54 protein-coding genes and 1 tRNA gene (1 of these 55 running past the window's edge) are annotated in these 56,750 nt (G+C 56.8%); 26 read left to right on the top strand and 29 right to left on the bottom strand.

Annotated features, from left to right (window positions below; genetic code table 11):
- Positions 1-179, top strand: partial view of a TlyA family RNA methyltransferase gene (locus HY795_08555; GenBank protein ID MBI4805273.1) — the end only. The gene continues 565 nt to the left of window position 1, outside the view; the window shows 179 of its 744 coding nt (coding positions 566-744); its start codon lies beyond the left edge, outside the window; its stop codon occupies positions 177-179.
- A 76-nt stretch (positions 180-255) separates the two neighbouring features.
- Here HY795_08555 and HY795_08550 read toward each other — a convergent pair whose 3' ends face one another.
- Positions 256-681 (bottom strand): YccF domain-containing protein, encoded by a 426-nt coding sequence (locus tag HY795_08550; protein ID MBI4805272.1) that lies wholly within the window; start codon positions 679-681, stop codon positions 256-258.
- Positions 682-784: 103 nt separating this feature from the next.
- A complete protein-coding gene (locus tag HY795_08545) occupies positions 785-1,615 on the bottom strand; it encodes a sulfurtransferase (GenBank protein MBI4805271.1) in 831 nt (276 codons plus the stop codon).
- 176 nt (positions 1,616-1,791) lie between these two features.
- Here HY795_08545 and HY795_08540 point away from each other — a divergent pair, with 176 nt between their 5' ends.
- Both HY795_08540 and HY795_08535 read left to right on the top strand, forming a co-directional pair.
- Positions 1,792-2,217 (top strand): rhodanese-like domain-containing protein, encoded by a 426-nt coding sequence (locus tag HY795_08540; protein MBI4805270.1) that lies wholly within the window; start codon positions 1,792-1,794, stop codon positions 2,215-2,217.
- The gene (locus HY795_08535; GenBank protein MBI4805269.1) at positions 2,217-2,633 is read left to right on the top strand and encodes a DoxX family membrane protein; all 417 of its coding nucleotides are present in this window, start codon (positions 2,217-2,219) and stop codon (positions 2,631-2,633) included. Before HY795_08540 ends, HY795_08535 begins: the two co-directional genes overlap by 1 nt.
- A 115-nt stretch (positions 2,634-2,748) precedes the next feature.
- Here HY795_08535 and bioA read toward each other — a convergent pair whose 3' ends face one another.
- The 5 genes from bioA to bioB are packed head-to-tail and all read right to left on the bottom strand — an operon-like array spanning position 2,749 to position 8,225.
- A complete protein-coding gene (gene bioA / locus HY795_08530; protein MBI4805268.1) occupies positions 2,749-4,671 on the bottom strand; it encodes an adenosylmethionine--8-amino-7-oxononanoate transaminase in 1,923 nt (640 codons plus the stop codon).
- Between the two features lie 9 nt (positions 4,672-4,680).
- Positions 4,681-5,451 (bottom strand): methyltransferase domain-containing protein, encoded by a 771-nt coding sequence (locus HY795_08525; GenBank protein MBI4805267.1) that lies wholly within the window; start codon positions 5,449-5,451, stop codon positions 4,681-4,683.
- Positions 5,448-6,080 carry an alpha/beta fold hydrolase gene (locus tag HY795_08520; GenBank protein MBI4805266.1) on the bottom strand — a complete coding sequence of 211 codons (633 nt, stop codon included), beginning with the start codon at positions 6,078-6,080 and terminating at the stop codon, positions 5,448-5,450. Before HY795_08520 ends, HY795_08525 begins: the two co-directional genes overlap by 4 nt.
- A complete protein-coding gene (locus tag HY795_08515; GenBank protein ID MBI4805265.1) occupies positions 6,077-7,249 on the bottom strand; it encodes an 8-amino-7-oxononanoate synthase in 1,173 nt (390 codons plus the stop codon). Before HY795_08515 ends, HY795_08520 begins: the two co-directional genes overlap by 4 nt.
- Positions 7,224-8,225, bottom strand: a complete 1,002-nt coding sequence (gene bioB, locus HY795_08510) for a biotin synthase BioB (GenBank protein MBI4805264.1) — start codon at positions 8,223-8,225, stop codon at positions 7,224-7,226. Before bioB ends, HY795_08515 begins: the two co-directional genes overlap by 26 nt.
- A gap of 115 nt (positions 8,226-8,340) precedes the next feature.
- On the opposite strand from bioB, the gene HY795_08505 reads away from it, so the two are divergent.
- Together HY795_08505 and HY795_08500 are read left to right on the top strand one after the other, a co-directional pair.
- Positions 8,341-8,763, top strand: coding sequence for a DUF4079 domain-containing protein (locus HY795_08505; protein MBI4805263.1), 423 nt, complete (start codon positions 8,341-8,343; stop codon positions 8,761-8,763).
- Complete coding sequence (locus HY795_08500) at positions 8,760-10,238, top strand: SagB family peptide dehydrogenase (protein MBI4805262.1); 1,479 nt, start codon at positions 8,760-8,762, stop codon at positions 10,236-10,238. The genes HY795_08505 and HY795_08500 overlap by 4 nt, the downstream gene beginning before the upstream one ends.
- Here HY795_08500 and HY795_08495 read toward each other — a convergent pair.
- Positions 10,235-10,783: a hypothetical protein gene (locus HY795_08495; GenBank protein ID MBI4805261.1), complete on the bottom strand. Its 549-nt coding sequence runs from the start codon at positions 10,781-10,783 to the stop codon at positions 10,235-10,237. The two genes, HY795_08500 and HY795_08495, sit on opposite strands and share 4 nt — an antisense overlap.
- A 386-nt stretch (positions 10,784-11,169) precedes the next feature.
- Between HY795_08495 and sppA the strand changes: the two genes are divergently transcribed.
- From sppA to HY795_08480, 3 genes are read left to right on the top strand one after another with little or no spacing between them, the layout of a single operon-like run.
- Complete coding sequence (sppA, locus tag HY795_08490) at positions 11,170-12,168, top strand: signal peptide peptidase SppA (GenBank protein MBI4805260.1); 999 nt, start codon at positions 11,170-11,172, stop codon at positions 12,166-12,168.
- Positions 12,169-12,208: 40 nt separating this feature from the next.
- The gene (locus HY795_08485; protein ID MBI4805259.1) at positions 12,209-12,847 is read left to right on the top strand and encodes a class I SAM-dependent methyltransferase; all 639 of its coding nucleotides are present in this window, start codon (positions 12,209-12,211) and stop codon (positions 12,845-12,847) included.
- A gap of 34 nt (positions 12,848-12,881) precedes the next feature.
- Entirely contained in the window at positions 12,882-13,328 is a 447-nt protein-coding gene (locus HY795_08480; GenBank protein MBI4805258.1) for a hypothetical protein, read from the top strand.
- A gap of 6 nt (positions 13,329-13,334) precedes the next feature.
- Here the strand turns inward: HY795_08480 and HY795_08475 are convergent, their stop codons facing one another.
- Positions 13,335-14,444 (bottom strand): AI-2E family transporter, encoded by a 1,110-nt coding sequence (locus HY795_08475; protein MBI4805257.1) that lies wholly within the window; start codon positions 14,442-14,444, stop codon positions 13,335-13,337.
- A 98-nt stretch (positions 14,445-14,542) separates the two neighbouring features.
- Here HY795_08475 and HY795_08470 point away from each other — a divergent pair, with 98 nt between their 5' ends.
- The 5 genes from HY795_08470 (at position 14,543) to HY795_08450 (ending at position 19,859) form a co-directional block, all read left to right on the top strand.
- Positions 14,543-15,493: a rhomboid family intramembrane serine protease gene (locus HY795_08470; protein MBI4805256.1), complete on the top strand. Its 951-nt coding sequence runs from the start codon at positions 14,543-14,545 to the stop codon at positions 15,491-15,493.
- A 332-nt stretch (positions 15,494-15,825) separates the two neighbouring features.
- Positions 15,826-16,332 (top strand): PH domain-containing protein, encoded by a 507-nt coding sequence (locus tag HY795_08465; GenBank protein ID MBI4805255.1) that lies wholly within the window; start codon positions 15,826-15,828, stop codon positions 16,330-16,332.
- Between the two features lie 65 nt (positions 16,333-16,397).
- On the top strand, positions 16,398-17,861 hold the full coding sequence (locus HY795_08460; protein ID MBI4805254.1) for a HAMP domain-containing histidine kinase: 1,464 nt from the start codon (positions 16,398-16,400) through the stop codon (positions 17,859-17,861).
- Position 17,862: 1 nt separating this feature from the next.
- Positions 17,863-18,480, top strand: coding sequence for a hypothetical protein (locus tag HY795_08455; protein ID MBI4805253.1), 618 nt, complete (start codon positions 17,863-17,865; stop codon positions 18,478-18,480).
- A gap of 2 nt (positions 18,481-18,482) precedes the next feature.
- The gene (locus HY795_08450) at positions 18,483-19,859 is read left to right on the top strand and encodes a sigma-54-dependent Fis family transcriptional regulator (GenBank protein ID MBI4805252.1); all 1,377 of its coding nucleotides are present in this window, start codon (positions 18,483-18,485) and stop codon (positions 19,857-19,859) included.
- Between the two features lie 233 nt (positions 19,860-20,092).
- On the opposite strand, the gene HY795_08445 is transcribed toward HY795_08450, so the two are convergent.
- Positions 20,093-21,148, bottom strand: coding sequence for a hypothetical protein (locus HY795_08445; GenBank protein ID MBI4805251.1), 1,056 nt, complete (start codon positions 21,146-21,148; stop codon positions 20,093-20,095).
- Positions 21,149-21,309: 161 nt separating this feature from the next.
- On the opposite strand from HY795_08445, the gene HY795_08440 reads away from it, so the two are divergent.
- On the top strand, positions 21,310-21,834 hold the full coding sequence (locus HY795_08440) for a hypothetical protein (GenBank protein ID MBI4805250.1): 525 nt from the start codon (positions 21,310-21,312) through the stop codon (positions 21,832-21,834).
- 187 nt (positions 21,835-22,021) lie between these two features.
- Here the strand turns inward: HY795_08440 and HY795_08435 are convergent, their stop codons facing one another.
- From HY795_08435 to HY795_08425, 3 genes are read right to left on the bottom strand one after another with little or no spacing between them, the layout of a single operon-like run.
- Positions 22,022-23,863 (bottom strand): UbiD family decarboxylase, encoded by a 1,842-nt coding sequence (locus HY795_08435; GenBank protein ID MBI4805249.1) that lies wholly within the window; start codon positions 23,861-23,863, stop codon positions 22,022-22,024.
- Between the two features lie 16 nt (positions 23,864-23,879).
- The gene (locus tag HY795_08430) at positions 23,880-24,380 is read right to left on the bottom strand and encodes a cyclic nucleotide-binding domain-containing protein (GenBank protein ID MBI4805248.1); all 501 of its coding nucleotides are present in this window, start codon (positions 24,378-24,380) and stop codon (positions 23,880-23,882) included.
- A 44-nt stretch (positions 24,381-24,424) separates the two neighbouring features.
- Positions 24,425-26,107, bottom strand: coding sequence for a long-chain fatty acid--CoA ligase (locus tag HY795_08425; protein ID MBI4805247.1), 1,683 nt, complete (start codon positions 26,105-26,107; stop codon positions 24,425-24,427).
- A gap of 191 nt (positions 26,108-26,298) precedes the next feature.
- Here HY795_08425 and HY795_08420 point away from each other — a divergent pair, with 191 nt between their 5' ends.
- Both HY795_08420 and HY795_08415 read left to right on the top strand, forming a co-directional pair.
- Positions 26,299-26,574, top strand: coding sequence for a cupin domain-containing protein (locus HY795_08420; GenBank protein MBI4805246.1), 276 nt, complete (start codon positions 26,299-26,301; stop codon positions 26,572-26,574).
- Positions 26,575-26,635: 61 nt separating this feature from the next.
- Complete coding sequence (locus HY795_08415) at positions 26,636-27,607, top strand: deoxyhypusine synthase family protein (protein MBI4805245.1); 972 nt, start codon at positions 26,636-26,638, stop codon at positions 27,605-27,607.
- A 64-nt stretch (positions 27,608-27,671) separates the two neighbouring features.
- Here HY795_08415 and HY795_08410 read toward each other — a convergent pair whose 3' ends face one another.
- Together HY795_08410 and HY795_08405 are read right to left on the bottom strand one after the other, a co-directional pair.
- Complete coding sequence (locus HY795_08410; protein MBI4805244.1) at positions 27,672-28,064, bottom strand: type II toxin-antitoxin system HicB family antitoxin; 393 nt, start codon at positions 28,062-28,064, stop codon at positions 27,672-27,674.
- Between the two features lie 9 nt (positions 28,065-28,073).
- Positions 28,074-28,265 (bottom strand): type II toxin-antitoxin system HicA family toxin, encoded by a 192-nt coding sequence (locus tag HY795_08405; protein ID MBI4805243.1) that lies wholly within the window; start codon positions 28,263-28,265, stop codon positions 28,074-28,076.
- A 195-nt stretch (positions 28,266-28,460) separates the two neighbouring features.
- Between HY795_08405 and HY795_08400 the strand changes: the two genes are divergently transcribed.
- Positions 28,461-29,099, top strand: coding sequence for a LysE family translocator (locus tag HY795_08400; protein MBI4805242.1), 639 nt, complete (start codon positions 28,461-28,463; stop codon positions 29,097-29,099).
- Here the strand turns inward: HY795_08400 and HY795_08395 are convergent.
- The 3 genes from HY795_08395 to HY795_08385 form a co-directional block, all read right to left on the bottom strand.
- Positions 29,096-29,440: a hypothetical protein gene (locus HY795_08395; GenBank protein ID MBI4805241.1), complete on the bottom strand. Its 345-nt coding sequence runs from the start codon at positions 29,438-29,440 to the stop codon at positions 29,096-29,098. The genes HY795_08400 and HY795_08395 overlap by 4 nt on opposite strands.
- A gap of 126 nt (positions 29,441-29,566) precedes the next feature.
- Entirely contained in the window at positions 29,567-30,058 is a 492-nt protein-coding gene (locus HY795_08390; GenBank protein ID MBI4805240.1) for a DUF134 domain-containing protein, read from the bottom strand.
- A 146-nt stretch (positions 30,059-30,204) separates the two neighbouring features.
- Positions 30,205-31,794, bottom strand: coding sequence for a phosphoenolpyruvate carboxykinase (locus HY795_08385; protein MBI4805239.1), 1,590 nt, complete (start codon positions 31,792-31,794; stop codon positions 30,205-30,207).
- A 150-nt stretch (positions 31,795-31,944) separates the two neighbouring features.
- Between HY795_08385 and rfaD the strand changes: the two genes are divergently transcribed.
- Positions 31,945-32,916, top strand: coding sequence for an ADP-glyceromanno-heptose 6-epimerase (gene rfaD / locus HY795_08380; protein MBI4805238.1), 972 nt, complete (start codon positions 31,945-31,947; stop codon positions 32,914-32,916).
- 54 nt (positions 32,917-32,970) lie between these two features.
- Positions 32,971-34,800 carry a glycosyltransferase family 39 protein gene (locus HY795_08375; GenBank protein ID MBI4805237.1) on the top strand — a complete coding sequence of 610 codons (1,830 nt, stop codon included), beginning with the start codon at positions 32,971-32,973 and terminating at the stop codon, positions 34,798-34,800.
- Positions 34,801-35,348: 548 nt separating this feature from the next.
- Here the strand turns inward: HY795_08375 and HY795_08370 are convergent.
- Complete coding sequence (locus tag HY795_08370) at positions 35,349-35,696, bottom strand: DsrE family protein (protein MBI4805236.1); 348 nt, start codon at positions 35,694-35,696, stop codon at positions 35,349-35,351.
- 146 nt (positions 35,697-35,842) lie between these two features.
- Positions 35,843-37,912 (bottom strand): DNA mismatch repair endonuclease MutL, encoded by a 2,070-nt coding sequence (gene mutL / locus HY795_08365; GenBank protein ID MBI4805235.1) that lies wholly within the window; start codon positions 37,910-37,912, stop codon positions 35,843-35,845.
- 46 nt (positions 37,913-37,958) lie between these two features.
- On the opposite strand from mutL, the gene alr reads away from it, so the two are divergent.
- Together alr and HY795_08355 are read left to right on the top strand one after the other, a co-directional pair.
- The gene (gene alr, locus HY795_08360) at positions 37,959-39,083 is read left to right on the top strand and encodes an alanine racemase (protein MBI4805234.1); all 1,125 of its coding nucleotides are present in this window, start codon (positions 37,959-37,961) and stop codon (positions 39,081-39,083) included.
- 241 nt (positions 39,084-39,324) lie between these two features.
- Positions 39,325-39,588, top strand: a complete 264-nt coding sequence (locus HY795_08355) for a hypothetical protein (GenBank protein ID MBI4805233.1) — start codon at positions 39,325-39,327, stop codon at positions 39,586-39,588.
- A gap of 77 nt (positions 39,589-39,665) precedes the next feature.
- On the opposite strand, the gene HY795_08350 is transcribed toward HY795_08355, so the two are convergent.
- From HY795_08350 to HY795_08335, 4 genes are all read right to left on the bottom strand, one after another.
- A complete protein-coding gene (locus tag HY795_08350) occupies positions 39,666-40,787 on the bottom strand; it encodes an NADH:flavin oxidoreductase (GenBank protein MBI4805232.1) in 1,122 nt (373 codons plus the stop codon).
- A gap of 254 nt (positions 40,788-41,041) precedes the next feature.
- Positions 41,042-41,698, bottom strand: coding sequence for a hydrogenase nickel incorporation protein HypB (gene hypB / locus HY795_08345; protein ID MBI4805231.1), 657 nt, complete (start codon positions 41,696-41,698; stop codon positions 41,042-41,044).
- 2 nt (positions 41,699-41,700) lie between these two features.
- Positions 41,701-42,054: a hydrogenase maturation nickel metallochaperone HypA gene (locus HY795_08340; protein MBI4805230.1), complete on the bottom strand. Its 354-nt coding sequence runs from the start codon at positions 42,052-42,054 to the stop codon at positions 41,701-41,703.
- A gap of 18 nt (positions 42,055-42,072) precedes the next feature.
- Positions 42,073-42,759, bottom strand: a complete 687-nt coding sequence (locus HY795_08335; GenBank protein ID MBI4805229.1) for a DUF554 domain-containing protein — start codon at positions 42,757-42,759, stop codon at positions 42,073-42,075.
- A gap of 86 nt (positions 42,760-42,845) precedes the next feature.
- On the opposite strand from HY795_08335, the gene HY795_08330 reads away from it, so the two are divergent.
- Positions 42,846-42,932: transfer RNA gene (locus tag HY795_08330), tRNA-Leu, on the top strand.
- Positions 42,933-43,218: 286 nt separating this feature from the next.
- Here the strand turns inward: HY795_08330 and HY795_08325 are convergent.
- From HY795_08325 to HY795_08305, 5 genes are all read right to left on the bottom strand, one after another.
- Entirely contained in the window at positions 43,219-45,624 is a 2,406-nt protein-coding gene (locus HY795_08325; protein ID MBI4805228.1) for a glycosyltransferase family 39 protein, read from the bottom strand.
- Between the two features lie 108 nt (positions 45,625-45,732).
- Positions 45,733-46,581, bottom strand: coding sequence for a hypothetical protein (locus HY795_08320; protein ID MBI4805227.1), 849 nt, complete (start codon positions 46,579-46,581; stop codon positions 45,733-45,735).
- The gene (locus tag HY795_08315) at positions 46,574-48,232 is read right to left on the bottom strand and encodes a glycosyltransferase family 39 protein (GenBank protein ID MBI4805226.1); all 1,659 of its coding nucleotides are present in this window, start codon (positions 48,230-48,232) and stop codon (positions 46,574-46,576) included. The genes HY795_08320 and HY795_08315 overlap by 8 nt, the downstream gene beginning before the upstream one ends.
- Positions 48,233-49,723: 1,491 nt before the next feature.
- The gene (locus HY795_08310; GenBank protein ID MBI4805225.1) at positions 49,724-50,026 is read right to left on the bottom strand and encodes a hypothetical protein; all 303 of its coding nucleotides are present in this window, start codon (positions 50,024-50,026) and stop codon (positions 49,724-49,726) included.
- Positions 50,027-50,295: 269 nt separating this feature from the next.
- Positions 50,296-50,424 carry a transposase gene (locus HY795_08305; GenBank protein ID MBI4805224.1) on the bottom strand — a complete coding sequence of 43 codons (129 nt, stop codon included), beginning with the start codon at positions 50,422-50,424 and terminating at the stop codon, positions 50,296-50,298.
- Positions 50,425-50,846: 422 nt separating this feature from the next.
- On the opposite strand from HY795_08305, the gene HY795_08300 reads away from it, so the two are divergent.
- The 4 genes from HY795_08300 (at position 50,847) to HY795_08285 (ending at position 56,630) form a co-directional block, all read left to right on the top strand.
- Positions 50,847-51,728, top strand: a complete 882-nt coding sequence (locus HY795_08300; GenBank protein MBI4805223.1) for a class I SAM-dependent methyltransferase — start codon at positions 50,847-50,849, stop codon at positions 51,726-51,728.
- Positions 51,729-52,043: 315 nt separating this feature from the next.
- Positions 52,044-52,322, top strand: a complete 279-nt coding sequence (locus HY795_08295; GenBank protein MBI4805222.1) for a transposase — start codon at positions 52,044-52,046, stop codon at positions 52,320-52,322.
- A gap of 92 nt (positions 52,323-52,414) precedes the next feature.
- Positions 52,415-54,802, top strand: coding sequence for a glycosyltransferase family 39 protein (locus HY795_08290; GenBank protein MBI4805221.1), 2,388 nt, complete (start codon positions 52,415-52,417; stop codon positions 54,800-54,802).
- 307 nt (positions 54,803-55,109) lie between these two features.
- A complete protein-coding gene (locus tag HY795_08285; protein ID MBI4805220.1) occupies positions 55,110-56,630 on the top strand; it encodes a glycosyltransferase family 39 protein in 1,521 nt (506 codons plus the stop codon).
- The last annotated feature ends 120 nt before the right edge of the window (positions 56,631-56,750 follow it).

Genomic DNA, 56,750 nt, shown 5'->3' with positions numbered 1-56,750 from the left:
AGCTTGGACCCGGCCAGACGGACAAGGGCGTGGTGCGCGATGAGTCGCTTCGCCAGCTGGCAGTCCAGATGGTGGAGGGCGCGGCCAGGGAGCTTGGGCTGGAGCCTCTGGGGGTTGTTCCGGCCGCAGTGAAGGGGCCGAAGGGCAACCAGGAGTATCTTCTCTTCCTAAGCTCCTGACGAAACGACTCCCAGCTGGTCATAGCGGCATGAAGATCAGCTCTCACAGCCGGTGCTAGAAATACTAAGCGACGCCTTATTGGAAATACCTGCCCTCTGTCTTGTCCACCACTGTTTTTCCCACAGGGGCCAAGGAGATAAGCGCCAGCTTCAGATGCTGTATTCCGAACGGAATGCCGATGATGCTCACGAAGTTGACGAAAGCGCTGGCGATATGCCCCACAGCCAGCCACCAGCCAGCGAACACGAACCACAGCACATTGCCCAGAAATCCCAGGGGGCCGGTGCCCGCATCGTGGTATCCCTGAATGTACTGGCGGTCGACGATCATCTTGCCGAAGGGCCAGAAGGCCAGCTTGGCGATGACGAAGCAGGAGCGGGCCCAAGGCAGGCCGATGATGGTGATGGCCATGATGAGCCCGGCCAAACACCAGCCCAGGCCCATGAAGACTCCTCCGAGCACCAGCCAGAGGATGTTCATGATGAAATTAACCGGTTCCATGTAAGTTCCTTCTGTATCTCTTTAAAAATTCTATGGTGATGTGGGTGTACTGCTCAAGCTGGTTACAGCGTTCAAGTGTGAAGACGCCGTCTCCCAGTTTCCCTTACCCAGGTCCAAGCCGGTCCATCATGGTGGCCAGTGCCCGCAGGTGCCCCCGCTCTTCCTTGGCCAGCTCGTGCAGGGCCTCCCGGGTTTTAGCATCTGAAGCCCTCTCGGCGTAGCGCATGTAGAGGTCCAGGGCCTGGGCCTCGATGCCCATGGCCATGTCCAGCGCGTCGCGGGACGATTCGAACCCTTGGGAATCAGCCAGGATTTCATCGGCCGAACGTCCGCCCTCCAAAGCCTTGAAGGTCGCCTTGTCCGCCAGGTCTTCGATGCCCGCGCTCTGCGGGAACAGCGTCTTGTAGAGATGGTAGACCACCAGCTTGTGCTTGTCCTCGAACCCGGCCAGCCTGGCGAAGGTGGCTTTGAGTTCCTTATCCGCCGCGCTGTCGGCCAGTTCCTGGTAGAAGACGCCCAGCTCGCGCTCCATGGCAAAGGCCAGGGCCAGAATCCGCTCCGGGGTCTCGTCGCCCTGCCAGTAGCGCATGCCGGAGTCTTGCGGACCCACGGCCGAAGCACCGGACCAGGCTGTGATGCCTCCCAGCATGTTGGTCACGTCCTTGTAGCCCCTGGCTGAAAGAAGCGAGGCAGCGGCGGCGCTGCGTTTTCCGGAACGGCAGTAGACGAGCAAAGGCTTGTCCCGGGGGATCTCCGCTGTTCGGTCCTCAAGTTCGCCCAAGGGCACGAGCTTGGCCCCGGGCAGATGGAGTTCCTCGTATTCCCATCCCTGGCGGACATCCAGGACGGTTAGGGCGTTTGGAACCGCCATGGAGAGCATCTTCCTGGCTTCTTCCGCGCCGATGTCTTTGGGGGGAACAGACTCTTGTGGCATTGATCCTCCGAAGGAGTGCTGCACGACGAAAAAGATGTAGTCCATCAGGGCGTTGAGTTTCCGCACGTTTTCCTCTAGGCAGGGGCCGACACAACGTCGTGTGAGGCCAAGACATGCACCAATCGGTACGCGGCCCGGTGTGGCCCGAAATCGTTTTACTACTTGCAATATCAATCATGGCGGCTTGGGTTGTCAATGTGGCCAGGCCGGCGCCGCTTCCCTGGTGGGGCGACTTCGCGGCCAAGAAGGTCGAGGAAACCACCCGAACCGGGCTTGCGGTTCTTTCTCCCAAAGAGGCTTTGGAAATCTTCAAGGCGCAGTCGGCTCTTTTCGTGGATGCGCGAGAACCCGATGAATTCGCCCAGGAGCACATACCCGGGGCGATGCACATATCCGCCGAGGCGCTTCTCACAGGCCTTGATGCCGCGGTGTCCGGGCTCGCCAAGGACAAGCCGATGGTGCTCTACTGCTCCAACCTAGCCTGCCCCAAAAGCAAGGACCTGGCCCAGGGCATGAAGGAATTGGGGTTCACCGCCCTGTCCGTGATGCCCGAAGGGCTTGAAGGTTGGAAGGCCGAGGGCGGCCCGGTGGAGGCACGCTGATGCGCTGGATATGGTTTATCTGCCGTCTGGTCTACGGGGTGATGTTCGTCTACGCCGGGGCGGAAAAAATGGCTGATGCGGACGTCTTCGCGTCGGTCATTTTCAACTACCAGATTCTCCCGGCCAAGGCCGTCTACGCCACCGCCATGCTCATGCCGGCGGTGGAGATTGTTTGCGGCCTCGCCCTGTGCGCCAACACCCTGGCCCGGGGGGCGTCCGTGGTGCTGAACCTCTTGATGGTGGGGTTCATCGGCGCTATGGGCCTTGCCATGGTCCGGGGCCTGGACGTGACCTGCGGCTGCTTCGGCGGTTCCGGGCAGGCCGTAACCAAGGAAACCTTGATTCGTGACGCCGCCTTTCTGGCAGTGGGCCTGGTGGCAATGTGGGGAGCGTTCGCCCGTACGGGCAAGGATTAGCTGGAGCATCTCTGGCGAGGATGATCCCGTCGTATCGTGCGCGCCGAACATGCGTTTGAATGGACGCCCGGAAGGTTACCCTGCCTTCCGGGCGTTTTGCTTTGTGATGAAGGAGCTAGTCCAGCCGGTCCAGGGCACGTCCAAGCAGATCGTAAGCCTGGTTCAGCTCATCAGTGGTCAGGCAGTAGGGCGGCAGAATGTAGAACACATCCCCCATGGGCCGGGCGTAGAACCCATTTCCCGTGAAAAAGCGTTTAATCTTTCTGCCCACGTCGGCGTCGTACCCCTGGCCAGCTCCCGTGACGTTCACCGCCCCGATGGACCCCAGCCAGCGCGGCATGGCGATCCTCGGGTGGTCCCGCATGGCCGTAAGCCTTTCGGCGTGGACCTTTTCCAGGGTGGCGATGCGCTCCAGGGTGGCTTCCTCTTTGAACAGGGCCAGACCGGCCAGGGCCGCGGCGCAGCCCAGCGGGTTGGCAGTGAAGGAGTGGCCGTGGGCCAGAGCCCGGTCGAAGGTGTCGCCCTGGAAAGCCTGGTAGATGTCCTCGGTGGCCACGGTGGCGGACATGGGCAAAAACCCGCAAGTAAGCCCCTTGGCCAGGCAGATGATGTCCGGGGCCGTGCCGGTAAGCTCGCTGGCGAACATGCGGCCCGTGCGCCCGAACCCGGTCATCACCTCGTCGAAGATCACCAGTCCGCCTGCTGTGCGGGCCAGCTCCGCCACGGCCTTCACGAACCCGGGCCGGACCATGCGCATTCCCGACGCCCCCTGCACCAGGGGCTCCAGAATAACCCCGGCCACGGTGCCGGCATGCACGGCGAAGTAGTTCTTGAGAACCGCCAGGGCCTGGGATTCCTTGTCCTCGATGTCCTCGTCGCCAAGCCAGGTGGCCGGGTAGGGCAGAAAATCCACCTTAAAGGTCAGCGGCTCGAAGCCGCCGAAGAATCCGCTGCCAAGCCCCACGGACATGGCCCCCACCGTATCTCCGTGGTAGCCGCCCTGAAAGGCCGCGAAACGGGTGCGCTCCGGCCTGCCCTGGTTGCGCCAGTACTGATGGGCCATCTTGAGGGCCACTTCCACGGCGGTGGAGCCGTTGTCGGAATAAAAGACCCGCTTCAAGCCTCCGGGTAGAATGGAGCACAGCTCATAGGCCAGGCGCGCTGCCGGTTCGTGGGTGAAATCCGCGAAAAGGACCTGCTCCAGCATCGATGCCTGGCGGGCAATGGCCCGGGCCACGGCCGGATGGGCGTGGCCGTGCGGGTTCACCCACCAGGAGGAGACAAGATCGACGAGTTCGCGCCCGTCATCGGTGAAAATCTTCGACCCCAGGCCCCGTACGGCCTGCATGGGGGGGGGCGCTGTCCTGGCCTGGGTGAACGGATGCCAGACATGGTTCCGGTCCCAGGCTGCGACGTCTGGTTTCGAAGAGCTCTCCGGGAGCCTGAGAAGGGCGGTTGCAATGCGGATGGTCTCGATCGACAGCGGCTGAAGTATGGGCAATTCAATGATTACAGGTACTTTCCCCAGGCGTTCGATGTCCAAGCGGTTGTCCGCATTGGGTTCCCCGATGAGGGCCACTCCCGCAACCTCTATCCCGCGCAGGCGCAGAGCCTCCAGGGTGAGCAGGGTGTGATTCAAGGTGCCCAGCCCGGACCGCGCGGCCACGATGACGGGCAGGCCGAGTCTGACCATGAGTCCGGCCATGTCTTGGCCGGGTGCGATGGGCACCAGCGCGCCCCCGGCCCCTTCCACGATGAGAGGCCTTTTCGTTTCAGGCAGGCGGATGGCAGCGATGTCCAGGGTGACGCCTTGCTTCCGGGCGGCCTGGTCGGGCGAAAGCGGCGCAGTGAGAGAGACGGTGGGCGCGGTGATTCGTGATGCGTCCAGCCCGGCCAGAGCGGCCGCGGTATCGGTGTCCGAGTCCTGGCCGGTTTGGATGGGCTTGAAATAGTGGGCGTTCAACGCCGTGCAGAGAAGGGCGCTGAGCACGGTCTTGCCCACGCCGGTGTCCGTACCGGTAACAAAGTACCCGTTCATGAAAGACGTCTACTCCTTGGGAGGCTTCAAGGCCAGGGCGTAGAGGACGTGGTATTCGGCGCCGGGGCCGGTGGCGTCCAGCGCGGCGAGCACGGCCCTGAACTGCCTGGGATCAAGGGGCGTGTGTCCGGGGCGCGGCACGTATCCGCCAACGGCCTTCAGGTGGCGCGGCAGGTCCAGGGCCCGGGTGAGGTTCAGCTTGATGGTCTGTTCCGTGATGCTCGCGGTGCCGGGGAAAATGCTGGACAGGCTCGCGGCGGAGAAGAAGTCCTGAAGCCCGCACGCCAAGCCCAAATTCCGGTGGGCTTCCCTCCAGGCGGCAAAGGTCTTTTCGCCCGGGACGGCCACGGCGAGCATGCCCCCCGGCAGAACCAGCTCCCACAAACGGTTGAGGGCCGATGCCCCGTCGGCGACCCAGTGCAGGGCCATGTTGGAAGCCACCAGATGAAACCCGGGTGAAAGGGCCGGTGCGGAGGCGTCCATGCAAGCAAAACAGGGCGCGGGAGTAAGTCCGATGGTCTTGGGCCGTGCCCGGTCCAGCATGGCCGGGGAAATGTCCGCACACAGGTAGAAGCGGGGTTTGCCCGATGCCAGAAGATGCGTGGCCAGAGCGCCCGTGCCGCAGCCCATGTCCAGTATGCGGGCATCGTGGGGCAGGCCTTGAGCCAGAATCAGCTCCGCGAGCCGTTTGGCCGTGGCAGCTTGGGGCTTGGCGTGGGCGTCGTAGGCTGTGGCTTTGCCAAAAGCCTCGCGGATGCGGGTGGTGCGCGCGTCGCTCAATGTGCCTCCAGAAATTGCGTGATGAGCCCGGCACATTCAGAGGCGCGCGTTGCGGGAAAGGCGTGGCCGCCGCCAGGAAGCATGATCAGGTCCTTTGGAAAGCTGGACCTGCTGAGAGTTTCAGGGACAATCGCGTCGTCTTGCGTGGCAATGGCCAGCACAGGCACTGGCAGCGCTTCCAGCGTTTTGGCTTCGTCCCAGGTGAGCAGCCAATCTAACCCCTGGGCCAGTCTGTCCGGCCTAGCCTGGGATACATCGGGCGCAAGTTCCAGGGGAAGGCCGCAGGCCTGATGAAACCCGGTCAGCACCTGCTGTACGTTCTTGCCAAGCCCCCGGCGCATGGCCCGGATAGGGCCGGCCGACACATCGAAACGGCCAAAGCCTCCAAGGCTCACGAACGCCTGATACCGCAGTTCAGTCTGTCGCAGAAGCCAAGGTACACCCAGGGAATGCCCCACTGCGACGCAGGGGGTGCCGGTGTGAATTGTTGGGAAAGACGCATCTTCTTGCCCGAAGAATCCGAGATCCAGGGCGGAGCTGGAGTACTGCGAGAGTATGCTGCGAAGCGGGTCCCAGAAGGCCGGGGTGAAGCCCCAGCCATGGACGAAAATGAGGTGCGGGCTCTTCACGGAACCTGCCGCATGATCCGGATGACAGCCTCGGCCAGCCGGTCGACGTCGTCTGCACTGTGCCGGGCTGTGAGCGAAATCCTAAGCCTGCTGCTCCCAGGGGGGACTGTGGGCGGGCGTACGGCCACTGCCAGGATGCCTTCGTCCTGCAATGCGGACATGGCACGGAGGGCGCGCGCTTCCTCTCCAGCCATGACGGGAACGATCTGAGTGTCCGACAGGCCGGTGTCGAGGCCGTGCGCGTGCAGCGCGGTTCTGAAACGGGCTGCGCACCAAAGCAGGTGTTCGCGCTCTGTGTCCATTCCCAAAATGAGGTCCAGGGCGGCGTCCGCCGCGCCAAGGGCGGCTGGCGGCAGGGCCGTGGAAAAGATGAACCCGGGGGCCCGATTCACAAGGTATTCGCGCACGGTGCTGGAGCAGCACACGTAGGCCCCGTAGCTGCCCAGGGCCTTGCTGAACGTTCCCATGATCAGGCCTTGGGCAATGGCGACGCCGCTGGCCAGGCCGAGCCCCCTCTGTCCCAAAACGCCAACGGCGTGAGCCTCGTCCAGGTAGAGGAAGGCGCCGAAGCGGTCGGCCAAACTGGCCAGTACCTGCACGTCTGTCCGGTCGCCATCCATGGAAAAGACGCTTTCGGAGAGAATGAAGCGTGGTGCAGTCGCGTTGGCATGCTTGGTCAGAAGCGATTCCAGATGATTCAGGTCCAGGTGCCTGAACCGTATCTGCCGGACTCCGGCCAACCGGCAGCCTTCGTGCATGCTGGCGTGATTGAGCTTGTCCGCGAAGACCAAGGGCTCTGCTCCCAGGGCCTGGCGGTCGAGCAGGGCGGCCAGCACCGAGGAGTTGGTCTGGAACCCGGACCCCATCACCAGGGCCGTCTCGCTTCCCTTCAGCCGGGCAAGCTTGGCCTCGAGGGCCTCGTGGATGGGGAGCGTGCCGCAGATAAGCCGGGAGGAGGCGGAGCCAGCGCCCCAGGCATGGGCGTATTCGCAGGCCCGGGCGATGCACTCCGGGTGGCGCGACAGTCCCAGGTAGTCGTTGGAGGAGACGTTCAGCACTCCCGGCCGGGACGGATCGAAGGCCCGGGTTTTTCGCAGACGGTGAAGCCCCTCCAGCTCGGACAGCACAGCCCGGTAGCTTTTCTCAATCACCGGCGATCTCCCAGCCAGCCTTGAGGATGGCTTCAATATCCGCCTTGGCGTCCAAGCCCTTGGTGGTGAGGTAATCGCCGATCATGAGTCCGCTGGCCCCGGCTTCCAATGGCAGTATCCCGCTATTTTGGCCGAAGACGATCTGGCGGCCGCCGCAGATGCGGATGTGGGCATCGGGTAGAAGAAAACGAAAGAGGGCGATTATCTTGAGGGCCTCTTCGGACGAGAGCGGGGCGCGGGTTCCCATGGGAGTCCCGGGGATGGGGAGCAGGAAATTCATCGGCACTGAAGGCACCCCGAGCTCACGCAGGGTCAGTGCCAGTTCGGCCCGCTGGTCCCAGCTTTCGCCCAAGCCCATGATGCCCCCTGAACAAACGTACAGCCCCACGGCAACGGCGTCGCTCACGGTCTGGACATCACGTTCGTAGTCGTGGGTGGTGCAAATTTTCGGGAAGAAACTGCGGGCGGTTTCCAGGTTGTGGTGGTAGGCTTTGAGACCGGCATTCTTCAAAACGGCCAGTTGGTCGCGAGTAAGAACGCCGCAGGACGCGTCCGCTTCCATGCCGAGCTTGGCCACGGCCCGCACCGATTCGAGAAGGTTGTTGAAGTCTTTTCCGGAGGGAGAAAGGCCGCTGGTGACGATGCCGAAGCGCCGCGCTCCCATGTGCAGCATGGATTCAGCCGCTTGAGCAACCTGGGCCGGGCTCATGAAGGGATACACCGGAGCGTTCGTTTCGTGATGCGCGGATTGGGCGCAGAAGGCGCAGTTTTCCGAGCAGCGGCCGCTCTTAGCGTTGACTATGGCGCACAGGCTCACGGTCCGGCCGATCCGCTCGATTCGTATGTCACGGGCGGCGGCCAGAAGCTTAACGAACTGGTCAGCCTTGGCACTGGCCACTGCCTGGACGAAACGGTCCAAGGCCGCTCCGGTCAAGTGCTCACCCGCCCGTACGGATCGTCCTGCTTCGGTGAAGGATAGGTTGCCTATGTGCATGATATCAGGTAGATAATAATTAATCGTCCGACGGCAGCCGCTTTTTGGCGGGCAAGACAATCATTCTTACCCGGCGGGCAAGGGCTTGGCAACAGCCCAACTCCCTGAGGACTCCATGCTCTACGTTCATCCAGCGATGATGCTGTGTCTTATCCTCTTGACGCTCTATGTTTTCACTTTGGGATATGCGCGTTTCAAATCCCAGCATCTGGGGAGAAAAACCATATTCCAGTGGAAGCGTCATGTTCTACTCGGGCGATTCGCCATGGTCGGGCTTGCCGCGGGTATGTGCGGGGGCCTGTTCATGACCTGGTTTTTCTGGGGAGCCCCCTTCGCCGCCAAAACCCATGCTGGAATCGCATTGGTCATGCTGGTGTTAATCGTTTCGGGCACGGCCACGGGCCAGTCCCTGAACAAGACCAAGAAGCCGGGGAACCCTCTGGCCCTGGTCCATGGAATCGGCAACACCCTGTTGGCCATTCTGGCACTTGTGCAGGTGTACACCGGTTACCACGTACTGAAGGATTTCATCTGGTGATAACAGCGAGAATCTATCACGACGTCGTGGCCCACAGCCGGGGCAAGCTCACCGGCATGGGTGTGGACTGGGTGAACCAGCCATCGAAATTCAAGAGCTATGGGGGGTTGCGGCTTTTCTCCCTCCCCAGGGACGTCGACTTGCCAGAGGTCTCCTTGTGGAGAGTTCCAAACCCCGGAGAGGCCAAGCCCCTTGGCCTGGATGAACTTTCGGCCATTTTGTTTCACGGGGCCGGGCTTACCAGGTCGAGCCCCCGCAAGGAACGCGAATCCTTTTACAGGGCGTGCCCATCCGCAGGCGCCCTCTATCCATGTGAAGCATATCTGGCCTGGCCAGGCGGGGCGGGTCTTGATGCCGGACTGTACCACTATGATGTTGGCGGGCATGGCCTGACCGAACTGCGCACAGGGTTTCCAACCCCTGCATCGCTTGGACTGCCGCATCGCTCATCCCTTGAGGGCGAGGCGTTTGTGTTCGTTACGGCCATTTTCTATCGTACCGCCTGGAAGTACCGCACCCGGGCCTACCGCTATCTGAATCTGGACGCCGGACACATGGTGGAAGGATTGGCCCTGGGATTTGGTGCCTACGACGTTCCTGTGCGGGTGGAGCTCAACTTCGACGACGCGGCGGTCGCTGGATTTCTTGGCATTGACGCCGCCCTGGAAGGTTGTTTGAGCGTTATCAGGTTCTGTCCTGGCCATGGCCGGTCCGCCAATGGCAATCTTGGACCGCTGCCTGAAGATTCGGCGTTGGTCAGCAGGTGTTCTCCAGCGGACGCCCCCATGAGCGGGGTGCAGGCCGTGCATTCCGCTTGCTCCAGGCTTGTCGGCCAGGACGCGGCCATGCCGCCGGCCCGGCACACCAGGCTGGGGGCGGGACTGAACTGGCAGGGGTGTGCTTCGCCCAGCGGCTTCTACGAACAGACAAAGCTGTTCCCGGCCATGTCCGCCAGACGCTCCAGGAGAAATTTCATTTCGGATTCGCAGTATAGGGGCGCGATGCTCAAGATGCTGGCGAGCCTGTCCGGCCCTTTGTATCCCCCGGGTGGGCATCCCGCTGAAGAGGCCTGCACAGTGGGGGTGTTGTCCCCTGCGGCGCCGCCTATCCCAATGGGTTTTTCCCTGTTTGACCGTCTGAACATGCGCATCGGCCTGCGCCGTGACGGCGACATGCGCGAAGCCATGGCCAAGGTATGCCTGGACCAGCTCTGGATGCGCGATGCGGCCATGCACGTACTGTTTCTTGTCGATTTTTCCGAGCTGGAACCGTGTCTGGGAGACAGGGGGTACCGGGGAGCGCTCCAGGCTGCGGGGCGGCTGGGGCACAGATTGTATTTGGCCGCTGAATCCCTGGGGATCGGGGCTTGCGGCGTGGGTGCTTTCTTCGACGGGGATGCCGCCGAACTCTTGGGCTTGCCCGACGGGGCTGGGCTTGCCTACGTGGTTGCCGTGGGGCCTACCCGCAGCCGTTAATGCGTACGCTCCTTTAGGCTGCGCATCATTTCGCGTATCATGTCCATGTGGTAGGAAATGAAAACGTTATAGTCATGCTGTGTAGGTGGAACGGGCATGTTGTGCTGCTTTGCCAGCGCATATAGCTGCACGCGGGACATGCGTTCACCATGCTCAAGCATCTGCTTTGCGGTAAAGGCGATAAGTATCGCTTTGTCTTCCTGGGCTTGGTTTGGTGCTGAAGCTTGCTGTTCTTCCTCGGCTTTCTTGGCGAGAGTGGCTTCCAGCATTTCAAGTCGAAGTTCCAGCTCTTCGATTCTCCGTGATGTGGAACCTTCTCCCAAAACATCCGACAGTGGCATCTCTCTGGTGGAATGAAACAGCTCGGGATGTCCTGCCGCAAGTTCTAAAGCCTGTGAGATGGCTTCGCGTTGCGACATGCGGTAAACGGCCTGCAAGGACTCAAGCGCTTGAGCTGCTCCCGCGGTAAGAGTTACGCCGATGGGTTTTCCACCCTCTGCGACTTGCCTGGCACGCCATCTGGTGGCTCGCGCTTTCCCGTTCATGCGGACCTCCACTGCAGGGTACAACTTCTAGAGGCATCTAGCAGTAAGTGCTATGAAATAGCAAGTGTCCAAACCACAGAATGTGCGGATTATATTTGCGCGATAAAGAGGAGTGGCAGAGGGTACGTTGCGTCAAACGATAGAGTGCGAGTGCCCCATATACTGTTCGTCCCATTGGGTATGCCAGACAAGAGTCTGTAGCCGTACACGCGTTCCTGTTTTCCATTTACGATTGAAGGCCAGCGTCCATGCCGCGCTTCAGGTAACTACAGGCTTTTGGTGTGGGTTACGGCCTATTCGACCACCTTTGCCAACATTCCGTAAGGTGACAACAGAACTGTTTTCATGGGATAAACCAAGATCGAACCTGAACTTGGAGGCCAGGCATGCCCGCCCGTATCGTTCTTTCTCTCATGCTGATTCTGGCAACAGCCGCCGGGTGCTCCCCCCGGCTGAGCCTGTTCGGGGATCCGGCATCAACGTCGCTTACACAGTCCGTGCTTGAAGGGAGCGGTTCCGCAAAGGTATTGGTGCTGCCCGTGAGCGGCTTCATCGGCCTGGGGCCACGCCAGGGTCTTTTGTCCTCACGCCCGGGAACGGTGCAGGAAGCGACGGCCATCTTGAGAAAAGCCGCCAAGGACAAGAACGTGAAAGCCCTGGTGCTTCTCATCGACAGCCCTGGCGGCACGGTGGCCGGTACGGACATGCTTTTTAAGGAGATCGAGGCGTACAAGGCTTCAACGCATGTGAAGGTTGTGGCTCAGGCAATGACCGTATGCGCTTCAGGCGGCTATTACCTGGCCCTGGCAGCCGACGAGATCCAGGCCACCCCGGCTTCCGTGGTCGGATCCGTTGGGACGCTCTTTGTTTCGCCAAAGCTGGCGGGGCTCATGGGCAAAATCGGGGTTGATGCCGAGGTGACCAAGTCCGGATCGCTCAAAGACATGGGCTCGCCCTTTCGGGCCTCAACCGAAGAGGAGCGCCGCATCACCCAGGAGATGATCGATCAGATGAACGCCATGTTCCTGGAGCTTCTGGCATCTAAACGGAAGCTCTCACGCTCCCAAAAGGACGAGGCCGCCAGGGCGGGTGTGTACGCCGGGGGGAAGGCCAAGGAGCTTGGGCTTGTGGACAGGCTGGGATATCCCAGGGACGCCCTGGCCAGGGCCAAAGCCCTTGCCGGAGTGGCGGAAAACGCCAAGGTGGTGGTCTACCGCAGGTCGAAATACGAAGACGACACCTACTACAATGCGGCAACCGGGCAATGGGGCGGGGAGGGAGCCAAGACGCTCGGGGTCAGCATCGGCCTGGAGAGCCTGGGAATGCCTGTGGACGCCGGATTCTACTACCTCTGGCCCCAAGCGCTGCCGGAACAGTGGCGATGATATCCAAAGGAGAAAGCTATTTTTGGCGTGAGGCTTGCTGATGGCGAACGCGAAAGGGATTCAAACGCCCAAAGTCTGTGAAGCGGGGCAGGGCGCGCGCGAGGGAGGTCCGCAGACCCTCTCCGGGGTTGCGCGCAAGGCCTCCGGGCTTCTGGTGCGATGGAGCGGTGCACTGCTCCAGGCGGCTGGTCTGGGCCCTGTGCTGGACGTGGCCTGCGGCGACGGGAGAAACGGCCTGTATCTAGCAGGTCTCGGGGCGCGCGTTGTGCTCGTGGACAAATCCTCGCTTGCCCTGGAGAGCGTGGCCGAGGCGGGCCACCCGGAGAACGTCCGGTTCATGCGGCTTGACCTGGAAACACCTGAACCGCCTGTTTTCGAGGCCCAGGCCTTCGGCGCGGTGATGGTCTTTCGATATCTGCACCGCCCTCTCATTGGGGGGCTGCGCGATTGCCTGATCCCCGGAGGCATGTTCGTCTACGAGACGTACCTGGAGGGCCAGGAAGCCTACGGCAAACCCCGCAATCCGGACCATCTGCTTGGGCGCGGCGAGCTGGCGGCCTGGTTTGAAGGTTGGGAGGTGCTTGAGCATTACGAGGGTTTCCTGGACGATCCGCCCCGGGTCATGGGCCGAATCGTCTGCCGCAAGCCTTCCCCGGTTGCCAGCGGAGCATGCCCCTGATACCACCGCCACCACATCACCGTGAGGTTATCCCATGCGCCTAGTTCTACTCGTCATAAGTTTTCTCTTGCTCGTTACCGCTGCCGTGTCCCACGCCCAATCCGAACGCGACGGCAAGGATTGGCAAGAGCGCAACGATTCCTGGAAGTACGCCTACATGACAGGTATTCTGGACGGCGTGACCACAGGCGCCGACTTCACCATGCCCACCCTGTCCAAGGGCAGCATCGTGCTCTACAAGGAAGACAAGGCCTGCCTGGAGAAAACCCAGACCACCTTCGACTACAATACAAGCCGGTTCTTCTTCGGGCTTTCGCTCAAGGATTTCGTGGAGGGGCTCGACGCCTTCTACAAGGACCCTGCCAACCGGGCCATCCCGGTGAACAAGGCGGTTCGGGTGTGGGCTTTGCAGCGAAAAAACATCCCGGAGGCAGCCGAAATACTCAGGCAGCTTCGCGAGGAATGGAGCCAGGCGAAGTAGCTGCGCTCACTTTTTTTTCGGCGTCTCCTGGGGAGGAAGGCATTTGGTGGCCAGCAGGTCGCTGTATTCGTCGGCGTAGATGCTTAACATCACCATGGCCAGGGCCAGGATCATGGGGCCGTAGAGGATTCCCAGCGGACCGAAGTACTTGATGCCGCCGATGATGGAGAGGAACACCCAGAAGGTGGACATCTGCGCCTGGCCTTTCATGAGCATGGGCCGTACGAACGAGTCGATGCCGGAGACGATGATAGCGCCCCAACCGGCGATGATAAGAGCGCCCTTCCAGTCCCCGATGATGAGCAGGTACAGCGCGGCCGGACCCCAGATGAGCAGGGTGCCGACAACGGGCACCAGGGACGCGAACCCCATCATGGCTCCCCAGAAAAGGGCCGGGATGCCCACGATGGCAAGGCCAAGGCCGCCCACCACGCCCTGGCAGATGGCCACCAGGAAGCTGCCCACCACCACGGAGCGGGCCACGTCGCGAAGCTTGCGCAGGATGCGGTCTTCCTGGGCGTCGTGCAGCGGGGAAAGATGCTTGAGCTGCACAAGCATGGACTCGCCGTCGAGAAAGAGGAAGAACAGCACGAAGAGCATGATCAAGAAGTCCAGGAGCACCCCGATGAAGTTGCCGAGCAAACGGGTGCCAAGGTCGATGGTGAGCTGTCCGAGATTTTTGGAAAGGTCCAGCAGGCCGCCCCTGATGTCGACCTTGCTCAGGTCGAATTCAAGCCAGGGGAAAGCCTCGTTTAACCAGTTGACGTAGGGAGCGAAGCTCTCGTCCTTGAGCCAGGTTTCCAGGTGGGCGGCCTTGAGCCATGTCTGCAGGGCGTTCAAGGATTTCGCTGCCTGGCCGATAAGCGCCCCGGTGAACAGGAACATGGGCAGGATGATGAGCAGGGTGACCAGTACGGTGGAAACGAGCGCGGCAACCACGTCCTTGCCGTTCAATTTGGTCCTCAGCCGCTGGTGGAACGGGTGGAGCAGGCTGGCCAGGATAATGGCCACGAAGATGTTGTGGACGAAGGGATTCAAAACCTGGAATGCGAAGTAGAGGGATACCGCGAGTATGCCCAAGAGAAAGAAAGAATAGATTTGCTGCTGCTTGTCCATGGCGTTCCCTTCGAGTCGTATGAATGACCATGGCTCCTTTAACAGAGTTGAGAACCGGCGAAAAGAGCCAATTCAAGGACTGAGGCGATCAGGCACCCATGCTTCCAACTCCCAGACAATCCTGGCCGGATGTGGCTCCGGAACTGTTGACCGAGATCGGCCAGCCAGAGCTCACGCAGGACATGGCCAGGCAATGGTCCCTGGTGCTTTTGTCCAGGCGGGTGCCGCACAGGGTGCGCCAGGGCTGGCCGGGACTTCGGCTTCTGGTTCCGGCTTCCCGTCGCGAGGAGGCACTCGGCGAGCTCCAGGCCTACCTTAAGGAGAATCCGCCCGAGCCGGTGGCCATTCCAGACTTCAGGGCCAAGCCCTCCTCCTGGGGGGAGCTGCCCGGAGTGCTGTGGAGCCTCTCCATTGTCACGGTTTTTCTGACCATGACCGGGTCTGAAAACACCCTCGGAATTTTCCTGAAAGACTGGCATACGCGCGGCAGCGGCGACACCGGGCTCATGGCCGCCGGTGAACTGTGGAGAGCCGTTACCGCGTTGACCCTGCACGCCGATATAGCCCACCTGGTCGGGAACGTGTGCCTTGGGGGCACGTTTCTTTTGTTGCTGGCCGGCGAGATTGGTCTGGGCTCGGCCTGGTTCTTGTCTCTGGCCGGGGCCGTCTGGGCCAACCTGGTCAAGATTCCCCTGCAGGCCAGCGGCTACAGATTTCTGGGCTCATCCACCGCGGTCTTCGCCGCGCTCGGTGTTTTGGCCGGGGTCAGGCTCATACGCCTCGGCCGGAATCTGAGCTGGCGCCGGGCCCTGCCATTTGCGGCCGGACTCATGATTCTGGCCTTTCTGGGCGTGGGGTCGGAGGAAGAGGCCCGCAGGATCGATCTTGCCGGGCACTTTATGGGATTCGGGGCCGGGTTCGTTCTGGGGCTTGTCTACGCCGGCCTGGAGCGGATTACGAAAAAAAACGGCCGCCCGCTCTCCCCGTGGCTGGGAACAGCGGCGGCCATGACGGTTATTCTTGCCTGGGCCTGGGCCCTACTTGCATGATCTCTTGTCTTTGGGGGACTCCTGACCGAAGTCCGGGCCGACGCGGGGTATTCAGCCCCCGCCGCCTTCGATTTTCGGGAACAGCTTGTTTATGATGATGGCTCCCCCCACGACTATTGCCAGGAAAAGCAGCGCGTCCAGCATTGGCGTCTCCTCTTTAATTCTAGTTAAAGAGTGTAATTCCAAATTTCACGGTTGGAAAGAGGGATGGAAAACATATTCCGGAACGAATGGTTCGTGATGGTTTAATTCCTTCAATTCTTTACACAAGCCTTAAGCGTGCGTTACAAAGGCAAGCAAGCCGCACTGAAACAGGGGAATGGGAGACACGTATGGAGCCTCGCCGCGTTCTGGCCGAAAAGGAAGACATTCTCTACCAGACGAAAAAGCATTGGGCCGTTTTCATCAAGGCTGCCGTCTATTTCGGACTGGCCGGGGCCGTGCTCGCCTACAAAGATCCAATTTTGGCGGCTGTCCAGTTCACTCCTCCCGAAGATTTCAAGCGGATATTGCCCCCCCTCATCAACGGCACGGTAAAGACAGTCTGTTTCACGGCGGCCGTAATCTTTGGCCTGTTCGGCATGGCCAGGCTTTTGAGCTTTTTCAGCAACAAGGTGCTCGTCACCACCAAACGGGTCATCCAGCACGACGTGCTTTCCGGCTCCCTCTTCTCCATCGACCTGGGGCGCATCGAATCGGTCCGAGCCTGCACCGGGCTTCTCGGGTCGCTTTTGGGCTACGGCCGGGTCCTGTTGGTCACGGGGTCTGGGCAAAGGATCGTCATTTCCAACTTAAGAAAACCCCACGAGTTCGAGCGCGAACTCTTTGGGGCCAAATGATTGCCCGCGACAAGCTTTGGGCGTATGGTCCCCGCCGTCGATAAGGGCGGACCACTCACAAGACCATGCGCTTCACCACACGACCCCGCATTCTGAGGATCGGCATCCTTTTTAAGCTGATTCTGGTTTTCACCTCCATATTGGTGATCATCTATTTCACCACGTCCAACATCTTCGACTACCAGCAGGGGATTGTGAACATCTCCCGCGAGGTGGTGAAGGTGCGCTTCGAGGTGCTCTCCATCTCGCAGGGCATGGTGGACAGCCTGCTCTCCATGGAAGAGAACCAGAAGAAATACGACGTGTTGCGCCAGGACAATTACAAACAATATTTCGTGTCCGCGCTGAAGGAATACAAACGCAACCTGGGTTCGATCCAGTGGTTCAGCTATTCCGGCTCCGAGGTATGGGGCCGTCTGCAACAGGATTTCCAGCAGACCCTGCCGAATCTGGCGGACCCGGACGACATCACCAAAGGCCAGCTCCCCTGGGTGCCTCAAGAGAAGCTCAACGAGTGGCTGAACACCATCTTGAGCTCCAAGCAGGCCAACGAGCGCTTCATCGAATCAAGCATGCGCGAGCTTTACGCCTGGAGCGAACGTTCGGTACGAGCCGGCATGATAGGCTTGGGTATTTCCATGGCCGTGGCCCTGTTCGGCAGCGCGTACCTCACCTATTCCCTGTTCCTGCCCTTGCGTGAACTGCGCCGGGGCATCCGGGCCTTCACCCTGGACGGAAAGCTCAAATCCGTGCGGGTGATCTCCCGGGACGAACTGGGCGAGCTGGCCCAGGCCTTCAACGAGATGACCGCCCGCCTGACCGAGGAAGAGAAGATGCGCACGGACTTCATCGACATGTTAAGTCACGAGATCCGCACGCCGCTCACCTCCATACGCGAGTCCGTGAACCTCATGCGCGAGCAGGTTCTGGGAGACATCAACGACCGTCAGAAGCGTTTTTTGGACATCGCCTCCTCGGAACTGGAGCGCATCTCGAAGTTGCTCGGGCGTCTGATGCAGGTCTCCAGCATGTCATCTCGCTTCATCACCCTGAGCTTCAAACCCGTTGACCCCGTTCATCTGCTTCATGAAACAGTGGACAAGGCCATGCCTTCGGCCGAAGCCAAGAAAATTACCATAAACGCCCATTGCGTCCCGGATGTTCCGTCAGCCATGGCCGACACCGAGCACCTGCGCCAAGCTCTTTTGAACCTCATAGGCAATGCCGTGAAGTTTTCGCCCCCGGGGTCGGTGGTGGAAACCTCGCTGCAACTCGCTGACGGCGGAAATCAGCTCCTTTTTTCCGTGGTGGATTCGGGGCCTGGCATCCCGGAAGGTGAGCAGCCTTTGGTATTCAACAAGTACTACCGGGGAGAGCAGCTCAAAAAAACCGCCGACGGCATTGGCCTTGGGCTTTCCATCGCCAAGAACATCGTTGAGGCCCACGGCGGCAAGATATGGCTCTCAAGCAGGCCTGGACGGGGCAGCACGTTTTTCTTCACCATACCCATCGCCCGGGAGACACAGTAACATGAACGCGCGACTGAAACCATTGCAGGCAACAAGCCCAGTCCTTCTGGCGATGCTTCTGGTTCTGACCATGGCGGCCTGTTCGCCCAAGAAAACAGTGCCTGTTGAGCCTGAGGCGGCCCAGCCGGTGGCCGTCAACCCCGATACGCTGGACGTGGAAACCGCATACGCCGAAGGGCTGCACGCTTTCTGGATAGGCAGTTATAAATCGGCCGCGGCCCTGTTCGAGAACCTGGCCCGCCGTCCCGACGACCACCCGTTCCGCTCCAAGGCCCTTTTCGGCTTGGCCTGCGCCAAACTGGCCGGAGCGGAGAACCAGGAGGAGTTCAAGGCCGCGCGCCTGGTCTGGCAGGAGTGGGAGCATGCTTCATCCGGCGCCGTGGGCCAGGCTGACCCGCGAATGATCACCCCGTTCATCCAGAACGCCAAGATCATGCTCGGCGGCAAGGAATCGCGCGATTTCAAGTTCCCGTTCGGAAAGGCCGGGACCTCGGAGCAGGATCTCGCCAAGCGTTTGCAGGAGAAGGAAAAAGAAGTAATGGTCCTGCAAAAGCAGATTAAAGCCCTGGAAGCCATACATCGCGAGATTCAGGAAAAGAAGAAACTGTCGACCCAATAGACATGGCAGCAACACAGCTTCGCAAGACAATACTCGTTGTGGACGACGATTCGCACATCCGCGAGGTTCTGGACGTGCGGCTCTCGTCCGCCGGGTATGAAGTCATCCAGGCTTCCGACGGCGGGGAAGCTCTGGAACTACTTGGCGGCACCCCCGTGGACCTGGTGATCTCGGACATCCGCATGCCCGGGCTCGACGGACTGGAGCTTCAGGCCCGCCTGGAGAAAACCGCGCCCACGCTGCCCATCATCTTCCTCACGGCCTACGGTTCCATTCAGGACGCCGTGAAGGCCATCAAAAGCGGCGCTGTGGACTACCTTACCAAGCCTTTCGAAGGGCGTGAGCTTCTGGACAAGGTGAGCAAGGTCCTCTCCAAATCCGGCCCTGGCACGAGTTTCGTGGCCCCTTCCGCCCCCAAGAAGGACGGGGGCATGTGGGAAACCCGCTCCCCCAAAATGCTGGAACTGGCCAAGATGGTGGAGAAGGTGGCGGCGCGGGACGTGAACGTGCTGCTGCTGGGGGAATCGGGCACCGGCAAGGAGCGCATCGCGCACCTTATTCATTCCCTGAGCCCTCGCCGGGAACATCCCCTGGTGGTCGTGGATTGCGGCTCAACCCCGGCCAGCCTGCTGGAATCCGAGCTTTTCGGGCATGTGAAAGGCTCCTTCACCCATGCCGTGCGCGACAAAAAGGGCCTCATCGAGGAGGCCCACAAGGGAACGCTCTTTCTGGATGAGATCGGCAACATCTCCACCGAGATGCAGGTCCGTCTGCTGCGTTTTCTGGAGAACCGCAAGATCAGGCATATCGGCGACACGCGCGAGATAGCGGTGGACTGCCGGGTGATCGCGGCCACCAATGCTGATCTGGCCCAGGACGTTGCCGAGGGCAACTTCCGGGAAGACCTGTACTACCGGCTTCGGGTGGTCACGGTGAACGTTCCTCCGCTTCGCGAGCGCAAGGAGGACATCCCGATCCTGGCCGAACATTTCGCCGAATCCTTCTGCAAGGATCAGGGAATGGCTCCGCTTGCGATTCCCCGCGAAACCATGGAGTTCATAAAAGAGTATTCCTGGCCCGGAAACATACGGGAATTGAAAAACGCCATCGAAGCGGCCATCGTGGTTTCCAACGACGGCGTGCTCACTCCAGACGACCTGCAGGTCGCCCCGGCGTCGAAACCAGGCAAGGCCCGCCAGGAAGCCATGTCCCTGGACGAAAGCGAGAAGCTCGCCATCATCCGCGCCCTGGAAAAGTCCAACTGGGTGCAGAAGGATGCTGCCCCGCTTCTCGGCGTCAGCCGCCGGGCCTTGAACTACAAGATACAGAAATACGCCATCGAGATTCCCACCAGGCGCAAGGCCCCGAAACCCCAGTAACGGCCGCACGCGGAAGAACAGCCGCACCGGCTTCGTACGGCCCTTCGGATTCACTCATTTTTTCGCTCCGGCCTGAGGATCAAAACAGCTTCTTTCTGTTTTTGCCGATGCTCATCAGGTGCGGCTGATGCGAAACCGTGGAATAGCTCCTGACAGCCGTTGCATATTCGCGTGATACCGCCATGAAGAAGAAGGCCGCCCCGTATTCGAGGCGGCCATTCTGGTTTTGCTGCTTAGGCTGCGGATTGGACGGCAGAGACCGGTGGAGGCTTGGACCACTTGTCCGCCAGGCTGGCCAGCTGGTCCAGGGCCTGGGCGCGATCCGCTCCGGTAAGCCCGGCAATCTCGCTTCTCAAAGTGTCGATCAGGAACTCGCCTGCTGTACCGGACTCTCCATCCAAAGCCCCTGGTGGCGACTTTGCGAACCAAGTCTTGGCGAGATCCGCCAGATCGTCCAAAGCTGCTGCGAGGTCGTTTCCGGAAAGCTCAGCCAGTTCATTTTCGAGAATGCCCGCCATGAAATTGAGTGTCTCGAGTCCTTCTTCACCCGCACCATCGGCTATTGCGGACGTTCCGCCGGAACCGGCATTGCTTGCTGTTTGAGTCGCGGATGCGCCTCCGGTTCCGGCATTGCTCGCGGCCTGGGCGCTTCCGGAATTGGTGGTGCTGGCATTGCTTGCCGTTTGAGCGGTTGACGAGTTTGTCGTGCTGGCGTTGCTCGCAGTTGAGACTGTGGAGCTCGACGAGCTGGTTGTGGATGTCGTTTTCGTCGTGGCCGCAGCGGATACGGTCTTGGTGAGGGCCACCACAGAGGAAGTCTTTTTGGCTGCGGGCGTGGCTGATGCGGCGGTGGAGGCCGCCTCAGCTTGCGTTGCCTGGGCAGGATTCATGGCGGCCATCTGTTGGGCGATCATGGTTTGGAAGGCCATGAAAGCCGGAATGTTTCGCTGGCTAAACGCCAATGAAGCCTGGAAATTGAGGTTCTGCAAAAGCGCGTTCTGCTGAGCCGCCGGAGTGTCTTCAGAGCTGGCCTGCGGCTGAGCTGCGGCCTGGGCCATGAGATTGGTCTGTATTTGGGCGGCTTGAGCGGCCAGAATTACGCTCGGATCAGTGGCCTGGGCCGCAACTTGTTCAGTGGGCTGTTGCTGCACCCCTGATGCCTGCTGGGCATTGGCCGCAAGAACCTGGGCAAGCTGGGCCGCGAATTGGGCAGGGTCGCCCAGGTTGGCCGTGTTCTGTTGGGACGTATGTCCCGTATCCAATGTTGTTTGGTCCAGAGCGGTGATCATGGCATCCCCTCCACGCGGGCAGAAAGGAAAAATCTGCCGGGTAATCTTCTCTCCGAACAGTAAAAGCAAAGGCTGTGCCTCAGGTGTGGCGGAGCGGGTCGCCGCGGGCCTCCATGGAACGCGCTTTGCAAATGATTTCGTATGCATTGCGGGAGGAAAAAATGAGCGTAAACAGCATCACCACCCAGAGCCTGATCGCGTCGCTTGGATATTTGAATGTCGACCAGAACCAAGACACGTCCGCAACGTCGTCCCTGTCGCCTGTTTCGGCATATTCCGAGTCTTCGGGCATAAGCACCGGTGCCGCGCCTACCAGCATCTCCCAGGTGGGCATTCTGTTGAGCAATTTGTCTTCTTTGGAAAAGAAAGATCCCGAGGCGTTCCAGGAAAGGGCCGCCCAGATAGCCCAGGATTTTCATGACGCCGCTGAACAATGTACGGACACTTTGCAGCGCTACAGTCTGGAGACCATGGCCGAACAGTTTTCCAACGCGGCGCTCTCCGGTTCCATGTCCAGCATCAACATGGGCGCCACCGCCACCACCTTGGCCCGGGCCTACACGTCGCAGTCGAGCCTGACCCTGCTCGACTACATGAACGGCTCTCAGGGGGCGGATTTTTCCGGCCAGCTGACGTCCATCATGACCGCGAATCTCTCCAGCAAGCTCAACGGGGTGTCCAGGTAGCACCAATGGGTCTTGCGACCGTTGCCTTCTGCAATACTAAAAGGCCGCGCCAGGGATGTCCCGGCGCGGCCTTTCTCATATGTGTGTTCCGGTAGAGCTTGCCGTGTGAACTCAAGCGGCGCATCGCTAAGGATGGCCACATCCTGGGATGGTCACGGAGCCGGAGTGCTTACGGACGAACCTTCTTCTAGATGATGCCGTGGAGTGGTCCGCCCGGCGCACCGAGGCTGTCCGCGAACTTCTCAGCGTCCGGATCGGGATCGAGTTGGGGAGCGTGGTAGGTCTTGAGCCGCGCGTCGATGATGATCGGTCCCTGGCACCCCCAATGCTTGCAGTGGGTGAACTCGCCCACTCCGTAGGTGTCCGTGGCCGGGTCGGAGCGGGTAAAGGTGACCCACAGGAAGTTCGCCCAGGATGCGGCCGTGAAGGCTGCATCGTCCGCAACCACGACCAGGGGGAAACCCTCGAGCCCAGCTTCGGCGGTCATGGTCCGGGCCAGTTCTTCCATGAGCGGGTCATGCTGGTCCCGTCCTGTGGCGTGGGGCGGCCCCTGGATGATAAGGATGCCCGGCGCGAAGAGACGGGCCTGGCCGAAGCCCTTTGCGAGGCACAGTCCCGTGGGCATCTCCTTCCCGAGTTCCCTGCGCTTCTCTCCCGTTACGGCGATGACAACCTTCGACCCCTGATTGAGGCTGATGCCGGAGTAATCCAAGGTGTCTATGGTTGTCCGGGTGATGAAGTGGAGGTCCCTTTTGGGGTCGATCCGCTCCAGCATGTGCCGAAAGAAGGCCTTGACGTCGTGGCAGTGCAGTGCGGGGTTGTCTTCCTTGGCCGCAATGAGGACGTACTTGGAGAGGGAGGTCTGCGTGGTGCCAAGGAGCGAGAGGGCGTTGGTGATGAGTTCCTGGGGTGTTCTCTCGGCGGCGTAAGGGACGTAGCGCTCGCTGCCCAGGGCCAGGAGGAGGGGATGGACTCCGGCCTCGTCCACGGCATGGACCTCATGGACGCCGCTGAATACGGTGGACACAAGCGGCGCGGTGAGCTCGTGGATGAACGCGCCGAAGACCGTGTCCTCCTGGGGGGGCCTGCCCACCGTGGTGAACGGCCAGACCGCGCCCTGCCTGTGGTAGACCTTGTCCACCGTGAGCACCGGGAAATCGTGAGCGAGGCTATAGTAGCCGAGATGGTCGCCGAAGGGGCCTTCCGGGAGTTCCCGCCCAGGAGCGACGTGGCCGGTGATGCAGAAGTCCGCTTCCGCGAGGATGGGCAGCCCTCCGGGCCGGTCGACCATGTCCATCCTGCGCCCGCCCAGAGCCCCGGCAAAAAAGAGTTCCGGCATCCCCTCGGGAAGCGGCATGACCGCTGCCACGGTCATGGAAGGTGGACCGCCCACGAAAATATTCACCTTGAGCGATTCGCCCCGGGCGAGAGCTTCGCCGTGATGGTGCCCGATTCCCCTGTGGATCTGGTAATGGAGGCCGACTTCCCGGTCCGGTTCGAAGTGTTGCCCGGTGAGCTGGACCCGGTACATGCCGATATTGGAGCGGGCAAATCCGGGGTGGGCCAGGCTTTCGGTGTAGACCTGGGGCAAGGTCACGTAGCCGCCTCCGTCATTCGGCCAGGACTTAAGTTGCGGCAGTTGGGAAATGCGCGTCTCGTTCGCCAGAACGGGGCCGTCCTTGACCCGCCTGGGCAAGGCGTGGACAAGGGCCGCCGGGACCCCGAGATGTCTCCAGGGGCGCTTGAAGGCCTCCATGGGGTCGAGCTTCAGCTGAAAGAGGCTCTCGATGGCGCGCAGGGTCTTGCGGAAGATGAACTTGGTCCGCGCCATGGTCCCGAACACGTTGCCAACCATGGGGAAGGGGGTACCCTTGACGCGGGTGAACAAAATGGCGGGGCCTTTCGCCTGAAAGACCCGGCGCTGGATGGCCGCGACCTGCTGGTCGGCGTCGACCTCCACGTCAATGCGCCTTAGTTGCCCTGTCGCTTCCAGATCTTGCAGGCACTCGGAAAGATTTCTGTAGCTCATCCGTCCTCAAAAGAAGCTAGAGATATTCCACCAGCTTCACGCTGGTGTTTCGCAGCCGAAAGCTCATGAGCCGCGCGATGTTTATGGTGAGCTTCAAGGCCAGGGGCATGTTCTTCGCGCACAAGGCGTCGAACTGCTGTTTGGTGAGCATAAGCAGCGACACGTCGTCCAGGGCCTTGCAGGTGGCGGAGCGCGGCGGTCCCTCTATGAGGGCCAGCTCGCCGAAGGCGCGTCCGGGGCCGATGCGCACCAGGCACTTGGGCCTGTGGTCCGGCGAGGCGTCCTGCTTGGTGACCTCGATGCTTCCTTCGAGGATGATGGCCATGGAGTCGTCGGGATCGCCCTCGCGGAAAATGATCTCGCTTTTGGGATACCTGCACAGGCTCATGTATCCGCAGAGCGCCTTTATGTCGTCTTCGGTGAGGTCCTTGGCCCAGGTGGAGCTGTCCAGCATCTCCATGAGCTTCGGGCCGACTTCGGGATCGTGGAAGAGGTCTTCGCAGCTGTCGTAGTCCATTGATCGCCTCCGTCGACGAATATGCCACAGGGCAAAAAAAACCGCTAGGCCGTGGCGGCCTCCCGGGCATGTTCTCGGAGCACGCGCCTTAATACCTTACCCACCAGGGTCTTGGGCAGCTCATCCCGAAATTCCACCAGCTTTGGGGTTTTGTAGGCGGCCAGTTTCTCCCGGCAGAAGGCCATTATCTCCTCCCGGCTTGGCGTGGCGCCGGGCTTGGGAACGATGTACACCTTGACCACCTCTCCGCGGGAGCGATGGGGCACGCCCACTGCGGCCACGTCCGCCACCTTGGGGTGCTCGTGCAGCACCTCCTCGATCTCGCGGGGGTAGACGTTGTAGCCGCCGGTGATGATCAGGTCCTTCTTGCGGTCCACGATGAAGAAGTAGCCGTTCTCGTCCATGGTGGCCACATCCCCGGTGTGGAGCCAGCCGTCCTTGAGGGTTGCGGCTGTGTCTTCGGGCCGGTTCCAGTAGCCGCGCATTACCTGTGGCCCCTTGATGACCAGTTCGCCGGGCTGGCCCGGGGCCATGGCGGCTTCGCCGTTCTCCACGTCCACCACCCTGGCGAAGGTGTCCGGGAAGGGCAGGCCGATGGACCCGGGTTTTCTCTGACCCACGATGGGGTTGAAATGGGTGATGGGCGAGGCTTCGGTCAGGCCGTAGCCCTCGATGATGTCCGCTTCGGTCACCTCGCTGAAGCGGCGAAGTATCTCCACCGGCAGCGGAGCGGAACCGCAGATGCAGTAGCGCACGCTTTTCAGGTCGTAGCGGGGCAGGGCCTTTTGCTGCAACAGGGCCATGTACACCGATGGGGTGCCGGGAAACACGGTGGGCTTGTACCGGGCGATGGCCTTCAAGGTGGCCAGCGGGTCGAAGCGCGGCAGGGGTACCACCGTGGCCCCGCAGGCCGTGGCGAAGTTGATGTTCACCGTGAGCCCGTAGATGTGGAAAAAAGGCAGGAGCCCGAGAAAGACTTCGGCCTTGTCGCCTATGGCGTGCAGGATGGCCTTGGATTGCTGGGCGTTCACCGACAGGTTCCGATGCGAGAGCATGACCCCTTTTGAGATGCCGGTGGTGCCGCCGGTGTACTGCAGCGCGGCCAGGTGCCCGGAGGGATCGATGCCATCGTCGTAGTAGGGTTCCGGGGCGAAGGCCGTTTTCCAGTCGCGCACGCGCACCCCGTCCAATTGAAGACCGGGCAGCTTGCCTTCGCGCCAGGCCTTGAGCCTGTAAATCCAGTTGAGGGGAAAGCCCAGGCCGCCGCAGACCCGCGTCACCAGGATGCGCGTTAGCGGCATGCGGGTCAGAAGCCTTTTGTGTTTGGCCCACAGGAGGTCCAGCACGATAAGCACCTTGGCCCCCGAGTCCTCCAGGATGTGCGTGAGTTCCGTCTCCATGTAGAGTGGATTGACGAAGACGGCTGTGGCCCCGGCGTAGAGCGTTCCCCAATAGCTGATCACGGTCTGGGGCAGGTTGGGCAGCATGATGGCCACCCGGTCCCCCCGGGCGACGCCCATGTCGCGAAGTCCCTTTGCGAAGCGGCCGGCCTTGCGCCGTAGCGTTTTGTAACTCACGCGCCAGTTCTGGAAGGCCACTGCGGTTCGTTCGGGAGTCTCAAGGGCGGCCCGGTCGAGCAGGGCCGTCACGGGTTCCTCACGGTAGTTGATGTGAGGAGGGACCTTCGGGTCGTAATGGGCCAGCCAAGGATGTGGTGTGTCGGGCATGGGCGGTTGTATCGTTCGGGTTCAATGTGGCTACTCTTAGCGTATCGAACAATGCAAAACAATGTCCCACCCGCCTTGAAAGCTCCTCAAGGAGGTGAATGCTCCCTGCCGGACCGCGGTTTGGCTCCCGTCAGGCTTTACGCGGTGCATGATTGTCTGCTATGTCGATCGCCTTTGGCAAAGGCAGGAATATGCACGGCATACAGATTGAACGGCATCCGTCCCCCGAACGCCTGTCCGCTTTGGGTGTCTGGGACTGGCCCATCTGGGAAAAGGAAGCCTCCGAATTCCCCTGGACTTACGATTCCACCGAAGTGGCGTACTTCATGGACGGCCAGGTGGTCGTCACCCCGGCAGGCGGGGAGCCCCTTACCATGGGCAAGGGCGACCTGGTGATCTTCCCGTCCGGACTCACGTGCGTCTGGAACATCATCGAGCCCGTGCGCAAGCACTTCAATTTCGAGTAAGCACTTTTTTTCGTAAAAGACCAGGCGCCACGAGCGCCCGTTAAGCGGCACAGGAGCGGCTATGAGCACCATTACTAAATTCATGGACCATCATTTCAGGCATTTCAACGCCCGCGAGACGTTGGATGCCGCAAAGGCCTGGAACAAGCTTCTGGACGACGGCGGCCAGATGTTTCTGACCATGGCCGGGGCCATGAGCACCGCCGAGATCGGCATCATCCTTTCGCGCATGATCCGCGCGGGCAAGGTCCACACCATCTGCTGCACGGCGGCCAACCTGGAAGAGGACCTCTTCAACCTCTTCAACCACAACGAATACAAGATGGTCCCACACTACCGGGATCTTTCACCAGAGGCCGAGAAGGAGCTCTACGACGAGGGTTTCAACCGCGTCACCGACACCTGCATCCCCGAAGGCATCATGCGCCAGGTGCAGCGCGAGATCACCAGACTCTGGAAGAAGGCCGCCGACGAGGGCACCCCGAAGTTCCCGTACGAGTTCATGTATGAGCTTCTGGACCAGCCCGGCATCGAGAAGCACTTCCAGGTGCCCGCCGAGGACTCCTGGGTGCTGGCCGCCAAGGAGATGGGGGTGGTGATTTACACTCCCGGCTGGGAGGACTGCACCTTGGGCAATATTTTCGTTTCCGAGATCATCCGCGGCAACGTGAAGAGCCATGCCGCCATCCGCCACGGCACCGAGCAGATGGAGCATTTGGCCAAGTGGTACATCGAGATGGGCAAGAAGAAGGTGCCCATCGGGTTCTTCCAGATCGGCGGCGGCATTGCCGGTGATTTTCCGATCTGCGTGGTGCCCATGCTGATTCAGGATCTGGAACTGGAAGACACGCCGTTCTGGGCGTATTTCTGTCAGATCAGCGACTCGACCACGAGCTACGGGTCGTATTCCGGTGCTGTGCCGAATGAAAAGATCACCTGGGGCAAGCTGGATATTCATACGCCCAAGTACATGATCAATTCGGACGCAGCCATCGTGGCGCCGCTGATATTCAGCTACGTGCTGGGTGACTAGGCGCTAGAAAGACGCTGAAAATGTTGACGGTTAATGAGAGGCCGCTCCCGGAAGGGGGCGGCCTTTATTTCTGTTCCGAAATCGCTTCGGCCGCATGGACCAGAAAGCCGGAACGGGTCATGCCAAGCTTCTTCGCCGCCGCGTCGATCCTTTCCAGCCTATACTTGGGCACGCTGATATTCACCCGCACCGGCTCCCTGTCCAGAAACGACAAATCCACCTCCACATAAGCCAGCACCCCACCTTCGGCCTCGACCATGTCCAGCACAGCGTCTGGCGCGCTGACCTCCGGGGCGTGCCCCGCGTCGAACAGGTACGCTTCCACGGCTTCCTGCACGTTGGCGAGTGCCTCTTCCAGCGTGTCGCCCGACGTGTAGCAACCGGGCATGTCCGGGATAGTCACGCCGTAGCTTACGCCGTTCTCGGTATGAAGAATCACGGGGTAGTGCTTGTGCATGTGCCTCTCCTATTTGGGTGGCCAGGGCCAACCGGCCTGCCGGGAGATATTGCGCAGGGTTCCTACCGGGAAATCCTTGCGGGGATGGGGGACCACCACCCGGCGGCCGTCGGTGTGGCCGAAAACGTGATGGCTTCCATGTATGCGCAGGAGCGTAAATCCGCTTTGTTCCAGGCGGCCGAGGATTTCCCTGCTTTCCATGTGTGTACGGTACACATCGGTACGATCAAGTCAAGAATAATACACATGATGCGCAAAATTAGTTTGAAAAGCTCTAGGCTGAGCTGTCTTGCCTGGATGGTTCAGCCCAACGGTTGCACACTTTCGGCCTGATTGGTCTTGAAGCCCTGGAGTGGCGGGCCTATACTCTCTGAACATTACATCCGGAGCCTCCCCATGCCCCTCCAAACTTACTTCGCCTTCCTCCTCGCTTCCACCATCCTCCTCCTCATCCCCGGCCCCACGGTGATGCTGGTCATCGCCCATTCCCTTACCCACGGCGTCCGCCGGGCCTGGTGGTCCGCCATCGGCGTGGCCCTTGGCGACGCAACCGCGCTCTCCTGTTCCCTCCTCGGCCTGGGGGCCTTTCTCCAGACTTCCGCCCACCTCTTCACCATCCTCAAGTGGGCCGGAGCCCTCTACCTCATCTGGATGGGCTACAAAATGCTGCGGGCCGAACCCGCCGCAATGGCTGGCCCGGCCCGCAACCCTCAGGGCTGTCAACTCGAAATATCCCGCTTCCGCCTGGTCTGCCAGGCCTACCTGGTCACGGCCCTCAACCCGAAGTCCATCCTCTTCTTCGTGGCCTTCGTGCCCCAGTTCATTACCCCAGGCCCGGACGTCACCCGGCAGATGCTCATCATCCTGGCAAGCTTCGTGGCCCTGGCCTTCTTAAATTCCCTGGCCTACGCCGTCCTGGCCGGTTCCGCCCGCCGCGCCGCGCGCAGCCCGGGCGTCTTAAGGACCTTCACCCGTCTGGGAGGCTCGGCCCTTATCGGGGCCGGAATCTGGACAGCGGCCAAAGAATCAAACTAGCGAGCTTCCCCGGCCGCGCCGAATTCCCCCGACAGCCTCAGTCGCCCCTCAAGAAATGCCTGGACCGCTTCGCGAGGCTTCATGTCCCTGTCCACCACGTAGGGGAGGATGTTTTTCTCCCTGAGGGACTGAGCGGCTTGCGGCCCGATGCCTTTGCAGATCACACAGGCGCATCCTTCAAGCCCGTCCCAGTCCGCCCGCTGGAGCTCGTCTGGGCGAACGGATCTGATGCTGCAGGATATGACCTGTCCGTCGCGCGAGTCCGCCACGAGGAATGCCGTGCTTTTCCCGAAATACCCGGGCATTTCGCCGGATTCATCGCAAGTAACGGCTATCCTCATGGCGTGGTCCCCACCCCGCGCGTTCCCGTAAAGCCCCCCACGGGCCCCGGCCTCATGCCGGGCAGCACGGGAACCAATGAACTTTTTATGCGCCTGTGGACTTCAGGCGTTGTTGCAGTTCTGGCCTTATACCTCTTCGGCCCCGGCCTTGCTGCGGCAACACCCGTGCCCATGCCCGTGTCCGCCGTGACCTTCTCCTTTGCATTCTCCAGCCCCGCCGTGGCGCTGGTGGCCGTGTCCCTTGCCTTCGCAGCCGCAGCCAGCCGCTTCTCCAGCTTCCGTCCGGTTCTTGCGGCCCCTGCCGCAGCAAACATGTTCTTTCTGCTCGCTCATTTCGTAGTTTCCTCCGTCGATTTTTAAAGCCTGGCCCGAAACCAGGGCCGTGGCCACCTTCTTGCGCCCGTCCTGCAGGATGCGCCCGAACGTGGCCCGCGACACGCCCATCATCTGCGCCGCCGTCTCATGGTAGAGCCCCTCCATGTCGCCAAGTCTCAGGGCTTCCAATTCCTCCACGGCAAGCGTCACCTCCTCAAGTTCACGTGCTGGGATGCCCGAGGGCTTGAATTTTCGGCAGGTGGGTTCGCCGCTCACGCGGCAGCATCGTCTGGGTCTGGGCATGTCGTCTCTCCGGAGTTGATATTGAGCATATGTTCAAAACAAGTCAAGCCGCTTGTCACGACAGGGAATGATGTTTTTGCGCTTGGCAAAGAAAAAGGCGGACGCCGCACCCGGCATCCGCCTGAAATCACGCAGGATGAAGCGTACTACTTCTTGATGGAGTTCACGATGGCCTTGTCGAGGCCCTGGTAGGACTCCAGAATCTCACGCCGTTTTTCGTACAGCGCCTTCTGGCGTTCCTCGAACTCTCCTTTGGGGAAGAGCTTCTCCGGATGCATGAGAATGGACTCCACCCCGCTCACGGCCCTGGGAATGGTAAGGCCGGTGGCCTCGTTGGGCTCCCAGTCCTCCAGGTCGCCGCGAAGGATGGACTCCAGGATGTTCACAGTGTCGTTTAAGGTGATCTTGCGGTAGTGGTCGCCTTCGCCCACGCCGCCGGTGTTCAGGAGGTAGCAGTCGATATGCGGGTTCCACTTGAGTATCTCGTGGAATAGGTGGGCGTGCTCCACCCGGTCTCCGGCCAGGAACGGATCGTAGAAAAACACGTTCTTTATCTTGCCCGCCTGGGTCGGGTCTCCGGCCGAGGACTCCATGGACTGACCCAGCACCATGAAGGCCGTGGCCTGCCAGGGCGAGAGCTTGGCCACGGCGGGAACGGTGGGACCGCGGGTGATGATGAACAGGTTGTCCACTTCGGAGGCCTTGATGGAGCGGTGGGCGTGCATGAAGTCGCGCCGTTCCACCACCACCCGACCGTTGGAAGTGAGCTGGATGTTGAAGAAGTCCATGTCGCCGTTCTCGTCCACATGGACATTCTCAAGGTAGGCGTCTGGCTTGAGCGCCCCGTAGTAGGTCTCGATCTGCTCGCTGGGGGTCAGGCCGTCGGTCTTGGCGTAGATGCCGCCCGCTTCGAAGCCGTGGAAGGAGCCGTCGCGCTTCAATATGCCGCCGTCATCCTGGATGAGCCAGGATTCCTCGCCGTTCTTGCGGGCCATCACCCGGCAGGTGAGCGAGGTCTTGCCGTTGGCGGAAAGGGCCACGAAGAGCGACGTCTGAGTCTGCATGCCCCCGTGGGCCATCTCCAGGCAGTCCCGGCGGCAGCCGGCGTGCAGGAAGATACCCTCGCGCGCCATTTTCGCCCGCCAGTCCTCGCCGGCGAACACACCCTTCTTCCACTCACCCAGGTAGCTGGAATTGCGCACCAGCTTGATCATGCGTCCATCCTGGGAGTAGACGAGCCTGATGGTGATATCCTTTTCCGGGAGTGGCTTGTCCGCGTTCTTTTCCCAGCCCTCGTCGTAAAAGAAGATCACCTGGTAGGTGGGGTCCGTGACGTTGTTCACCCTGGGGCCGAAGAGCTTGTGGCCGCCGTAGGCGATGTGGGCGAAGCGGCGCGGCACCAGGAGCCTTGCGGTGATGGGGCCGTCTTCCTCGCGCACCAGCACGTCCATGCAGATGAGCGGGGTCTTGTTCAGGAACTCCTTGGCCTGGGCCAGCAGAGCGAATTCCTCCGGGCCGAACTGGGTGTCGATGCTGTTGGTAGTGAACGGCTTGGCCCTGGACATGGGCTCGGTATTGGCCACAATGCTGCCGTAGCTGGTCTGGCGGACCTCGGGTTCCTCCAGGCATATCCGGCGCAGCCTGTCCGCGCCAGGATTCTGGATGATTCGTTCCTCGTCGACAGCCTGGGAATAGATTTGTTTGAGAGCGATATCGAATTCTTCGAAGAATGCCATGTGGAGCCTCGCTGGGTTGGTTGCGGCGACTTCGACATTGTACAACATTTCACGAGTTCCTGCCAAGGATAAAGCGCGGTTGCATTCGGGGCCGCACTGGCTTAGTTCGGCTAAAACGCGCGGTATTCGTCACAAAGCCTGGGAGGCCAAATGCTTATCGTCACCGGCGGCGCCGGATTTCTGGGCAGCGCCATCATCTGGAAGCTCAACGAGCTCGGCCGCGAAGACATTCTGGTGGTGGACAACCTGGGTACGGGCGAGAAATGGCGAAACCTGGTGGGCAGGCGCTTCACGGACTACATGCACAAGTCCGAGTTCCTGCGCCTTGTGGAAACCGGGGAGAACCCGTTCGGGGCCACGGCCATCATCCATATGGGGGCCTGTTCCTCCACCACCGAACGCGACGCGGACTACCTCTACGCCAATAACACCCGCTACAGCTTGGAGCTGTGCCGCTTCTGTCTGGATAACTCCATCCGGTTCATAAACGCCTCCAGCGCGGCCACCTACGGCGACGGCGCCCAGGGGTTCGAGGACGGAATGGAAAGCCTGGACGGGCTTAAACCCATGAACATGTACGGGTACTCGAAGCACCTTTTCGATCTCGCGGCTAAGCGTCAGGGCTGGCTGAATTCCATCGCGAGCCTCAAGTTCTTCAACGTGTTCGGACCCAACGAATACCACAAGGCGGATATGAAGAGCGTGGTCTGCAAGGCGTTCGAACAGATCAAGGCCGGGGGCAAAGTCCGCCTCTTCAAGTCGCACCGCCCGGACTATGCGGACGGAGGGCAGCTGCGCGATTTCGTGTACGTGAAGGACTGCGCCGACGTGGTGGTGTGGCTTCTGGAAAACCCCAGGGCGAACGGGGTGTTCAATGTGGGCTCCGGCAAAGCCAGGAGCTTCAAGGACCTGGTGGGGGCGGTGTTTTCGGCCATGGGCCTCACCCCCAAGATAGAATACATCGACATGCCCGAGGCCATCCGGGACACATACCAGTATTTCACCGAGGCCCCCATGGGGCGTTTGCAGGCGGCAGGGTACGACAAGCAGTTCACTTCCTTGGAAAAGGGGGTGAAAGACTACGTGACCGGGTATTTGGCTACAGACGACCTCATTCTATAATCAGTGACAGCTATAATCATGACAAGTATCCAGAAGTACTGTGGTGGATGATAAATGATTACCAAAGAAGACCATGATCCATCCAGCAAGATTGTATTATTTCTAATATTTTTTATATTTGGGTGTATAACATTTTATCAGATCGGATTAAAACCTTTGTGGCTTGATGAAATTCTTGTCCCTCTGACTTCTCGATTCCCTTTAGGTTACATTATTGAACGATCTTTGGTCACAGACTTTCATCCTCCTGGATTTTATTTGATCATCAAACTATGGTCTATTATATCTAGCTCGGATGGTTTCCTGAGAACGTTTTCAGTGTTGTGTGCAATGATTGGCATTTATATGATGTATCGTGTCGGAAGCGTTATTTGTTCAGGAAATGTGGGGTTACTCTCTGCGGCATTGCTTGCGAGCAATATGCTTTTTATATCATTGTCCCGTCAGGTTCGACCGTATAGCCTACTCGTGCTGCTCTATTGTCTGGCAACTTACGGTTATTTCTCCTTTAGGAAGTATGGGGAGCGTGGATCAGTGTTTTTGCTATCCATAAGTGTTCTCCCCTTGATACACTATTCTGCAATTCTTGTTCTGTGCGCCATGATGATTTTTATGGCTTATGATTGGAGATGCTCAACTGCATTAGTTAAAAAATACAAATGGAATTCCATATCTGTTGTTGTCGCATGGATTCTTGCGCTCGTTCTGTTGTTTTTTCGGATGTCCGAAGCTGGTTCTCCAGGTACAGTCATGGGGACCATGCTGAATGTCCTCAAGAATCTTTGTTTGGTGTCTTCATGGAGTGATGGTGTAGACGCTTTTTCACTGGCTGCTGCTTGCCTGTTGTTTTGTGGGATTTGTGTTTTATTTCGCACAAATAAAGATGCAGCGATATTTTTCTCTATGTATGCATTGATCCCTGTATTTATTCTTGTTGCAGCACGTTATTCCTCTTATTCTAACCCATGGCATTACTCGTACTTTATTGTTTTTTTTAGTTGTGTGTGTGCGGTTTGTATTGATTCTGTTTTAAGGTCAAGAAGGATGTTGGTGAATGTCGTCGCGTGCTTAATAATCGTATTGGGGGTGTCCCGGGTATACAAAGAAAGGGTTCAACTATACTCTTCAGAAAGTGAAGGTGGAAAACAGTATGAACAGGTACTGTCCACACTTTTTACAAAAAACTTTTCGTTTGTTGTTGGTGACCAGATGCAATTTCATGCTGTCGAAAGATATATCCCTCAGGAAAAGCGAGCTGGTTATTTGAGGCAAGCGGTGTCAAGCGATAGCGATTCCTTGGATGTTATATGTGGTGACAAGGGGTGTGCTGATCGTGCTTTTGGTGGTGAACGCGTTGAGCTTCTTGAAGGGGGCATGTCGAGAGTTCGTCTGAAGCGACATCCCGTTATTGATCTTTTCGGATATCCGGAAACAATAAAGATTAAGCTTGATCCTGTAGGTTTCTATTCAACAGTAAGAATGTCTGAGTATGTTCAGCTGGATGTCTCATCTGGCAGCAGGGTTATTCCAACTATCAATGAGGGCAAGGCGTTTTTCGAATACAGGGTACAACCTTCTCATGAAAGATATCCATATATCGTCTGCGTATTGTTACGATATGAAGTGAAAAGTCGGGGGAGCAGGCTGAATGTGTATTCGAAAGTGGATAGTGGAGAACAAAAACTGCTGTACTCTGCAGGGTATGATGCTTATAAAGAGGTAGTCCCTTTGTATCTGGTGTTTGACCGTTCATTTTCCACGTTGGATATCATGGTTGAGATGGAATGCGCCAAAGATTCTCCTCGATTCCCAGGTGGAAATCTCCAGACTGTGTGTGTAAAAGACATGACGCTGTATTTTGGCGGGTATAGAAGTGATAAATAAATTGTTCCTGGTGGCATTTGTTCTTTTTTCCAGTTCATGCTACGGTGACAGATGTGCTTTAAATGTCGATATTCTGCTAAATATCAGTTCGAACCCTGTGATCCACGATTATGGTTTTGGTGATATAAAACTACTAAACAATGAAACAAAGCTTGTTCGCACGGGAGAATTTCCCATATCGTTGATAGTTCTTGAATCAAAGAAGCATGCTAAAGTAAATTTAGCTGTCTCATTCATTAATCGTGTTCCTGGACAAATGGTAGGGATTTCCATGAATTTTATTGATGTTCATACCTATCGGTTCGATTCAGCCCAGAAGTCCGGTGAGTGTGTCGATGATTCTTACGTGGTGAGTCTCAGGCCTGGCATCAATATCTTAAAGATTGCATATCTGAACTCAGAGAAAACAGGACCCGAACACGAGTATGTACTTGGGCGCAAGCGGGTAGAGTTTTCAAAGTTAGCCTTGTCGTGTTTAGAAAAGTAAATATGGTTGGAAGCGTAATCAGGTGAGTCACTTCCGCCCACGTGCATGTTTTCTTCTTCTGTTACGGCCTCACGTAGGCAAATCCCTCCCGCTGCATCCGGACAATCGCAACGATGCCGGCCTGGATCGCCTCGCAGCCCTCGATAATCTCCTCGGCGGGTATGGCGAATTTCTTCAGGGAATTGGCGCAGAGCTTGAATTTGGCACCCTTTTCGTGAAGCCGGGTCACGGCCATGGCAGCGCTGAAGTTCGCCTTTTTGAAGAGCTTCACGGCCGGGCCATTGGCCACGAGCACGATCTGAAAGGTTTCATCCGGCAGGGCCAGCATGTAGTTCTCGATGTTGCCCAGGGCGATATCCATGGTTTCCTGGCTTTCCATGTCCATGTGCAGCAGTAGATCGTAATTCATGGATTTCCTCTCTCCGTGATGCCGGAGGGCTTTTGCGTTGTCCCGTTATGATGTTTGGTTGGAAATACGTCTGAATTCAGATGAGGGCGGCTAGAGAGCAAAGGCCGGCAGAGGCGAATGCCCGTTCTCGCAAATATGCGGCGCGCCTATTTTCTGCGCTTGAAGAGCTTCTCCAGTTCCTTCTTGTCCCAGCTGACCACCACCGGCCTGCCGTGCGGGCAATAGTCGCGGTCCTTGGCTTTGCTCCAGGACTCCACCAGGGCCAGGGCCTCGTCCTCGGCCAGCCTGTCTCCGGCCTTTATGGCCGCCTTGCAGCTCATAACCGCCCACAGGTCTTCCATTCCCTTGGCCTGTCCGGTCAACGCCTCACGCAGGAATTCCTTGGCTTGTCCCGTGGAGAGGATCGGCGGTATGCCGCGCACGGTCACCACCGTAGGCCTGGAAGATTGCAGCTGAAAGCCGAGGTTGGTCAGGTCCGGCCAGAGCTTGGCCAGTTTCTTCTGCTCGGCCGGGTGCAGGCTTATCTCGAAAGGGATTCCAAGAGGCTGGCTCTGCCCCTTGCTGTGGGCGGCGCGCATCTTCTCGTAGAGCACCCGCTCGTGGGCGGCGTGCTGGTCCAGGAGAGCCAGACCCTGCCCGGCCAGTCGCAACACCAAGTAAGTGCCCGCCACCTGCCCCAGGTATTCAATTCCGCGTCCAGCCCGGGCAGGAACCGGGGGCTTGGGCTCTGTTCCGTAACCCCCGCCGTAGGCCGTGCCGGAATCATGCAGGGCGGACGGTAGGCGAAACTCCTCGTTGCTGTGAGAGTTTTGGCCCCTTGCCGCTCCCGGGGAAACGCAGTGGTCCCTCGCGTCTCGCCGGTAGAGCCCAGGACTGTCAGCATCAGTCCCGGGTGCCGCTTCTCCTCTGGGGAATCCGGCTGCGCCCCTGCGCATGAAGGCCGGCACATCATCCATGGCTTCAAGGCCGCCGTGCGCGGAGGGATCGCCGGTTCGATCCGCATCGGCACCGCGTGTCCTGAATGACGGGAAATGGCTGGAATCCCCGGTGTGGAGACCACTGTCCCCTGGTTCGCGCGATGGCGGGTCGGATTCTGTACCAGCCTGGGCAACTTCCGTCAGGTAGTCCTGGTAGGTGGCGTATTTGGGGCCAGGGTGCAGTTCATTGCGCAGGGGAGGGGCCTTGTGGTCCAGCACGCTGGTCATAGTGGCCGAGGGCGAGCCCAGATCCAGGGCCCTGGCAACGGCGGTGCGCACCAGGGAAAACAGGAGCTTTTCGTCCCGGAAGCGGACCTCGGTCTTGGCCGGATGGACGTTTACGTCCACCTCGCCCGGCCCGGTGGTGATAAAGAGTACGGATACCGGGTATTCGCGGGAAAGCATCCGTCCCTTGTAGGCGTCGCGCACCGCCCGCAGGAGCACCCGGTCCTGGACTGGGCGTGAGTTCACGTAGAAGAGCATCCGGTCAGGACGGGCCTGGCCAACGTGGGGCAAGCCCGCGAAGCCTGTCACCTTGCAGCCGTGCATCTCGTTTTCTACCGGGGTGAGAGCCTGGACCACGGCCGGAGGCCACACCACTCCGAGCCTGGCCAGCAGGTCCTGCCCGGTGACGAACCGCAGCACGGCCCGCTCCCCGATGGAGAGCTTGAAGGCCACGTCCAGCCGGGCCAGGGCCATGCGCTCCAGGACCTCCTGGCAGCGGCGCACCTCGGTGGCCTGGGTTTTCATGAACTTGAGCCTGGCGGGCACGTTGGCGAAGAGGTCGCGCACCTCGATGCGGGTGCCCTGGACCATGGCCGCCGGTCCTTCCTCGCGGAAATCCCCGAAATGGATGTCCAGATAGTGGGCGTCCGGGCTGTCCTGGCTTCGGGAGGTCAAACGCATGCGTGACACCGAGGCTATGGAGGGCAGAGCCTCTCCCCGGAAGCCGAAAGTGGCGATGGACTCCAGGTCTTCCACGGCGGAGATCTTGCTGGTCGCGTGCCGGGTAAGCGCCAGCCGGAGTTCGGCAGGATCCATGCCCCGGCCATTGTCCTGGATCAGGATGAGTCCGAGCCCGCCACCGTCCAGGGAAATCTGCACCCGGTCCGCGCCGGAATCCAGGCTGTTCTCCAACAGTTCCTTGACGACGCTCGACGGCCGCTCTACCACCTCTCCGGCGGCGATCTGATTCTGAAGGTGCGGCGGCAGCACCCGAATGGTCTGGTAGGAATTCATTGAGCCCAGACTACCCGAACGCGAAACTCCAGGCAACGGAGCAGGCATGAGCATTGCGTATAATAAAGTGACGGCGATCATCGAACTGGCCAATATCGTACACAATTTTAATATACTGAACGCCGCGTCCGGTGCGGTTATCCCGGTGATCAAGTCCGATGCCTACGGCCACGGCCTCTCCCAGGTGGCCCAGGTGCTTTCGGCCCAGGCGGGAGTGGAGACCTTCGCCGTGGGGACCGTGGAAGAGGCCGTTGCCCTGAGGGCGTCCGGGCATGCGCGCAGGGTGATCGCCCTGCTCGGGCCCGTGGAGGATCACGAATACCAGGCCCTCTGGGATGCTGGCGTCATCGCCTTCTTCCACAGCTTCGAACAGCTGGACAGACTTGCGGAGTTTGCCAAAGGGCAGGCCGAGGTGCTGCCCATTGCGCTCAAGTTCGACACGGGCATGCGCCGCCTGGGCTTCACTTTGGCAGACGTGCCGGCTGTGGCCGACAGGCTGAAGGCCATAAAGAGCGTGCGCCTGGAGTACGTCAGCTCGCATCTGGCCACGGCTGACGAGCCCGACGCCCTTGCGTACGTCAAGGAGCAGGGCCAGGAATTCGCGGCCATAAGGCGTGAACTGGAAACTCATGGTCTGCCGCACAAGGCCAATATCGCCAACTCAGCGGCCATTCTGGGGCACCCGGACCTGCACCTGGACAACCAGCGCGCCGGAATAGCCCTGTACGGATGCAGCCCGTTTGCCGGAACCTCCCGGGAGGGGCTCGGTAGCGAGCTCAAGCCGGCCATGAGCGTGAAGACCAAGATATTGTCCGTGCATCCTCTGAAAGCCGGGCAGACCATAAGCTACGGCTGTACCTACACGGCCGAAAAGGACATGCGAGTGGCCATAGTGGCGGCCGGGTATGCCGACGCCTACAGCCGGGGGCTTTCCGGAAAGGCCTGGATGTGCTTGAAGGGGAGAAGGGTGCCGGTACTGGGTCGGGTGTGCATGCAGATGTGCGCCGTGGACGTGACCGGCTTAGAAGACGTTCGCCCTGGCGAGGACATCTGGCTCCTGGGTGGAGAGGGAGCGGGACGGATCACGCCGGAGGATCTGGCCGGGTGGTGGGGGACCATCACCTACGAGGTGTTCTGCTTGCTTGGGCTAAACAAACGGGAATATATCTAAAGCATCAGGCAAAATGATGCTGGAAGACTGAGCCTGCGGAACGCCTACGAGAAGAACGGCCGAAGTACGCAGTAAGTCAGACTATTCATATAGCTGGGGTTAGCGTTTAAGGGCACTCGGCGTAAACCAGACTATTTCGGATTAGTATATTGACTCAATGCTTTTTTGGGCTGATATGGTTGAAGGAAGCAGGTTTTCAGTAATCTTTCCAATTAACCATGAACCCGAAGGAGCATTCACCATGAAACGTACTGGTATAGCCCTGGGCTTGGCCCTTTCTCTCATGATTTCCGGTTTGGCCTTGGCCGGAACCGACGATGCCAAGTGGGTTGCCAAGTGCATACAGGACAATCAGGACGCCAAGGTCTCTATCGATGTTGTAACCAAGTATTGCACTTGCATGAACAACAAGATGGACAATAGCGAGACCCAATCCATCTCCCAGTGGGAGAAGTCACATCCCAAGGAAATGGCCGACTGTGAGAAAGAGTCCGGCTGGAAATAAGGTGTCTAAGGAAGCCCGGGAGATGCTCGCCCGGGCCTTGCTTTTTTGAAGGGATACGCGGCTTGGGGACTATCTCTTTACCCTTGGGCGTGGCCGCGCTTCTTCTCGTAGGTCACGCACCGGATGCCTTCCCCAGCAAAGCCGGGCCCGTAGCAGGCGTTATCCGACACGCACTCGGCCGGGCGTCGGTCGCCCTCGCGCCAGCGCTTCACCAGACCCGGCTCGCAGATGAGTGGACGGCAGAGCGAGATGTAGTCGGCAGTGCCGGACTGAACCAAGTCCTTCGCCACTTCGTAGGAGCGGATGCCTCCCACCAGCATGAGCGGGATGCTCAAGCCGCGTTTGCACATTGCGGCAGCCTGCCGGTAGTAGGCTTCCTGGTCCTTTGATTTTATCTTGCCCTTGCGCGCGGGCATGAAGGCCTCGCCCGCAGGCCTGCACCCGCCCGAGAGCTCCAACGCGTCCACCGAGGCCTTCTCAAGCATGACGGCCATGGCGGCCGCGTCCTCGCTGGTCAGTCCGTTCTCCACGAAATCCCCGGAATTGATCTTCACCAGCACCGGGTAGTTCGGTCCTATTGCTTTGCGCACGGCCTTCACCACATCCAGGAGGAACCGGGCGCGGTTCTCCAGCGAACCGCCGTATTCGTCGGTCCGCTTGTTCCAGGCCGGGGAGAGAAACTGGCTCAGAAGATAGCCATGGGCGGCGTGAAGCTGCACCGCATCGAAACCGGCCTGCTTCCCGCGCTCCGCGGCTCGTACAAAGGCTTTAACCAGTTGAGCGATTCCAGAGTGGTCCAGAGCCTTGCAGGCGGGCAGCCCTTCGTTTTCAAGGTTGCTCGGGCCTACCGCCGCCAGACCGGAGAGCGAAACGTTCGCCTGGTTGCCAGCATGGGCCAGTTGCAGGGCGATCTTGCCTCCGGCGTCGTGAACAGCCTTGGCCATGGCCGCGAGGCCCTGGGTCATAGCGTCGCTGTGGGCTCCGAGCTGCTTCAGTCCGGCCTGACCCTCAGGGCTCACATAGGCGTGGCCGCTTATAATGAGCCCCACCTCACCCCGGGCCAGTTCGGCCATGGTCTCGCACAGCCTGGGAGTGACGGAACCGTCGTCCCCGGCCAGGCCTTCCCAGGTGGCGGAGCGCACGAAGCGGTTGGGGAGGGTCATTCCGTTTATGGTGGTGGTGTCGAACAGGTCGGACATGCGAACCCTCCAAAAAATGATGCTGCGAGAGACTTGGCCAGGAACAATAAACGGGTTTTCACCCTGGTAGCGTCTCGATGGATCTTTCTTAGCACAGCATACGTAGTGAAGACACATATTCTGTGTGTTGCTAACGAACGTGATGGGCCGACATGTTTGAAAGAAAGAGAAAGGGCGGAGTATAAACCCCACCCTGGCATCGCATTTTGGTTTCCACTACGAATTTCTAATATCGCCGTGGAACACGCTTGGTTTTAGTTCTTTTTCGTCGCCCGTTTCTTTCTCAGCCAGTCATACCATCCATCCAATCCCTCCCGACTCTTGCAGGAGACATCAAAGATGAGGATATCCTTGTTGAGGGCCCGCATGAACCCCTTGGCCCGGTTCATGTCGAAATCGACGTAGGGCAGCAGGTCCACTTTATTAAGGAGTGAAGCCTCGCTCAGATTGAACATCAGCGGGTACTTCTCGGGTTTGTCATCACCCTCGGTAACCGACAGAAGCGTCACCTTGCAGTCCTCGCCCACGTCGAACTCGGCTGGGCACACCAGGTTACCCACGTTCTCGATGAACAGGATGTCCAGGCCGTCCATATCCAGCTGCTTTAGGGCTTCCAGGATCATGGAGCTGTTCAGGTGGCAGCCGCCTTCGGTGTTGATCTGTACGGCCTGGGCTCCGGTGGCGGCCACGCGGCGGGCGTCGTTGTCGGTCTGCAGATCGCCCTCGATGACCGCCATCTTGAATTCGCCGGCCAGGTCGGCCAGGGTGCGCTCAAGCAGACTGGTCTTGCCGGCGCCGGGCGAGCTCATCAGGTTGAGCGCCAAGATGCCGCGCTCGGCGAAAAGGTCTTTCAATTCCTGGGCAAGCCTGTCGTTGGCTTCCAGGACATTGCGGATAACGGATACTTTCATGCTCACTCCGCCTCGATGTAGTCGATGAAAAGTTCCTTGCCGGCCAGCACCTCGTGTCCCAAATCCTCGCCGCAATAGGGGCAGGGGACCAGGAGACGGTTGGTGCCTTCGGGCGAAAACTCCTTGCCGCACTTGAAACACTTGTAACGGGCCTGAATCTCTTCCAACTCAAACACGGCGGACTCCAACGGAGTTTGAACCGTGAGGGCCATGAACCCGGTTTCTAGAGCTTCGGGCACGGTATTGGTGAGTCTGCCGAACTTGATCTTGACCCTGATGAGCTTGGTCAGATCGTTTTTTTCCATTTCCTGCTTGATGATATCCAGGATGGACTGGGCAATGGACATTTCGTGCATGGCGGTCCCGGTTGTGGCCTAAATGGGTGTGAAACTCAAGAGCGCGGCCGCCACAAGGGCGGGCAGAAAATTGCCGACCCTGATGCGGGCGAACCCCAGGAGGTTTATCCCGATGGAGACGATGAGCAGGCCTCCGGTGGCCGTTATCTGGTTGAGAAGCACCGGAGTGACCACCTCGCGGATGGAACCTGCCGCCAAGGTGATGGCTCCCTGGTAGAGGAACACCGGCACAGCCGAAAGCATCACTCCAACCCCGTAGGTGGAAGCCAGCGGGATGGAGGCGAAACCGTCCAGGGTGGCCTTGGTGAAGAGAATTGTCGGGTCGTTTCGCAGTCCGTCGTCCAAGGACCCCAGGATGGCCATGGACCCCACGCAATAGATGAGCGAAGCCGAGACTAGGCCGTCGGTGAAAAGCGCATTTCGGGACCGGGCCAGAACCTTGATGCGGTCTCCAAGGGATTCGAGGCGGTCCTCGATGTGCAGGAGTTCCCCGCAGATGCCTCCCAGAACCATGCTGAAAACTACAAGTAGAGGCCTGTCCATCTTGAGCGCCATTTGCAGGCCGATGAGCAGGACCGAGAGGCCAAGACCCTGGAAAACGATTTTCTTGACGTTCTCTGGAAAACGGCCATGCATCAGAAGCCCCACGAGGCTCCCGATCACGATTGCCGCCGAGTTGGCGATGGTACCTAAAGGCATGTCCATGGGGGCTTGGAGCTACCAGCTTGCAGTGGTAAGCACAAGCCAATCTTGACACAAACGCTGTGTTGACCTAGGAAGAGGACCCTTTTGCCGGGATGGCGGAATTGGTAGACGCAGCGGACTCAAAATCCGCCGGTCGCAAGGCCTTGGGGGTTCGAGTCCCCCTCCCGGTACCAAGCAATATCAAGGGGATCGAGTAGCCTTAAAAAACGGGCGGCTCGGTCCCCTTCGAATTTCCCCATCACTTACCCTTCAAGTGCACGGTGCTGAGGGGATAGTTTGGTAGGCCTTCCTCTTATTCTGCGGGAAGAGCCACGGCACGAACCAGAGAGGAAATTTGAATCGTGTTCTCCCCAAATAGTCCGGCAACCGAGCAAAGAGTCTTTTCCCCATGGTCCATGTCTCTGTGTATCCCTCGGCTTAAACCCACTAAACTTTGGCGTGAACTGGGAGCCATTTGTATTAAAGCTCTGGCTGTATTATCTCAGTACCGAGAGGTTCGATTTCAAGTGTGCTGAAAGCCGTTGTATAGGGTGTTGTGTCTGTGTCAGACATAGATGCATTTATGTGGTTAATTTTTGAGAATTCAAATGTAATGATGTTTCGACCGTCAGGTGCATCAAATTCAAGTTCTCGTGATATCGGAATGGAGGTCCAACTCTGTATGGGCATGTCTTTAATCATCTCCAGGTGCTTTCCATTAATTGTCACCCGACAAGATTGTTCAGGTAAAAAATTTCTCACAGCATAGCGAAGACGTACCCGTTGTGCTCCAAATAGGGGGAATGACACTGATGTCTTACCGTCAACACCCCACCGCCACGTTCGGTCATTATCTCTTTCCACGCCTCGTAATCCCTCTAACTCGTATTCCGGTGCTAAAGTGTCGGGGTTCATAACGTTTCCATTAACAGGCTTAGCCAGAAATGCTAGTTTTCTAAATCCCACAGTCCTCAGGTCGCTAAGAAGAAGGCTAGGCGTTTTTTGAGCGCAATATATGTTAAAGTGGAGCGTTAATCTAGTAAATGGCTTATAGCGGTGAAAGCTGAGGTCATGCCGCACGATATTTTCAATGGCACCAAGCTCTGGGCCTACAGAAGAAAATAATACTTGCTCTTCTTCTTCATCGAAGGTGTAGGTCATAATAAAATAGTTTCCATTGCCAGAATTTACATAATGCGCTGATAAATTTATCAGTAGATCTTTGAATGTTTCAACGTTGTTGAAGGAATATTCAAAACGGGTCCAAGTGTCATAGACCGTTGGGATGGCCAAGGTGGTATGGCCGGGGTCTACCATTACCTTGTCTGCTGAATGGACATGACCATAGAAATCTTGAGGGTTAGCATCAAGTGTGACATTTTTCCCAAATTTTAATGGAATAACACCGGAATTACCCACGGTCCATTTGAAAATGCTATGCGTTCCTATTGGCGTAACAGAAACAATATGCGTGTTTGCTATTTGTATATTTGATCCTCGTGAAAAAAAATTGAAACTTTTTTCATCTAGTGAGTTCTGGATTACGTTCAGAGTAATTTTGCCGCTATCTGAATCGAACCGTTGCAATTTAAGACGGTTAATGAGGCTGAACTGATCAGCATACCAGTTGTAAATAGGCTCATTTGCAACGTCCACCATTATTCCGCCATCATCAAATGCCAACGATGCGATTGCTTTGCCGACCTCAGGTGTTGTCGATTGGAATTGAATGCTGTTGACTTGGTAAAAAAGCCACCCTAATGGGCCAATATAGACAAAAAGAAAGATAAGAGGCAGCCCGACCATTACACAAGGCCACCAGCGTTTTGGTAATGCCGCCGCTAAGCCTGAGCCAGCCAGCAAAGCAATCATGGGGTAAAGAGTAAAAAAATGCCAGAATTGGAGGTTGGGAAGTCGCGTGAGTACTACGAATGCTAATGTCGCTCCCAGCAGAGTTAATCCAAGCAGGAAAAAGGGTCGGTTATAACGTAGTAACCAAAATAGCCCTGCGAACAACAGGGCCACGGTGATCCAGAAATGCCAAAGATAGGAAAATTCCCAGGGGGTTGCGGTAACATCCCTGATTGGATCGAGACTAAGAAAAAAAATCCCGATAAACGGCCTTATAAAAGCAATGGCAAAGTCATTCAATGATGATGCTAGTTGCGGATTAAATGCAGAAGGATAAAATACACGGTGTACAAGGAAATAAATTGTTGGTGCCAACGTTATGATTGTGCCAATGAGAATTGGCCTTAGAGAATGAATGATGCCTCTGTCACGTACAAGTACAATGAGAGCCACAATATTGAAAAAAATTATATACACAATTGAAGTGTAAACCGTAAACAATAATAAACTCAAAAGCAGGGCGATCCGGTAGAAATCTATGTTTTTTTTGTATTGGATGAAAGGTTTCAAATATATGAAGCACAGCAATCCCAGGAACATACAAAAAGAGTAAGGTCTTGCAGCTCTTGATATATATATATGGGCTGGGAATATCGCGAGGGAAATGGCTGAAAAAATACCAACTTCTTTAGAAGCCCACAGCTTGCCAACTATATACATCAAGTATACCGCAAGTACGCCAAAAACTACAGAGGGTAGCCGAAGAACAAAACTTGAGGATCCAAAAAGTGTAACAATTTTTGTTATTATGTAGAAAAAAGGTGGAGCATTGTCTAACGTATTGATGTACTGTAAGATGTAGTCCGTCGGTTTGTTGAGCACCAATGGAGCCCAGATTTCATCGAACCACAGCGGGGACGTATCAAGATGATATAGTCTTATGATTGCGGCAACGGAAAGAACTATACAAAGAATTATTCTTGTTTGTACATCTTCATCACGATCAGAAAGGAACATATGTCTGTTTACATTCATCTGTTGACTCCGAGCTGTGCGCTGATATGAAGCTGAAATGCTTCAATCAGACGCATAACGTCATACAAAATTGTGCGTTGCAAGACATTAGCACACTTTAATAGTGTGCTATGGACGGGCAGTTAGGGTTAGAGATGTGAGCGCCAACGCATAGGGTGTGGGGTCGTCCGGTGCGAATGTAGTATTGTTGTGGTTATAGTCTCGGCAGTTGAAACACAATACATTTGAGCCTTTCTGTAGCGCTAGTTCCACTCTGCCTTGTAAAGTGGATTCCCCCCAAGGTTGGGCAGGAAGGTCCTCGAACGCGGCCACTGGACGGTCATTCAGGGTTATGGTTAAACGCTGCATGGGGATAGGGTTCATGGCGGAAAAGCGTAAAGTCACTTTCCGCGCCAAAGACATGGAAACTGTCATGCAAGCGATTGGACCTTCAATCCACCGCCAGGAGAAAGCGTCGTTGTGCTCAATACCATGTATTCCAACCAAAGAAATATCAGGAAAATCGTCGCGCATTAAATCATACGCAATATCAGAGGCCGCATCCCACTTCATCCATGCTCCTCCAGCCCAAATCAACGCGACTACTAACCCAGTAGCAAGTATGTAGGCCACACCATGATTCTTCTTCTGCATTGTTGAGTAAAACGCGAACGATCGTATATCCCGGCGGGCTTGTCGAACGATGTTTAAAACCTCCCACATAACCAAAATAGCTTTATGAGCCACTATATCAGCACTTCTGTCTGACTTGACTCTGGATAGGGCGGCATGAAGGGCTTCCAAACGTCTCAACGCGCGCAGGGGATGGTCAACAGAAAATCGTGCAAGCACACTCATTTCCTTGATCACCATGTCCAGTGCTTGTACTCCATGGCGTAAATCAACTGCGATCATTGATTCGGCGGATTGACATAGGCGGGCTGCCATAGCCAGGCGGAAATCTATATCCTCATCCATCCTGAGACATCCTAGGGGTTGCGGATCGTAACAAGATTATTTTTGGGTAAGGATATGCCATGTCATGGGGCAAATCCTCGTCGTCGAAGCTTAACCACCCTAAAGACAACTGATTACGAAAGCTTTGGTCCAGCCGGAATCGACCTTCAGCCTCAAGCTGTCGTAGTTTCGTTTGATTTGTTGCTGTATCCCCCGTCATGAAGCCCACGAGACAAAGTAGGTCTTGCCTTTCTATGACCTCTTTGGGTGTGTCAGGAAATATGAGGGTTACAACAACCTTCCCTTCTGCTTCCAATACACGCAGTGGCTCGGCTATATATTCACTCATCCAACTCGAAATAACTAGCCCTATCCGTAATTGAGTATCAAGGGATTTCGTTCTAACGTATCTTAATAACTGGTATCTTGGGTCAGGAGCAGCCATGCCCCGAACATAAGCAATGTCGAAAAGTAACGAACTACCAAGAAAAAAGGATAGAATCCCAACAAACACAATTTTTGTCCGAAGTGTTTTTAATTTCCCCCAAAAGTTGTCCATAGATAAGCTGGTCAGTACGGCCAAAGGAGGGAAGATCATTATTATCGTTCGGACAAATTCAGCACGATGGAAATAAAATGCACCCATAAGAAAAAGTACGCATAGAACGAATATATTTAGCGCGACTGTAATGGCAAGGCGGCGCTTAAAGGTAAAGGCCATAAGAAAGGAAAAGTAAAGCAATATCCAAAGATACGGGCCTGCTCCCCGTGGGATCAATGTCACAATATAGCTTAAAATCTTATTAAGCTGAAACAAAATGCCACTACTAGTCTGTTGTAAATTCGCAGCTTCCCTCCATTGGATTGACAATGGCCCTAGTGCAGTGTGAATATCAAGAAATAGCATGGGGTCTGCAACAAAAAAACCGACAAAGAAAGCAATAAAGAACGCTACCAAGTTCCTATTGAAAATTGCTCCCACAGCTACATTAGAAAAGAGAGTGCTTTTTCGCTTTTGAATCAATTCCTCATACGTTATGGCTGAAAGTGGGATAATCATGGTTAAGATGGCGGGGTACATTGTCGCAGTAGCTAAACCGCACACAAGCCCAGCAAGGGCTCTCCAACGCATGCGCAATGACTGCAGCATTACAGCAGTGACAAAAAAAGTTAATGTTACAAAGAAGTTAGATATAATATGGGGACGCATGTAGTGAGAATAAACAACCTCGATAGGGACAACAGCCAATACTGCAGCGCCAAGTGAGGCAAAGATCGGGCGAACGCGCAATCGGCGCAATGTGGCATAGACCAGTGCTATACTTGCGAGGTCGAAAGCAACAACAAGCAGTCTGCTTACCAAGACCATTTTGGAGTACTGTTCGCCATTGGTGCTGGCTTGATATGCATAAACGTCAATCAAACCCACAGCCTTTGCAGCGCCCAATGCACCGGTCCAGAGGTAATAGGCTAGCATTCCATCCATGTGTCCGAGGATAGGGGTGAGTTCCCCTTTGGCGATGTTAACCGTTGCGAGGGCGCCAATCGTACGGTTTTCATCGGGATGAAGAATGAGAGGCATCTCCGGAGAAGGTAGACCCCACGTTATCCCTGCAATACGCAATGTGGCAGCCAGGATTAAGACTATAAATATAGTAATATAACTACGCATACTGTGGCTTCTGGACGAAGATACATACGATCTGCTGCAGCACATGTGGAGATGCGGGTTGTCGTACAAACACAATCAAAACCCTGGAATGCTGTCGAGCGTTAAGGACAACATAAGCATTGACAGTGCAAGAGGTGTCAGTTGGTGACATCGTATGTTCCGCCAGCGACGACTTGTTCGAGAATATCTCGGCCGTAGAGATGGAAGTCAATGAGCTTCTCCCTGCTCGTTTCAGAAGATTGCGGGCATGGGCCTTGCCGGTGATGAAAAAGAATTCGTCAGAGTGAAGCAATTTTTCTACTGTTCACCCTGTTTGTCAGGATGTGGATAGTCTTGAGTACGTAAAGGCTTACACCTCTGGAGTTTGGCCAGAATGACACTATATTACTGTCTAATTTTAGCACGTGTCCGAACTTCTTCGAGAAGGGTATAAGTTTACTGCTCATCGGAATCCTCCATTACGTAAATGATGAAGGTGTCATCGAAACGGTCTGGTTCAAATGGTTAAAGGAAATGCCAGCTTGTTTATGTGAGTTGCCTTGTGGTTATCGCAAGGATGCATGTTACGCTGTAAGGGGAATGTCCAGAGCAATGACGTCGAGGTAGGCAATCCCCCTGGCCTACGCGAAACATTACCATACCAGTTGTAGGTTGGAATAAGGAGCAAGGTACGGGGCGTTCAAGAGTGTTGTCCTTCTCTTCAAACATATGTTCAATATTTTGTCGAAGCTGACATGCGGCTGCCAGCCTGTAAGGGCAATTAAACAAGAAATATCCCCCAAAAGCGGGGAACGTTTGTAGCCAAGCAGGGACATCTTCGCGCACGAGATCTTGCTGGTTGAGCCCGGTGATATCGATTGATTCACAGCCCAATCCCGCACACTTACCTGCTTGCCCGTGACCACGATATAATCAGAAGCCTGGGGAATCTGCAATGTGCGCCAGAATGCATCTCCGAAATCCTGGGCCCCCCCAGGTGATCGGAGCCAATAGTACACCCAACAGGCCCCCGTATTCCTCCATGAGGTGGTCCCTATAAGTTGAACAGGTTGGCTGCGTTTCTAAGCAAAAGTCCGGTTGATTGTCATGCCGCCTTCTGGGAGCCTGAACATTCCCCTTAGACATCCATGGGCCGCTGTTTGTCAAAGGCGGTATGCGGTCCCTATTCGTTGTTAAGTGGACCCAGTGCCCAAGCTCACGCCGCGTCTGGCTTCCGGCCTCAAGCTATCTCAGTGAGAGGCATTCCCGCTTCTCCGAGTGCCACAGGTGTGCGCTGAAAACGTTGTCCGTCCAGCGCTTTGCCGTCCATGGAAGTGGCACTCCTGCATTTTTAAGTGCCTGAGTACATTCCTGGTTGCAAAATTTCGCTCTCTGGTCGGTGTTGAAGATTTCTGGTGCTCCAAATCGATCCAAAGCCTCTTCCAAGGCCGAATCACAGAAATCCGTGTCCATGGTGCTGGGCAGCCCTCAGGACAACATAACCTAGCTGTGTCAATCCATGATCGCCACCACGTACAAGACCGACTTCGTCGGCACGTCTGCACACCACACTTGATTCAGTCGATCAATCCGCATCCCTCGCAAGAAATACAGGTAGCCCGGTGAGCAGGGTGCGAGGCGCTGGTTCGTGGTGTCTGGTATATCGCCGTCAGCTCCTTCTAACGCACCAAACGTCGAACTCGGCCACGCCCAACAGACGCCCTGAGTCTTGAAATAGAGCAGCATTTGCCTTGAGCCGTAAAAGGGCGCCTCCAGAATCTGAGCATCAATGAGACGCATCAGCTTAAGATACATGGCGCTCTCTACCTTGGGGTGATGTTGTCCGTCGACCCGGGTAAGCCGAGCATCCGGCATTGCCGAGAGATACTGGGTCTTGGGTGAACTGTTTCGTCCAACCTAAGCCTCCTCCCCCGACCCACAGCCGAGCGAAGGCTCTCTCCAAAAAAACACGGTCAGTTGGGCGATCTTCGCGTGCGGATCGCGAACTCAGCCTCGCCAACCTTTTACATGGCAGCGGCCTTTCCGGAAAATGCCGATACCATGCTGTCCTTGGCTTGGCGCTTTCAGGACGCAATCATCGTGGGGTGTACGTCGTACTTGCTCGCTAGTTCAGATAGGGTTAAAAAGAATTTTGAGGCCTCCAGGACTACCATAGCCTTGAACTCCGCAGAAAACATCCTTCGCTTGGACATCGTAGACCGTCCTACTCGCTTGAGGACTCCAGCTTAGCGAACTGTTCGATTCTCGGCTCCATCCCATGGCTTCCTGCTCAGTCGGCAACGATAGTCGCACTAAGTGTAATAGGATTTTGAAGGAAAACACATCTCCTATGCCAAGACTATGTAGTTAGGTTTCTTACACCCCGAGTAAAAGGTGGCCAGAAGGCCGCGCCTGCGCTAGTAGGCGGCGGCATACTAAACCGCTTTACCCTGCAAAGGGAGCTCCGGCACTCCCACGGCGAAATCCCCAAGAGGTCTTTAAATATTGGGATTGGTAATCGCTGTTTGCTTTCGAAGATGCCTTGGGATATACTGCGTGAGCAGCTTTGCCGCTGAAGCAGGTTTTTGATGATGACCTTACAATCCAACTCATACATATCTGTCGGGAAATTATGATGGGTGTCACTAAATACTCAGTAAGTTGTTGTATCTGCGGTTCACAGAAATACACACCTCTCTACGACGATGAACTGGGAGATGCTATTCCTGCAGTTGAATACGACTTTACGGCAGAGACACGTAAAACTTTTGCAATTGTATCCTGTAACACTTGCGGGCATGTCTACACCAACCCTATGCCCATGATCGACGATGCGTACGAGATAAGCCAGGACGAAGTGTACATCTCGACAAGCAAACAGCGCGTAGCGTGTTTTAAGAAAGTTTTTGACATTATTCTCAAGCAGAAGAGTTCCGGGAGTTTATTGGACATTGGGTGCGCTACCGGGTTGCTGTTAGATGTCGTTTCCTCAAAGTTCAAGACATACGGAGTTGAACCTTCAAAGTGGTCAAGAAGCCAGTGCGACAAAAAGCATCGTGTACATTCATCTTTGGACGAAATTGGCAACACCCAGTTTGATGTTGTCACCATGCTCGGTGTTATCGAACACATCCCTGATCCTGATTCACTTGTGGCTGCAATTACGAAAGTATTGAAGCCTAATGGATGTTTTGTGGTGTACACAGGGGATGTTGAGGCGTTACTTCCTAAGGTGTTAAAGAAAAGATGGTGGTGGTACCAAGGTATGCACCTGCATTATTTTTCACGAAGAACATTGGAAATGCTCTTTAATAAACATGGATTCCAAGTGGTACACGCTGGGGTAATGCCGTTATATTTCTCACTGGATTCATTGAGTACGAGCATGAAGCGATATCCGCTCTTGCATAGAGTCTTTGCACCTGTCTTAGAGTTTCCTGCAATTCGCGATGTACTTGTCCCAATGCCATTAAGTGGAGAGATGTTGCTCATAGGCCAGATGTCCGACAGTAGTTGACCTTGGTAGATAGGACGGGCCGCTGGCCTCAACCATTTCCACTCCGCGAGTGAGTACGGTCGGTAAAGGTTTCCGCCGGGTGCATGTCTGCTGTCGTGGGAAGGGTGGTCAGTGAGTCATAAAAAGGGCTGAGCGCACTGGCGACATGAAGAGGTGAAGATTCCGATGACAACTTAAGCGTAACTGATCTTGGCTGAACGATGGCTCATTTGTCCGCCTGAAGCCCTGCGGGCCTCGGGATCATCTCCGGCCTGACAACGGAACTGAATCACAGCCTATACCAGAAGGGGTTGGTTAACCGGGGTTGGGGTCAAAATGCTGCAGATGAAACTTGGTTCCCCCTGGGAGAGCGCCTGCCGCGAAAGCTTCAACGGAAAAATGCGGGTCCGATGTTTAACTGTGAGATTTTCTACAACTTCGGCAGGCTCAGTTATTCTTGGAGTGTTGCGCAAAGAGTATTACATGATTAGGCCGCACGGCTCACTGGAGCAATGTCCGCCACCAACTCCTGCTAGAATCTTCCCCTCAGGGCAGAATGCTCCCCTTGGGAAGTGTTCATTGTACACAGGATTGAGTGTAGCCCCTCATAATTAGTGATACATTTTTTGAGGGTAGGTCAAATTGATCCTGAGAAATACCATCTCTGGTAGGGGACTCACGGATGTTTTTGTTTAAAGGATAAGATTTTGCAAAAAGACAAACATATGGGCCAGCCTATATTCGAAATGGATGAGAAAGGTAATAAGCATTTTATTTCTGCTTTAGTTGTGCTTGTTTGCGCTGCTGCTATACGATTATATAATCTTGAGGTGCCTGCGTTATGGTTCGACGAAGCTATAGTTCCTGTGATGGCTTCCAAGTCCGTTGGTTATTTAATTGAATGGATAAATACTAAGGAAATGCACCCCCCCCTTTACCATATTTTGGTAAAGGGGGTTTTGCAATTGGGGACATCTGAATTCGCTCTGCGTGTTCCTTCTGTTGTGTTTGGGCTTGCTGGTATCATCATGATGTACAAGGTCGGTTCTCTCTGGGTTTCCAGGGAGGCAGGGCTTTTTGCTGCAGTATATCTTACTTTCAGCCCAGCGCATGTATATATCTCACGGGAAGTCAGACCGTATGCTTTTGCCTCTCTGTTTCTTATGGCCGGACTTATACTCTTGCATCGTTTTGTTGATAATAAAGATGATAAAACCTTCTATTTGCTTGCCATACTTCAAGGTCTGATGTTGGCTACAGTGTATACTGCTTTGATTCCAATACTCTTTTTTCAGGCTTTCACTCTTGTTGTCCTGGTTCGAAGCAGAGGGATTATCCAAACAATAAAACCATTAGCCATAAACGTATTTCTGCTTTTGGCTCCTGGGGGTTATTTTTTGGCTAACTGCATGTACTCTCGGCAAGGACATAGTATGTCCACAACCCTGCCTGAGGCAGTGGCCAACTACACGCGTGCAGCTGTCGGTATTTTTCTCGGTGAGAATATTCCACTTGCGAACTATGCTACGTATCCATGGCACTTTTGGGCTGTTCTTGGTGTAATGATATGGGGAACGGTTTGGCTCTGGCGCAACCGACGGGCATCTTTCTGGCTTAGTTTATCCTATTTCGGAGCCAGCCTGATCTTCATGCTGCTGATACGCTCATCTTTCTCCCTAACCTATTGGCATCTCTTCTCACTTTATCCACTCCTCGCTTTACTTGTGGGAACAGGTGTTGCCGCCCTGATACCCGGCTCTTTTAAACCTTTGGCGGCCATAGTACTGGCTGTCATAATGCTTCCTATTTTTTTCAAATCTGAGCAGGGTGCGTTTTACCAAGACAGTAATCCTTTCTTTCGCAGTGCCGGAAAAGCTGTTGCCAGCCAGTTCCCTCCTGACGGAGGGTTCCTCGTGGATACTTCGGTGGTGGACCTGATCAACTGGTACGCCGACTCTTTTAGCTTGGTAAATGGTTTAAAAGAGCAGCATATCCGATCCAATGGTTCCCCCATCACACTTCGTGTATTGGAGAATCAAAACATCGACCATCAGGAACGGTTGATGGAGTTAGAGCCTAGTCCAGGCGAGCCCGTCGCACATAGAACGGCCTCATTCCCTTTGCCTGATGGGGTATTGGAAACCTGGTCAGTGGACAATTCGGGGGAAATCCCTTTGATCACCCCCTTCAGCATGAGCCTCAGCTCCTCTCCTCGGAGTTTTTATGGCCATGTGGCCGCTGCGGATAATGTTATGGTCCGCCCCTATTGGGGCTACTCCATAATCCCAACCATTAATAATGCTTGGACATCTTTTGAATACCATTTCACCAATGATGGTCCGGTAAATGATCTACTCATCGCACTCACTGCCAATTATATAAATTTTGGCCGGGGCAATGGTTTTGTCATGACCTGCCAGTTCGATAATGAGGAACCGCAGGTCCTGATGTCATATACTGGCCCTGAGGCATCGACTGCTGGCGGACCTGACGCAGGTTACATCCCACGTACAGTCACTCTGCGGCGCGTTAAACCATTCTCCTTGATGACCATTGGATTTAAACTCTACTGCGCGGAGATATCCCCCAGTTATCCCACCTCCAACTTGGATACGGTAGGGTTCAAAAGCCTTCTCATCTCTGCTCGGCCTGTGAATGGGAACGTCATGGACGCACAGGGCCTAGCGCCGGAATATGAGTTTAACGGGCTGCATGGGGTTGAAGTGGATGGGAATCGCGCTTGGCGATGGGGGGTGGGAGGAAGATCAGAAATATCCTTTCCGTTGGCTGAGGCACAAAGAGTGCGTTTGAGTTACGCCTTTACGAATTTCATGGCTGGGCAGTCATGCCGGGTGTTAATAAATGGCAAGGTGTTAGACGAGTCGGTCGACATACCCCGCCAGTCTTGGAATGATGGACAAAAGCAGAGAGAGATTGAGTTCGACGGGTTGGGTGGTCGCAACGAAGTTGTGTTTGAGTTTTCAAAAATTAACCATGTCAACTCGTCCATGTCCGATACAGATTCTACCCCCTACACTGTGGCTTTCACGAAGCTTGAGATTGAACCGCTTGGAGCAGGAACCGCCAAACCATGATCTCATGCATAAAGACCGATTCTAAACGATTTTTGTGACAGATACGCATTGTGATCGTGCCTCAAAATCCGCCGGTCGCAAGGCCTTGGGGGTTCGTACCCCTCCCGTCACAAATAGAATAGCGGCTCACAGTGGCATACTGTGCGCAGCTATTTTGTCTTTGGCTCATTGCGCCTTGTACAGAGGGCAATGTTTGCTGTGCGATACTCCCTTCACATAACCGCTCAGCGGTAGGCAAGTTTGACCTCGTTGACCCGGCATTCGTGGTGAGCTAACTTTCCGGACCAACATTTAACGTCAGCTCTTCATGCAACCATCTGAAAGTTCCTCACCTCTCTCAAAAGCCGCTTTGGCGATCATTCTGGCCTGCGGTGCCGCACTTCGCCTGTACCACCTGGAAACGCCTTCCCTGTGGTGGGATGAGATTTTAGTCCCGCTTACTGCAAGCCACAGCCTGTCGTATATATTTGACTTCTGTCGTTCAGCGGAGATGCATCCTCCACTGTTTTATATCATCTCAAAAGTCACACTGGCTGCTGGTGTCAGCGATTTCTCCCTGCGGTTTCTTCCTGTTGTTCTAGGCATTATTTCCATCTACTTCTTCTATCGCATCGTGCGCGTCTTTTCAGACGAGGGGACGGCACTGATCGCATCTGCGGTGTTGGCCGTTAGCGGCCTTCACATCCTTCTCTCGCGCGAGATACGGCCGTACGCCTTGCAGTTGATGCTGGTCCTTTGGGCCCTGTGGCTTCTGGTGAGGATAACGCAATCAGGGCGCTGGAAAGACCTCGCGTTACTGGCTGTGGTCAACGCGACGCTTTTCTGGCTGCATTATTTCACCTTCCATATTGTATTCGCGCAGGGCGTTATTCTCCTTTTGTGTCTGCTTGCCCGCAGGCCGGGTTTTGATCTGAAACGTTTTATTGTGTTTTGTTTGGCGACCGTATTCACGGCTTGGCCTGTGTTCTACTGGTTTTTCCTGCCCAGTTCAGGATCGCGAAGCATCTTCTCGGATACCCAGTATTCGCGTTGGACAGTGTTTGATCTGATAGTGAACTACCTGGGTTTGGCCGCGTTTTTTTTCGAACCGGTCTGGGTAAGGCTGGTCGCAGCCGGACTCGCTCTGGCCGGTTTTTCGATCCTCTTTGTTCGTAACACGTGGCTTGCACTCATTTGTTTGATCCTTGTGGCAGCTCCCCTGTTGAACGTCTTTGCTCTTGGCAAGGCTGCCTACTTCTCTCCGTGGCATGTGGCTTACGTCACCCCGTTCCTGGCATTTTTCATGGCCACGGCCCTGGCCGTGGCGCCTTGGCGTAGAACCATCGCCGTAGCCATCGTTATTTGCGGAACGGTGTTCATCTTTTCCAAGGAGTATGCCCGCTACTACGAGGTCGACAGCTACCGGCACAACGTGTTCGTGACCCTGTTCAAGCCCGTGGCCAAGCACCTGGCCACAGCTCTCCCGGGCGGCGGGGTCACGGTCTGCTCCAACCCAGGATTTGCCAATGGTGTGAGCTGGTATCTCGACCAGTACGTCAGGCCGAATCCATTGCGTGACCAGCAGATTGCGCCTGAACAGAAAAACGTAACGGTGCGATTTATTTCCGCGTTCCGCGATTTCGGGACCTTGGGCGGTGACGAAGCGGCGTTCCTTGCCAAACAGGGCATTCCTGAATCGACCGGCGATGCTCTCAATGCAAAGGTCTACACCTACAAGTACGATCATCATCCCATCGCCCGTATGACCACACTGCCTTTTGAGGGAACGATCGAAGCGGGGTTGGGATTTTTCAGCCGAATCCAAAGTCTTACGTGGCTATCCCCTTAACTCCGCATAGGTGACAGGGGTGGCACTGGAGCAGGCCCTCAAGAGGCGGTCGAAGCCCTGCCCAGGCCAGAAACGGCGGTTGAATCGGTAGCAGAATTCATCGAGGTATTTTTGAAGATG

Origin of the sequence: Desulfovibrio sp. (genome assembly GCA_016208105.1) — a bacterium.
Lineage (GTDB): Bacteria > Desulfobacterota > Desulfovibrionia > Desulfovibrionales > Desulfovibrionaceae > Fundidesulfovibrio.
The sequence above is the reverse complement of the archived record's forward strand: the minus strand, read 5'-3'. Positions and strand labels throughout refer to the sequence as shown.

Coding starts and splice junctions, on each gene's coding strand:
- HY795_08550 (MBI4805272.1), bottom strand. CDS start 681: ATGGAACCGGTTAATTTCATCATGAACATCCTCTGGCTGGTGCTCGGA.
- HY795_08545 (MBI4805271.1), bottom strand. CDS start 1,615: ATGCCACAAGAGTCTGTTCCCCCCAAAGACATCGGCGCGGAAGAAGCC.
- HY795_08540 (MBI4805270.1), top strand. CDS start 1,792: ATGGCGGCTTGGGTTGTCAATGTGGCCAGGCCGGCGCCGCTTCCCTGG.
- HY795_08535 (MBI4805269.1), top strand. CDS start 2,217: ATGCGCTGGATATGGTTTATCTGCCGTCTGGTCTACGGGGTGATGTTC.
- bioA (MBI4805268.1), bottom strand. CDS start 4,671: ATGAACGGGTACTTTGTTACCGGTACGGACACCGGCGTGGGCAAGACC.
- bioB (MBI4805264.1), bottom strand. CDS start 8,225: ATGCACATAGGCAACCTATCCTTCACCGAAGCAGGACGATCCGTACGG.
- HY795_08505 (MBI4805263.1), top strand. CDS start 8,341: ATGCTCTACGTTCATCCAGCGATGATGCTGTGTCTTATCCTCTTGACG.
- HY795_08495 (MBI4805261.1), bottom strand. CDS start 10,783: ATGAACGGGAAAGCGCGAGCCACCAGATGGCGTGCCAGGCAAGTCGCA.
- sppA (MBI4805260.1), top strand. CDS start 11,170: ATGCCCGCCCGTATCGTTCTTTCTCTCATGCTGATTCTGGCAACAGCC.
- HY795_08485 (MBI4805259.1), top strand. CDS start 12,209: ATGGCGAACGCGAAAGGGATTCAAACGCCCAAAGTCTGTGAAGCGGGG.
- HY795_08480 (MBI4805258.1), top strand. CDS start 12,882: ATGCGCCTAGTTCTACTCGTCATAAGTTTTCTCTTGCTCGTTACCGCT.
- HY795_08475 (MBI4805257.1), bottom strand. CDS start 14,444: ATGGACAAGCAGCAGCAAATCTATTCTTTCTTTCTCTTGGGCATACTC.
- HY795_08470 (MBI4805256.1), top strand. CDS start 14,543: ATGCTTCCAACTCCCAGACAATCCTGGCCGGATGTGGCTCCGGAACTG.
- HY795_08465 (MBI4805255.1), top strand. CDS start 15,826: ATGGAGCCTCGCCGCGTTCTGGCCGAAAAGGAAGACATTCTCTACCAG.
- HY795_08460 (MBI4805254.1), top strand. CDS start 16,398: ATGCGCTTCACCACACGACCCCGCATTCTGAGGATCGGCATCCTTTTT.
- HY795_08455 (MBI4805253.1), top strand. CDS start 17,863: ATGAACGCGCGACTGAAACCATTGCAGGCAACAAGCCCAGTCCTTCTG.
- HY795_08450 (MBI4805252.1), top strand. CDS start 18,483: ATGGCAGCAACACAGCTTCGCAAGACAATACTCGTTGTGGACGACGAT.
- HY795_08445 (MBI4805251.1), bottom strand. CDS start 21,148: ATGATCACCGCTCTGGACCAAACAACATTGGATACGGGACATACGTCC.
- HY795_08440 (MBI4805250.1), top strand. CDS start 21,310: ATGAGCGTAAACAGCATCACCACCCAGAGCCTGATCGCGTCGCTTGGA.
- HY795_08435 (MBI4805249.1), bottom strand. CDS start 23,863: ATGAGCTACAGAAATCTTTCCGAGTGCCTGCAAGATCTGGAAGCGACA.
- HY795_08430 (MBI4805248.1), bottom strand. CDS start 24,380: ATGGACTACGACAGCTGCGAAGACCTCTTCCACGATCCCGAAGTCGGC.
- HY795_08425 (MBI4805247.1), bottom strand. CDS start 26,107: ATGCCCGACACACCACATCCTTGGCTGGCCCATTACGACCCGAAGGTC.
- HY795_08420 (MBI4805246.1), top strand. CDS start 26,299: ATGCACGGCATACAGATTGAACGGCATCCGTCCCCCGAACGCCTGTCC.
- HY795_08415 (MBI4805245.1), top strand. CDS start 26,636: ATGAGCACCATTACTAAATTCATGGACCATCATTTCAGGCATTTCAAC.
- HY795_08410 (MBI4805244.1), bottom strand. CDS start 28,064: ATGCACAAGCACTACCCCGTGATTCTTCATACCGAGAACGGCGTAAGC.
- HY795_08405 (MBI4805243.1), bottom strand. CDS start 28,265: ATGGAAAGCAGGGAAATCCTCGGCCGCCTGGAACAAAGCGGATTTACG.
- HY795_08400 (MBI4805242.1), top strand. CDS start 28,461: ATGCCCCTCCAAACTTACTTCGCCTTCCTCCTCGCTTCCACCATCCTC.
- HY795_08395 (MBI4805241.1), bottom strand. CDS start 29,440: ATGAGGATAGCCGTTACTTGCGATGAATCCGGCGAAATGCCCGGGTAT.
- HY795_08390 (MBI4805240.1), bottom strand. CDS start 30,058: ATGCCCAGACCCAGACGATGCTGCCGCGTGAGCGGCGAACCCACCTGC.
- HY795_08385 (MBI4805239.1), bottom strand. CDS start 31,794: ATGGCATTCTTCGAAGAATTCGATATCGCTCTCAAACAAATCTATTCC.
- rfaD (MBI4805238.1), top strand. CDS start 31,945: ATGCTTATCGTCACCGGCGGCGCCGGATTTCTGGGCAGCGCCATCATC.
- HY795_08375 (MBI4805237.1), top strand. CDS start 32,971: ATGATTACCAAAGAAGACCATGATCCATCCAGCAAGATTGTATTATTT.
- HY795_08370 (MBI4805236.1), bottom strand. CDS start 35,696: ATGAATTACGATCTACTGCTGCACATGGACATGGAAAGCCAGGAAACC.
- mutL (MBI4805235.1), bottom strand. CDS start 37,912: ATGAATTCCTACCAGACCATTCGGGTGCTGCCGCCGCACCTTCAGAAT.
- alr (MBI4805234.1), top strand. CDS start 37,959: ATGAGCATTGCGTATAATAAAGTGACGGCGATCATCGAACTGGCCAAT.
- HY795_08355 (MBI4805233.1), top strand. CDS start 39,325: ATGAAACGTACTGGTATAGCCCTGGGCTTGGCCCTTTCTCTCATGATT.
- HY795_08350 (MBI4805232.1), bottom strand. CDS start 40,787: ATGTCCGACCTGTTCGACACCACCACCATAAACGGAATGACCCTCCCC.
- hypB (MBI4805231.1), bottom strand. CDS start 41,698: ATGAAAGTATCCGTTATCCGCAATGTCCTGGAAGCCAACGACAGGCTT.
- HY795_08340 (MBI4805230.1), bottom strand. CDS start 42,054: ATGCACGAAATGTCCATTGCCCAGTCCATCCTGGATATCATCAAGCAG.
- HY795_08335 (MBI4805229.1), bottom strand. CDS start 42,759: ATGGACATGCCTTTAGGTACCATCGCCAACTCGGCGGCAATCGTGATC.
- HY795_08325 (MBI4805228.1), bottom strand. CDS start 45,624: ATGAATGTAAACAGACATATGTTCCTTTCTGATCGTGATGAAGATGTA.
- HY795_08320 (MBI4805227.1), bottom strand. CDS start 46,581: ATGGATGAGGATATAGATTTCCGCCTGGCTATGGCAGCCCGCCTATGT.
- HY795_08315 (MBI4805226.1), bottom strand. CDS start 48,232: ATGCGTAGTTATATTACTATATTTATAGTCTTAATCCTGGCTGCCACA.
- HY795_08310 (MBI4805225.1), bottom strand. CDS start 50,026: ATGTATCTTAAGCTGATGCGTCTCATTGATGCTCAGATTCTGGAGGCG.
- HY795_08305 (MBI4805224.1), bottom strand. CDS start 50,424: ATGTCCAAGCGAAGGATGTTTTCTGCGGAGTTCAAGGCTATGGTAGTC.
- HY795_08300 (MBI4805223.1), top strand. CDS start 50,847: ATGGGTGTCACTAAATACTCAGTAAGTTGTTGTATCTGCGGTTCACAG.
- HY795_08295 (MBI4805222.1), top strand. CDS start 52,044: ATGCTGCAGATGAAACTTGGTTCCCCCTGGGAGAGCGCCTGCCGCGAA.
- HY795_08285 (MBI4805220.1), top strand. CDS start 55,110: ATGCAACCATCTGAAAGTTCCTCACCTCTCTCAAAAGCCGCTTTGGCG.